We start from the raw sequence: 57323 nt of genomic DNA, 5'->3' as shown, positions 1-57323 counted from the left end.
CCACCCCGGCGACGGAACCGGCCCGCTCGGTGACCGGCCCGGCCTCGGCGCAGTCCTCGAAGTAGCGGCCGGTGACCCCCTCCACCGTCGGGGAGGCGGCCAGCAGCGCCGAGGTGGCGGCGCCCTGCTCCACCGTCTTGCCCGGCGGCAGCGCGAGTTCGCCCGAGGCCACGAAGGCGGCCACCTGATCCATGTCCATGTGCCGGGCCAGCGAGGTGTCCGCGATGTTCCCCGGCATCAGCGCGTTGGCGGTGATCCCGTCGTCGGCCCACCGCTCGGCGGCACCGACGGCGAAGAGGGTGTTGGCGGTCTTCGACTGCCCGTAGGAGGTCCACGGGTCGTAGGGGCGGAAGCGGTAGGCCAGGTCGTCGAAGACGACCGGGGAGAAGAGATGGCCGATGGAGCTGACCGAGACGACCCGCGCGCCGCCCGCCGCCGCGAGCGCCGGACGGAGCCCGGTGGCTAGGGCGAAGTGGCCCAGGTGGTTGACGGCGAACTGCCACTCCTGGCCGTCCGGGGTACGGGAGAGCCGCGGCAGCGCCATCACGCCCGCGTTGTTGACCAGGATGTGCAGCGGGCCCTGCCAGGCCGCCACGAACGCGGCGACCGTCGACCGGTCGGCCAGATCGAGCCGCCCCACGGTCAGCTTCCCCGACCCGGGTGGCAGTTCCGCCGCCAGGCGCTCCGCCACACGGGCGCCCGCGGCGGTGTCCCGTACGGCCAGGGTGACATCGGCCCCCGCGGCGGCGAGCACCCGGGCCGTCTCCGCCCCGATGCCCGATCCGGCTCCGGTCACCACGGCCCGGCGGCCGTGCAGATCGACGCCTTCGGTCACCTCGGCGGCGGTGGTGCTCGCCCCGAACGTACGGGGGTGGTGCGGTGCGGACGACGGTACGGACATGGGAGCGATCTCCTGACGTTGACGGATGACTGCTTGACGCGAATCGGGTCGGTGCCGCTGGTGGCGAGGGGCGGTACGAGGCCGGGGCGCTCCGGATCAGCCCTGGGCGATCCGGGAGACGTGCTGCCAGTCGGCCCAGGTCCGCAGGCGCTCGGCGTAGACGGGCTCGATGATCTTGATGGGGTCCGTGCCGAACAGCACCCGCAGCGGCGGGTTCTCGGCGTCGACGACGTGCAGCAGGGCTTCGCCCGCGTCCGCCGGGTCGGCGTACCTGGCTCCCTCGAAGGCGGCCGCACCGGCGGCGCGGACCTCGTCGTATGCGGGGTTCGGCCGGGCCCGCGCGGCCGAGGAGCCCGCCCAGTCGGTGGAGAAACCGCCCGGCTCGACGACCGTGACCTTGATCCCGAAGCCGGCGACCTCCTGGGCCAGGGACTCGCTGAACCCTTCGAGCGCCCACTTGGACGCGTGGTACGCGCCCAGCGACGGGAACGCGGCCACGCCGCCCACGGACGACACCTGCACGATGTGGCCGCTCCGCTGCGCGCGCAGGATCGGCAGCACGGCCTGGGTGACCCAGTACGCGCCGAAGAGGTTCGTCTCCAACTGGTCGCGCAGCTCCTGCTCGCCGACCTCCTCGACCATGCCGAACAGCCCGTACCCGGCGCTGTTGACCACGACGTCGAGGCGGCCGAACCGCTCGTGCGCGGCGCCCACCGCCGAGGTGACGGCAGCCTTGTCGGTGACGTCCAGGGCGAGCGGCAGGACCGCGTCGTCGCCGTACCGGGTGACCAGATCGTCCAGCGCGGCCGTGTTCCTGGCGGTCGCGGCGACCCGGTCGCCGCGCTCCAGCGCGGACCGGGCGAAGGCGCGCCCCAGGCCGCGGGACGTGCCGGTGATGAACCAGACCTTGCTCATGACGTCTCCTTCGGGGTCGGGCGGGCCCACCGGAAAGGACCTCCGGGGGCCTGTTTCACCGTAACCCACAAAGTTAGACGAGTCCAAATATGAACTCGTCCATAAATCGGCACGTACAATGCCGCACATGGCAGGAACGATGAATCTGCGCGAGCGCAAGAAGCTGGCGACCTGGCGCGCCATCCACACCGCCGCCCTGCGGCTCTTCGACGAGGTCGGCTTCGAGGCCACGACCGTCGAGCAGATCGCGGCCGCGGCGAACGTCTCGCGCGCCACCTTCTTCAACTACTTCGCGGGCAAGGAGGCCGTGGTCTTCGACCAGACGCCCGAGGAGCGCCGCCACTGGCAGGCGCTGATGGAGGACCGTCCTGCCGACGAGCCGCTCTGGGACTCGCTGGCGGCCGTCCTCACGGGGTTCTGCGAGAGCCTGCGCGAGCGCATACCGATGCAGCGCCGGCTCAAGGCGCAGTCACCGGCGCTCGCCCAGTCGGGCCAGAACTTCGGCGAGCGGTTCTTCACCGATCTGCGGAACTGGGCGGCGGACCGCTCCGCCGCCACCGGGCAGGACGAGCTGACCACGGCCCTGAGCGTGAACCTCGCCGTGGCGGCCACCCACACCGCGTATCAGATCTGGCCGGAGGATGAGCCCTTCGACGGTTTCCTGCGGCGACTGGAGGAATGCCTCCACCAAGCGCGCCCCGGCGCGGCCACCGACTGACCCCCGTCACCTCTCCGGCCGCCCCACTCCGCCGTCCGCGTCACTCCTCCGTCCGCGTCACTCCTCCGTCCGGCCGCCCGCCGCCACCTTGCTCGGCGGCGACGCGGACGGGGACGAGGACGGCGACGCGGACGGGGACGAGGACGGGGACGAGGACGGGGACGACGGCCGCTGGTCGTCCGGCTGCGGGCCGTACGCCGTCAGGAAGCGGTCCCTGAAGGTGTCCATGCGCCAGACCGGGGCGTCCGGGCCCGGCTTCAGGCCGTCCTGCCAGCCCCAGTCGGCGATCCGGTCGAGGACCGCCGGGTCGCGGGCGACGATCGAGATCGGGACGTCGCGGCCGGCGCCGGGTCCTGTGACGGTCGCGTTGGGCTGGTGGTCGCCGAGGAAGACCAGGACGGTGTCGTCGGTGCCGTACTTCTCCACGTACGAGATGAGGCTGCTCAGCGAGTACTCGATCGCCCGGCGGTACTCGCGCCGCAGCTTCTCCGGGTCCGCCAGGACCTCCTTCGGGTCCGTGCCCGCCTTCTTGATGCCGTGGTAGACCGAGCCGTCACCGATCTCGTCCCAGCCGACCATCTTGGGGATCGGCGACCACGGGTTGTGGCTGGAGGCGAGGACGATCTCCGTCATCAGCGGTTCGCGGTTCTTCCTGCCGTGCTCCAGGCGCTCGTACGCGTCCAGGCTGTACTGGTCCGGTACGGGCGACCAGCTGAACTTCGGGCCCTGGTAGCCGATGTCCCGCGAGTCGTAGATGTGGTCGAGGCCGAAGAACCTCCCCTCCGGCCAGGAGCGGGTGACGCCCGGCATGATGCCGACCGTCCGCCAGTCGCCGGTGCGGCCGAAGGCGCCGGTGAGGGTGAGGCGGTCGCTCGACGTGACGCTGCGGTACCGCTGCTGGTTCTTGATCCACATGCCGGACATGAAGGTGGAGTGCGCCAGCCAGCTTCCCGCGCCCGCCACCGGCGAGGTGAGGAAGCCGCTCTCGGAGGCGAACCCGGCCGCCTTGAGCCGGTCGGTCCCGTCCGCCAGCACCTCGCCGACCTGCGGGGCCATCGCCGGGTCCTCGATCGCGCTGCGGCCGTAGCTCTCGATGAACGTGAAGATGACGTCCTTGCCGCGCAGCCCCGTCAGGAGCTGGTCGTCCGGGGTGGCGCGGAAGTGGTCGACGGCGGCTTCCTCGGCGAACACCTTCCCGTCCTTGAGGCCGGCGCTCACCAGGTCCGCGTGGTTCTGTACGAGATCGGTCGCCGTCCTGGACGCGACCGGCGCCCCGGCGACCTGTAGGCCGAGCGCCGTGCAGGTGACCCACACGGTCCCGAACAGCAGGGTGGTACGGGTCGTCGCGCCGCTGTGGCGCACCAGGAGGCCGGCCAGCCGTACGACCGCCAGCGTCATCAGGACGACCAGGGCGAGGGCGAGGACCGCGACCCCGATCACGGCGGCGATCGCGCCGGCCCCGCCGAGGGTGTCCCTGAGGAACGACTCGGCGTCGTCGAACAGGATCCAGTCCAGCACCAGGTCGAACGGCCGGTCCAGGACCGTGTGGAAGCCCATGTCGAGGAAGTTGAGGATGGTCACCAGACCGAGGACCGCGCCCGCGCCCGCCGCCGCCACCCGGCCCGCCCGGGGCGGCAGGACGAGCAGCACGCCGGCGCCGATGATCGCCTCCACCGGTATGTGGACGAAGGCGCCGGGGGTGAGGAGGGCGGTCTCGTTCGGGAGGAGGAGGGCGAGGAAGACCAGCACGGCGGCCAGGGCGGTGAGCGTCCAGGACGCGGCACGGACCAGGGACGGGCGTCGGTCCCGCACAGGGGAGGGCGCGGCTGCGGAGGAGGGCGCGTCTGCGGGGGAGGGCGCGGCCGGTTCCTCGCCGGGAGTGGGCTCGGCCGGGGTGATCCCGTCCTTCGGATCCTTCGGGGGCCCGGTCGGCGTCGGGCCCTCGTGGGGGGTCGCTCCGTCCGTGTTCAGCAGGCGGCGAGCGCGCGTCCAGAGCGACAACCTGAAGGTCCTTCCGTGCGAAACCCTGGGGTGACACGGCGGACCGGGCCCGTCGGGCAGGACCGCCGCCAGACTGTACGGACCTGCGACGGTTTCGGTTCAACCGTCCGGGTGCGACGGCGGAGGTACGTACGCGGGTCACGCGCGTTCGCGTACGCGGGTCACGCGCGTTCGTACGCGGTGACGCGTAGGTACTCGGTCACGTGTACGTGCCCGGTGACGCGTACGTGCCCGGTGACGCGTTCCGCGCCAGCTCGCGCGCCAGTGCCACGAGACGGTGTACCGCCGGATGCGGCGCCGCTTCCCGCCAGGCCAGGAAGAGCTGGAGCGGCGGCGCCTCCGGGAGCGGGCGGTAGGCGACCCCGGGGTGTGGGTGCACGGCCGGCGTCGAGGTGCCCGTGACACCGATGCCCCTGCCCGCCGCGATCGCTGTCAGCCAGTCGTCGGTGTTGCCGACGGTGAGCGTGGTCACCGGGCCGGTCTCCCGTGGCCACAGGGCCGGGGTCGTGGTGCCCGAGACCGTGTTCACGAGCACCGTCTCGGACGCCAGTTCCGCCAGTGTCAGCGACGCACGGGCCGCGAGCGGGCCGTCGGCGGGGACCGCCGCCATCCGCTCCTCGGTGAACAGCAGCTCCTTGACCAGCCCCGGGGTCTCCACCGGCCCCGGCCCGCGCAGCAGCGCCGCGTCGACCTCGCCCCGGGCGAGCCCCGCCGTACGGTCGTCGATCCTGAGCAGTTCCAGCGGGGTCTCCGGGTGCTCCCGCTCCCAGCGCCGCAGCAGGGGCGTCGTGTACGGGCCGAAGGCCGACCAGGCGTGGCCGAGCCGCAGCGGCCGGTGGCTCAGCCGGCCGACGTCGAGCGCCTCGTCGAACGCGGCGACCGCCGACGCCGCCTTGTCGCGGAAGGCGCGGCCCTCGGCGGTGAGGGCGAGGTGGTGGGTGGAGCGCTCCGCGAGCCGTACGCCGAGCTGCTTCTCCAGCGCGGCGAGGGTACGGGAGACGACGGGCTGCGTGAGGTGGAGCCGGGCTGCCGCCCTGGTCACGCTGGATTCTTCGGCGATGGCGAGGAAGCAGCGGAGGTGGCGCAGCTCGATGCTCATGCTTCTGGAGCATAACGCCAGCCCACTTGGCATTTCCGGAGGTGGAGGCGGCGGTCGTAGCGTGGGCGGGTGATGAGCGGCTGCCGCGTGGGCGAGCGGGGCGCGAAAGTGCAGTATCTTGGATTCGGTGTCCATTGTGATGGACTGTCGTGCCGCAGTGACCGGCCGATGGCCGACCGGCCGGTGCTCGACCGGCCGGTGCTCGACCGGCCGATGGCTGACTGATGTGAGATGGGAGGGGTTGGGGTGGAAGAGTCGCGTACCGCCGCCTTGGGTGCCGCCGTGCCGGTGCCCGAAGCCGTTGCGGCAGGGGTTGCCGACGGGGCGGGTTCCGGCTCGGACCCCGGCTCCCGGAGGCGGGTCCTCGGGCCCGTCGCTCTCGTCGTCGCGGGCGGGGTCTCCGTGCAGTTCGGGGCGGCCGTCGCGGTCATGCTCATGCCCCGTACCGGTGCCGTCGGCATCGTCACGCTGCGGCTCGGGCTCGCCGCGCTCGTCATGCTCGCCGTGTGCCGGCCGAAGCTGCGCGGGTACGCGCGCGCCGACTGGGGGACCGTCGTCGCGTTCGGCGCCACCCTCGCCGCCATGAACGGCCTCTTCTACCAGGCCCTCGAACGTATCCCGCTGGGTGTCGCCGTCACCCTGGAGGTTCTCGGTCCGCTGGCTCTCTCGGTGATCGTCTCCCGGCGGCTGGTCAATCTCCTGTGGGCGGTGCTCGCGCTCGGCGGGGTGGTGCTGCTCAGCGGCGGCGGCTTCGACCGGATCGACCTGGTGGGCGTCGCATACGCACTCGGTGCGGGCGTCATGTGGGCGACGTACATAGTCTTCAGCGCGCGTACCGGCCGCCGCTTCCCGCAGGCGGACGGGCTCGCGCTGGCGATGGCGGTCGGCGCGCTGCTCATCCTGCCGCTGGGGATCGCGGAGTCGGGGACGAAACTGCTGGTGCCGTCCACGCTGGGGCTGGCCCTGGTGGTGGCGTTCATGTCGTCCGTCCTGCCATACACCCTCGAACTGCTCGCGCTGCGGCGGCTGCCCGCGCCCACCTTCGCCGTGCTGATGAGTCTGGAACCGGGAGTCGCGGCGGCCTCCGGATTCCTCCTCCTGAACCAGGCGCTCTCCGTGGTGGACGCACTGGCGATCGCGCTGGTCATCGCGGCGAGCATGGGGGCCGTACGGACCCAGACGCGTAAGCGGACGCGCGCCCGGCTGCGGGCGGCGGACCAGGTGACAGCGGGGAAGTAAAGCAAGCGTGCTTGCTTGTTTCTGTGGGCGCTGCCATGCTCCGGGACACGCACACCGCCGTGCCCCGAGGGGAGCGCATCCGTGTCCGACGCTGTTGCCGTGTTCGGTGACCTGAAGGCCGAGAGTGATGAACTCGACCTGATCGTACGGGAGTTGCGCGAGGCGGAGTGGGCGAAGGGCACCCCCGCCCCCGGCTGGACCATCGCCCACCAGATCGCCCACCTCGCCTGGACCGACGCCGTGGCGCTGCTCGCCGTGACCGACCCCGGCGCCTTCGCCGTGGAGGCGGAGCGGGCCGCCGACGCCCCCGCCACCTTCGTCGACGAGGCCGCGCGGGCCGGGGCCGGGCCGCCCGCCCCCGTACTCCTCGCCCGGTGGCGCGAGGGCCGCGCACGCCTCGGTGCCGCCCTCGACGAGGCCCCGCCCGGTGCGCGTTTCCCCTGGTACGGGCCGCCGATGAGCGCCCCGTCCCTGGCCACCGCCCGGCTGATGGAGACCTGGGCGCACGGCCAGGACATCGCGGACGCGCTGGGTGTGACGCGGGCGCCGACCGCACGGCTGCGGCACGTCGCCAGGATCGGTGTACGGGCCCGTGACTACGCCTATCTCGTCCGGGGCGAACAGCCGCCCGCCGAGCCGTTCCGTGTCGAACTGGCCGGGCCGGCAGGTGAGTTATGGGCGTACGGGCCCGAGGAGGCGACCCAGTACGTGACCGGGCCCGCGCTCGACTTCTGTCTGCTGGTGACACAACGGGCCCATCGCGCGGACCTCGCCGTACGGGCGAAGGGCGCCGACGCCGACCACTGGCTGGAGATCGCGCAGGCGTTCGCCGGGCCGCCGGGGGAGGGCCGCGCTCCCGGGGGCTTCCAGGGCCGGGGCGTGTGAGCCGGGTGGGCGACGGCGAGGGCATGTCCCGTGACGGCGTGCTGCGGATCGGGAACGCCTCCGGCTTCTACGGCGACCGTTTCGACGCGCTGCGCGAGATGCTCACCGGCGGCCCCCTCGATGTGCTGACCGGGGACTACCTCGCCGAACTGACCATGCTCATCCTCGGCCGCGACCGCCTGAAGGACCCGCGCGCGGGGTACGCCAAGACCTTCCTGCGGCAGTTGGAGGAGGGGCTCGGGCTGGCCCATGAGCGGGGCGTCCGGATCGTCACCAACGCGGGCGGCCTGAACCCGGCCGGACTCGCCGACGCCATAAGGGAGTTGGCCCAACGGGTCGGAGTGCCGGTACGGGTCGCCCATGTCGAGGGCGACGACCTGCTGCGGCAGCGGCAGTGGGGCGACGGCGTCCTCACCGCCAACGCCTACCTCGGCGGCGCCGGGATCGCCGCCTGTCTGCGGGCCGGCGCGGAGGTCGTCGTCACCGGGCGCGTCACGGACGCGGCGCTGGTCACCGGGCCGGCCGGCGCCCACTTCGGCTGGTACGAGGCGGGGCCGGCCGACGGCCCCGGCCGCGACCCTGGCCCCGGCCACCGCCGGGACCGCCACCTCGACGCGCTCGCCGGGGCGGTCGTCGCCGGGCACGTGCTGGAGTGCGGCACCCAGGCGACCGGCGGGAACTACTCCTTCTTCACCCGGCACGACGTACGCCGCCCCGGCTTCCCCCTCGCCGAGATCCACGCCGACGGCTCGGCGGTGATCACCAAGCACGACGGTACGGGCGGGGTCGTGGACCTCGGCACCGTCACCGCCCAACTGCTCTACGAGACCGGGGGCACCCGGTACCCGGGCCCGGACGTGACCGCCAGGATCGACACCGTACGGCTCCACCGGGACGGCCCCGACCGCGTCAGGATCACGGGCGTACGCGGCGAACCGCCGCCCCGGACGCTCAAGGTCGGGCTGAACCGGATCGGCGGCTGGCGCAACGAGATCGTCTTCGTCCTCACCGGCCTCGACATCGAGGCCAAGGCCGCTCTCGTACGCACCCAGGTGGAGGACGCGCTCGGCGGAGCCGACGCACTCGGCACGCGTGGGGTGCCCGGCGCACCGGCCGCGCGCCGCCGTCCGGCGGAGGTCCGCTGGGAGCTGTCCCGTACGGACCGGCCGGACGCCGCCACCGAGGAGACCGCGAGCGCCCTGCTCCGGCTCGTCGTGCGCGACGGCGACCCGGAGGCGGTGGGGCGGGCGGTCACCGGGGCGGCGGTCGAGCTGGCGCTCGCCAGTTACCCGGGGTTCCACGTGACGGCCCCGCCGGGCAAGGGCGCGCCGTACGGGGTCTTCGAGGCGGCGTACGTCGACGCGGACGAGGTGACCCAGGTGGCCGTACTGCCGGACGGGAAGCGCGTCTCCATCCCACCTCCCTCACGCGGCGGAGCCGGTGACCTGGATGTCGTACCGCCGCCCGGACTTCCCGAGCCGCTGCCGGCCGGGCTGCCCACCCGCCGCGTCCCCCTCGGCACCGTCGCGGGCGCCCGCAGCGGTGACAAGGGCGGGGACGCCAACGTGGGGCTCTGGGTGGAGAGCGAGCGCGCGTGGCGGTGGCTGGCACACGAGCTGACGGTCGAGCGCTTCCACCAACTCCTGCCGGAAACATCCGACTTGACCGTCACACGGCATCTCCTTCCGCGCCTCCGCGCCGTCAACTTCACCGTCGAGGGGCTGCTCGGTGAGGGGGTCGCCGCGCGGGCCCGGTTCGATCCGCAGGCGAAGGCGCTGGGGGAGTGGCTGCGCGCGCGCCGTCTCGACATCCCGGCATCGCTGATCACGGGATCCCCGCACACCGGGCCGGCTGAGTGCGCCGAGGCGGCTGAGCCGGCCGACTGCGCCGGGCGCACCGAACCCGCCGACTGCGTCGAACCCGCCGGGCGTACCGAACCCGTCGGACCAGCCGGGCGTACCGAACCCGCCGAACCCGCCGGACCCGCCGGACCCGCCGAACCCGCCGGACCCGCCGAACCCGCCGGACCCGCCGAACGCGGCGTGTCCACCGAACGCACCGGACCCGCCGAACGCACCGGACCCGCCCCGCGCGCCCCATCAGCCCAGCCCGCCCCGGAGGTCCCGCAGTGACCGTGCTCCCCTCGGCCCTCGACGTCACCTCCGCCGCGTACGCCGCCCACCGCGAGGCCATGCTCGCCAAGCTCGCCCAGCTCGACGCCGAGCACGCGAAGGCCCTCGCGGGCGGCGGCGAGAAGTACACCGCCCGCCACCGGGCGCGCGGCAAGCTCCTCGCCCGGGAGCGGATCGAGCTGCTGCTCGACCCCGACACACCGTTTCTGGAGCTCTCCCCGCTCGCCGCCTGGGGCAGCGAGTACCCCGTCGGCGCCTCCATGGTCACCGGCGTCGGTGTGGTCGAGGGCGTCGAGTGTGTGATCACCGCCAACGACCCGACCGTACGGGGCGGTTCGTCCAATCCCTGGACGCTGCGCAAGGCCCTGCGGGCCAACGGGATCGCGTACGCCAACCGCCTCCCCCTCATCAGTCTGGTCGAGTCGGGCGGCGCCGATCTCCCTTCCCAGAAGGAGATCTTCATCCCCGGCGGGGCGCTCTTCCGTGATCTCACCCGGCTCTCCGCCGCCGGGATCCCCACCGTCGCCGTCGTCTTCGGCACCTCCACGGCGGGCGGCGCGTACGTCCCCGGGATGTCCGACCACACCGTCATGATCGAGGAGCGGTCGAAGGTCTTCCTCGGCGGGCCGCCGCTGGTGAGGATGGCCACGGGCGAGGAGAGCGACGACGAGTCCCTGGGCGGCGCCGCGATGCACGCCCGTACGTCGGGGCTCGCGGACCACTTCGCGCGGGACGAGCCGGACGCGCTCCGGCAGGCCCGGCGCATCGTCGCCCGCCTCAACTGGCGCAAGGCGCGGGCCGATCCGACGCCCACGGCCCGGATCGAGCCGCCGTCGTACGACGAGGACGAACTCCTCGGGATCGTCCCCGGCGACCTGAAGATCCCCTTCGATCCGCACGAGGTCGTCGCCCGGATCGTGGACGGCTCCGACTTCGACGCGTTCAAGCCGCTGTACGGGCCCAGCCTGGTCACCGGCTGGGCCCGGCTGCACGGCTTCCCGGTCGGGATCCTCGCCAACGCGCACGGTGTGCTGTTCTCCGCCGAGTCGCAGAAGGCCGCGCAGTTCATCCAGCTCGCCAACCAGCGTGACATCCCGCTCGTCTTCCTCCACAACACCACCGGCTACATGGTCGGCAAGGAGTACGAGCAGGGCGGCATCATCAAGCACGGCGCGATGATGATCAACGCGGTGGCGAACTCGAAGGTCCCCCACCTCTCCGTCCTGATGGGCGCGTCGTACGGCGCCGGCCACTACGGCATGTGCGGCCGGGCCTACGATCCGCGCTTCCTCTTCGCCTGGCCGAGCGCCAAGTCCGCCGTCATGGGCCCGCAGCAGCTCGCGGGCGTCCTCTCGATCGTGGCGCGCGCCTCGGCCGAGGCGAAGGGGCAGGTGTACGACGAGGAGGGGGACGCGGCGCTGCGCGCGGTGGTGGAGCGGCAGATCGAGTCCGAGTCGCTGCCGGCGTTCCTGTCGGGGCGGCTGTACGACGACGGGGTCATCGATCCGCGCGACACCCGCACCGTCCTCGGCCTGTGCCTGTCCGCCGTGCACAGTGCCCCGGTCGAGGGCGTGCGCGGCGGCTTCGGCGTCTTCCGGATGTGAGGTCCCAGATGATCGAGTCCTTGCTCGTCGCCAACCGGGGCGAGATCGCCTGCCGGGTCTTCCGCACCTGCCGCGAGCTGGGGATCGCGACGGTCGCCGTGTACGCGGACGCCGACGCGGGCGCGCTGCACGTACGGCAGGCCGACACGGCCGTACGGCTGCCGGGGGCCGCGCCAGCCGACACCTATCTGCGCGGCGACCTGATCGTGGCGGCGGCGCTCGCGGCGGGCGCGGACGCCGTCCATCCGGGGTACGGATTCCTCTCCGAGAGCGCGGAGTTCGCCCGGACGGTCCTCGGCGCGGGGCTGGTGTGGGTCGGACCACCGCCGGAGGCGATCGCGGCGATGGCGTCGAAGACCCGGGCCAAGAAGCTGATGGCGGCGGCCGGTGTACCGCTGCTCACGCCCGTCGACCCGGCCGCCGCCACCGGGGCCGAGCTGCCGCTGCTGCTGAAGGCGGCGGCGGGTGGCGGCGGACGCGGGATGCGCGTGGTCCGTGAACTCGGCGATCTCAACGATGCGTTGAGGGAGGCCTCGGCGGAGGCGCGGTCCGCGTTCGGGGACGGGGAGGTCTTCGCCGAGCCGTACGTGACGGGGGCCCGCCATGTGGAGGTGCAGATACTCGCCGACGCGCACGGCACGGTGTGGGCGCTCGGCACCCGCGACTGCTCGCTCCAGCGCCGCCACCAGAAGGTCATCGAGGAGTGCCCGGCGCCCGCGCTGCCCGAAGCGCTCCGTACGGAACTGGCCGGGGCGGCCGTCGCCGCCGCCCGCGCGGTCGGCTACCGGGGCGCGGGCACGGTCGAGTTCCTGATCGCGGACGACGGCCGCCCGTACTTCCTGGAGATGAACACCCGCCTCCAGGTCGAACACCCGGTCACGGAGGAGGTGTTCGGCCTGGATCTGGTCGCCCTGCAACTCTCCGTCGCGGAGGGCACGGCCCTCCCGCCGGAGCCACCGGCCGGGCACGGGCACGCGGTGGAGGCACGGCTCTGCGCGGAGGACCCGGCGGACGGCTGGGCCCCGCGCACCGGCCGGCTCCACGCGCTGGAGGTGCCGGGCGCGGGGACCGGCGCCGGCCTCGCGGGAGACGGCGCGGCAGGAGACAGGGGCGTCACCGACAGGGGCGTGGCGGACGGCCCCGCGGTGGACAGGGGCCCCGGCGCGCCCCGGCTGCGGCTCGACACCGGATACACCGGGGGCGACACCATCGGCGTCCACTACGATCCGCTCCTCGCCAAGGTCATCGCCTGGGCGCCCACCCGGGAGGCCGCCCTGCGCCGCCTCCGGGACGCGCTGCGCCGGGCCCGGGTGCACGGACCCGTCACCAACAGGGACCTGCTCGTACGGTCGTTGGGCCACCCGGACTTCGTCGCCGCCCGCCTCGACACCGGCTTCTACGACCGCCACCTGGCAGCCCTCACCGCCCCGGACCCGGGCCCCGGCGCACGGCACGCCGCCGTCGCCGCCGCGCTCGCCGACGCCGCGTCCCGGGCCCTGCGCGACGGGGTGCCCGCCCGGCTCGGCGGCTGGCGGAACGTACCGTCTGCGCCGCAGAGCAAGACGTACGGCGCGCACGAGGTCCGCTACCGGGCGACCCGCGACGGATTCGTGGTCGAGGCGGCGGACGGGGAGACCGCAGGCTCCGGGACCTCCGGGACCTCCGGGACCTCCGGGACCTCCGGGACCTCCAGTTCCCCCAGGGCCCCCGGGACCCCCACGACATCCGGGGGCTCCGGAGCCGGCGAGGCGATACGGGTCGTCGCCGCCTCCCCCTCCCGCGTCAGCCTCGAAGTCCACGGTGCCGTCCGCCACTTCGACGTCACCGCGTACGGCGACGAGGTCCACGTCGACTCCGCCACCGGCGCTTACCGGCTGCTCGCCCGCCCCCGGTTCCCCGGTCCCGGCCGTACCGCCGAGGCGGGGTCGCTGCTCGCGCCCATGCCCGGGACCGTCGTACGCGTCGCGGACGGGCTGGCCGAGGGGGCGCGGGTCGGCGCCGGGCAGCCCCTCGTCTGGCTGGAGGCCATGAAGATGGAGCACCGTGTCGTCGCGCCCGCCTCCGGCACGCTCACCGCACTCCTCGCCGTCCCCGGCCGCCAGGTCGAGGTCGGTGCCCTGCTCGCCGTCGTCACCGCCACCGACGCACCGGAGGAAGATCCCTCATGAGCGGCACCAGCAGCAGAACCAGCACCAGCAGCGGCACCAGCAGCAGCGGCACCAGCAGCAGATCCAGCACCGGCGAGAGTGCCCGCACCGGCGGTGCCCGCACGAGCGCCCGTTTCCTGACCGAGAGCGAGGAACACACCGCGCTCCGTGCCGCCGTCGCCGCCCTCGGCCGCCGCCACGGGCGCGGCTACGACCGCGAGACCCTGTGGCGCGAGGCCGGCAAGCTCGGATACCTCGGCGTGAACCTGCCCGAGGAGTACGGCGGCGGAGGCGGCGGCATCGTAGAACTCTCCCTGGTACTAGAGGAGTTGGGGGCGGCGGGCTGCCCGCTCCTGCTGATGATCGTGTCGCCCGCCATCTGCGGCACGGTGATCGCCCGCTTCGGCACGGAGGCCCAGAAGCGCCAGTGGCTCCCCGGCCTCGCCGACGGCTCCCGCACCATGGCCTTCGGCATCACCGAGCCGGACGCCGGCTCCAACTCCCACCGGATCACCACCACCGCCCGCCGGGACGACCGGGGCGACGGCTGGGTCCTGAACGGCCGCAAGGTCTTCGTCTCAGGCGTCGACATCGCGGACGCCACGCTCATCGTCGGCCGTACGGAGAACGCGGCGACCGGCACCCTCAAGCCGTGCCTCTTCGTCGTCCCGCGCGACGCCGACGGCTTCGTCCGTACCCCCATCGACATGGAACTCCACGCGGCGGAGAAGCAGTTCGAGCTGGTCCTCGACGACGTGAGGCTGCCCGCCGACGCGCTCGTGGGCGACGAGGACGCCGGGCTGCGCCAGCTCTTCGCCGGGCTCAACCCCGAACGTGTGATGACCGCCGCGTACGCGCTCGGCATCGCGCGGTACGCGCTCGGCCGCGCCGTCGAGTACGCGAAGACCCGGCAGGTCTGGTCGGCGCCCATCGGCGCCCACCAGGCCATCGCACACCCCCTGGCGCAGTCCCACATCGAGATCGAGCTCGCCGAGCTGATGCTGCGCAAGGCCGCCCATCTCTACGACGCGGGCGATGACACCGGCGCGGGCGAGGCCGCCAACATGGCCAAGTACGCCGCCGGGGAGGCCTGTGTGCGCGCCGTCGACCGGGCCGTGCACACCCTCGGCGGCAACGGGCTCACCCGCGAGTACGGTCTCGCGTCGCTCGTCACCGCTGCCCGCGTGGCCCGGATCGCGCCCGTGAGCCGCGAGATGATTCTGAATTACGTATCCCACCAGTCCCTGGGTCTCCCCAAGTCGTACTGAGACAGGCGATTCTGGCCGTCCTGGCGCGGCATCCCGCACCCCGGTGCGACCGCCCGCGCCGAACCCGTAGCGAAGGGGATCGCCATGGTGTTCAACGGAGTTGACGAGGTCCAGGAGGGCCACCGGGCCAGGGTGTTCCGCAGCGCGTACGCGGCGGTCCCGGCCGTCGATCTGCCCATCCACGAGGCCGTGCTCGGCCGCGCCGACGCGTACGGGGACACCGTCGCCCTCATCGACGGGACGACCGGCCTGACCACCACGTACGCCCAACTCGACGCCATTCACCGGCGGCTCGCCGCCGCGTTCGCCGACGCGGGGGTGCGCAAGGGCGATGTCCTCGCCCTGCACAGCCCGAACACCGTCGCGTATCCGGCGGTGTTCCACGCGGCGACCCGCGCCGGGGCGACCGTCACCACCGCGCACCCCCTCGCCACCCCGGAAGAGCTCGCCACGCAGCTCCGTGACGCCGCGGCCCGCTGGGTCGTCACCGTCTCGCCCCTGCTCGAAGTGGCGCGAAGAGCAGCCGAGTTGGTCGGCGGTATCGAGGAGATCTTCGTCTGCGACCGGGCGCGGGGACACCGCTCGGTCCTCGACCTGGCGCGGTCGGCAGCGCCCGTACCCGAGATCGCCATCGACCCCGGCGAGGACGTCGCGGCGCTCCCGTACTCCTCGGGCACCACCGGCGTCCCCAAAGGCGTGATGCTCACCCACCGTTCGATGGCCACCAACCTGGCGCAGCTCGAACCCGTCATGGCGATGGGCCCTGGCGACCGGATCCTCGCCGTACTGCCCTTCTTCCACATCTACGGCTTGACCGCCCTGATGAACGCGCCGCTGCGGCACGGCGCGACCGTCGTCGTCCTGCCCCGCTTCGACCTCGACCAGTTCCTCGCGGCCATCGAGAAGTACCGCGTCAACGGATTGTTCGTGGCCCCGCCGATCGTGCTCGCCCTGGCCAAGCATCCGGCCGTCGCACGGTACGACCTCTCCTCGCTCGACTACGTCCTGAGCGCGGCGGCCCCGCTGGCCCCGTCGCTCGCCGCCGCCTGCGCGGCCCGGCTCGGCCTGCCGCCCGTGCGGCAGGCGTACGGTCTGACGGAGCTGTCGCCCGGCACCCATGTCGTCCCGCTCAGCGCCGCGCACCCGCCGCCCGGCACCGTCGGCGCGCTGCTGCCCAGCACCGAGATGCGCATCCTGGCCCTGGACGGCGACGGCGACGGCGACGGCGACGGTACGGAGCGCGACGCCGCCCCCGGCGCCGAGGGCGAGATCCTGGTGCGCGGCCCGCAGGTCATGAAGGGCTACCTCGGCCGCCCCGACGCGACCGCCGAAATGATCGACCCGGCGGGCTGGGTGCACACCGGCGATGTCGGACGGGTGGACGGTGAGGGGTGGCTCTTCGTGGTCGACCGGGTGAAGGAACTCATCAAGTACAAGGGCTTCCAGGTCGCCCCGGCCGAACTGGAGGCCCTGCTGCTCACCCACGACTCCATCGCGGACGCGGCGGTGATCGGGGTGTACGAGGACGACGGCAACGAGGTACCCAAGGCCTTCGTCGTGCGCCGTTCGGGCGCGGAGGAACTGACCGAGGCCGACGTCATGGGATTCGTCGCCGACCGCGTCGCCCCGTACAAGAAGGTGCGCCGGGTCGAGTTCGTCGGGGGCGTGCCCCGCGCCGCGTCCGGCAAGATTCTGCGACGGGAGTTACGGGACCGGGAAGCGCGCGAGCGCGAAGTGCGGGAGCGTACGGTGCGCGACCGCGAAAGGGAGAACACGTGACACCGAACACCCCATCCGCCAGGCCCGCGGAGTCCCCGCAGGCCCCGGGCGCGCTGGTGACCACCGCCCACGACCGGGGCATCACCACGCTGACCCTCGACTCGCCCGCGAACCGCAACGCCCTGTCGGCGCGCCTGGTCGCCCAGCTCTCCGACGCGCTCACGGCCTGTGGCGCCGACCCGGCGGTACGGGCGGTGGTGCTCACGCACACCGGCACCACCTTCAGCTCGGGAGCCGACCTCAAGGCCCCGGCCAACCCGTACACGTTCGTCGGCCTGATGCGGCAGATCGTCGCCCTGCCCAAGCCCGTCGTCGCACGGGTGGCCGGTCATGTCCGGGCCGGCGGGCTCGGGCTGCTCGGGGCGTGCGACCTCGCGCTCGCCGGCCGTACGTCCGACTTCGCGTTCACGGAGGTACGGATCGGGGTCGCCCCGGCCGTGATCTCGCTGCCGCTGCTGCCCAGGATGGCCCCGCGCGCGGCGGCCCGCCACGTCCTCACGGCGGAGCGCTTCGACGCCGTACAGGCGGTCGCGGCCGGGCTGATCACCGAGGCGGCCGACGACGTGGACGCCGCGCTCGTCCCCGTCCTCGACGCGCTGCGCGCCGCCTCGCCGCAGGGGCTCGCGGAGTCCAAGCGGCTGCTGACGGTCGAGGTCCTGGACGCCTTCGACCGGTACGCGGAGGATCTCGTCCAGCGCTCCGCCACGCTCTTCATGACGGCGGAGGCGCGCGAGGGCATCGCCGCGTTCCTCGAACGGCGGGACGCGGCATGGGTGCTCTAGCGAGATCCGAACGAGAGGTCCCAGGACGGCCGGCGCAGGCCGGGGCGGGGCCGTTCGGGCCGAAGCAGGAGCGGAGCAGGGCCACCCGGCAGCGACTGCTGGAGGCCGCCGTGGACTGCCTCGCGGCGTACGGGTGGGCGGGCTCCACGGTCTCCGCCGTCGCCGAGCGGGCCGGTGTCTCGCGCGGCGCGGCGCAGCACCACTTCCCGACCCGGGAGGACCTGTTCACCGCCGCGGTCGAGCATGTCGCGGAGGAACGGTCCGCCGCGCTGCGCGCCCTGGTCCCGGCGGGCCCGGGGCACCGGCGCGCGGCGGTGGAGGGCATCGTGGACCTCTGCACGGGCCCGCTGTTCCGGGCCGCCCTCCACCTGTGGGTCGCCGCCTCGGACGAGGAGCGGCTACGGCCCCGGGTCACCGAGCTGGAGGCCCGGATCGGCCGGGAGACCCACCGGATCGCCGTGGAGCTGCTGGGCGCGGACGAGTCCGTGCCGGGCGTACGGGAGACGGTGCAGGGCCTGCTGGACATGGCGCGCGGGCTGGGGCTCGCGACGCTGCTGACGGACGACCGGCGGCGGCGCGAGCGGGTCGTGGCCGAGTGGGCGCGGATCCTGGACACGACGCTGGGCTGAGCGGCCCCGTCCGGAAGCAGCCCCGTGGCGGGCCCGGCCGGGCGGCAGCACCTGGACCGGAAGGCCCAACGCGGACGGCAACGCCTGGACGGGACGGCCGCCCCTCTGCGCAGGCCGCCTGTCCGGACGGCAGTACCTGGCCGACTGGCCGCCTCGGCCGGAAGGCTGTCCTGTCCGGACGGCAGCACCTGGACCGGAAGGCCCAGCGGCAGTACCTGGGCCGGAAGGCCTACGCGGACGGCAGCCCCCGGCGGGACGGCAGCCCCTGGCCGCCTCGGCCGCCAGGCTGCCCTGTCCGGACGGCAGCCCCCGGCCGCGAGACGCTCCCTGGCCGGAAGATGCCCCCCTGGCCGGGCGGCAGCCTCTGGCCGCGAGACGGCTAGGACCGGGCCGCGAGACGGCTCGGACCGGACGGCGGCCTCCCCGCCGGGGAGGCCGGTGGTCTCAGCCGGTCCCGGTGATGTCGTCGAACCCGTCGATCTCCCGGGGGCTCCGCGTCCCCGGCCCCACGTACCGGGCCGACGGACGCACCAGCCGCCCCGTCCGCTTCTGCTCCAGGATGTGCGCGGACCAGCCGGCGGTCCTGGCGCAGGTGAACATCGACGTGAACATGTGCGCGGGGACCTCGGCGAAGTCCAGCACGATCGCCGCCCAGAACTCCACGTTCGTCGCCAGCACCCGGTCGGGCCTGCGCGCGTGCAGCTCCTCCAGCGCGGCCTTCTCCAGCGCCTCCGCCACCTCGAACCGCGGCGCCGCCAGCTCCCGCGCCGTGCGCCGCAGCACCCGGGCCCTCGGGTCCTCGGCCCGGTACACCCGGTGGCCGAAACCCATCAGCCGCTCGCCCCGGTCGAGCGCCTGCTTGACGTACGCCGTCGCGTCGCCCGTGCGCTCGATCTCCTCGATCATGCCGAGGACGCGCGAGGGAGCGCCCCCGTGCAGCGGCCCGGACATCGCGCCGACGGCGCCCGAGAGCGCGGCGGCGACATCGGCGCCGGTGGAGGCGATGACGCGGGCGGTGAAGGTGGAGGCGTTCATGCCGTGCTCTGCGGCCGACGTCCAGTAGGCGTCGACGGCCTTGACGTGCCGGGGGTCCGGCTCGCCACGCCAGCGGATCATGAAGCGCTCCACGACCGAGTGCGCCTTGTCGATCTCGCGCTGCGGGACCATCGGCAGCCCCTGGCCGCGCGCCGACTGGGCGACGTACGAGAGGGCCGTCACGGCGGCGCGCGCCAGATTGTCCCGGGCCGTGCGCTCGTCGATGTCGAGGAGCGGCTTCAGCCCCCAGACGGGCGCGAGCATGGCCAGCGCGGACTGGACGTCGACGCGGATGTCACCGGAGTGGACGGGGATCGGGAAGGGCTCGGCGGGCGGCAGACCGGGGTTGAACGCGCCGTCGACCAGCAGCCCCCAGACGTTGCCGAAGGACACCTGCCCGACCAGGTCCTCGATGTCGACGCCCCGGTAGCGCAGGGAGCCGCCCTCCTTGTCCGGTTCGGCGATCTCCGTCTCGAACGCGACGACGCCTTCGAGTCCGGGGACGAAGGAGGTGTCGAAGTCTGGCATCGGGCGGCTCCTCGCGTGATGTGCGGCGTGACGGGTGAGGTGGGGCAGGGCCACAGGGGTGGGCCGACCTGCCCCAGATTTTGGCGGGTTTCGACGGTACGGAAAGACGGGGCGGCGCGTGATAACCGGCACACTGCCAGATTTTGTCCCCCGAGGGTTGCTGGTCCTCCGTGCGGGGCAAACTCGGCCCTGCGGCAGGATGATCCCGTGCCTCACGAGACCCCGGAATCCTCCGCCGCTTCCGCAGATCCCGCAGATCCCGCCACGATGCGTGAGCAGTACCGCACCACTCCGCTGCTGGACAAGGACCTCGCCGCCACCCCCATGGACCAGTTCGCCCGCTGGTTCGAGGAGGCCGCGGCCTGCGGCTTCCCCGAGCCGAACGCGATGGTGGTCGCCACGGCCACCCCGGAGGGCCGCCCGTCCTCGCGCACGGTGCTGCTGAAGGCGTACGACGACCGCGGCTTCGTCTTCTTCACCAACTACACCTCGCGCAAGGGCAAGGAGATCGCCGCCAACCGCCACGTCTCGCTGCTCTTCCCCTGGCACCGGCTGGCCCGCCAGATCGTCGTCACGGGTACGGCGGCCCGCACCGGCCGCGACGAGACGGCCGCGTACTTCCGCACCCGCCCGCACGGCTCCCAGCTCGGTGCCTGGGCCAGCGACCAGTCCACCTCGATCGGCTCCCGCGAGGACCTGCTCCAGCGGTACGAGGCCCTGGCGGACCGGTATCCGGAGGGCGAGCAGGTCCCGGTGCCGCCGCACTGGGGCGGCTACCGGGTCAGGCCGGAGACGGTCGAGTTCTGGCAGGGCCACGAGAACCGGCTCCACGACCGGCTGCGCTACGTCCACGGCGAGGGTCCGGACGGCCGGCCCGGCTGGCGGGTGGAACGTCTCTGCCCGTAGCCCCTGTGGCCCCCGTAGGCCCGTAGGCCTTGTGGCCCCGTAGCGCCGTACTGACGTAAAAGACTCCGGGAACAGCAGAACCCCGCAGGCTCGGGTTCCTCCGAGGAGGAGCCGGCCGGACGTACCGGCGAGCCTGCGGGGCGGTGACTGCTGTGGATTGGGCCGGCGGATTCACCGGCTCCGCACTGAGTGCGACGTCGGGCTGTCAGCCCGCAGCCACCTCACGAGTCCGGAAAGAAATCACTTCCGAATCACCTCCTTTCGGTGTGCTCCACACTCTAGGAAGCGGGCCGCCCTCGCTCAACCCAATTAAAGGTTCACTTTCGCGCCCGGTGGCGGAGAGGATTTCCGGGAACGACGTGTGAGGTGGGCCACTATCGAGTTGAATGATCGTAGGTGCGGCAGCAGAGTCGGCAGCACAGGCGGAGACGTCCCGCAGGGGGTACCAGCATGAGTGCTTCTCGGAGTGAGACCACCAGTGCTCCCGGGCCGGACGAGCCGGAGTCCCCTTCCGGGTCGGACACCGGCCCCGGAGCCGGGGGCCGGGCGGCGCCGGGCCGGGACGGGCCGGGGTCCGATCTCCTCGCCGCGCTGCTCGACGGGATGGACGCGGCGCTCTGCGCGTTCGACGCGGACGGCGTGATCACGCACTGGAACCGCGAGGCGGAGCGGATACTCGGCTGGTCCGCCGAGGAGGCCGTCGGCCGGCACGGCTTCGCCGGATGGGCCGTGCGGACCGCCGACGCGGACGAGGTCCACGAGCGGCTGATGGCCGTGATGGACGGCCCCGACCGGCAGGTCGACGAGTTCGCGCTGCTGCGCAAGGACGGCGGCCGGGTCCTGATCCGTACGCAGTCGTCCGGGATGCGCGCCCCGGACGGCAAGCCCGCCGGCGTGTACAGCGCCTTCAGCGAGGTCCATGAGCAGATCGACCTCGAACGGTCCATCGCGCTCAGCGAGGCGCTCTTCGAGGACGCGTCCTGGGGCGTCGTCCTCGTCGACGTCGATCTGCGGCCGACCGTCGTCAACGTCCACGCCGCGCGGCTGCTCGGCTCCGGGCGCGCCTCCGTGCTGGGACGGCCGCTGGGCGAGCTGATCACCCAGGGCGTGGAGGAGCTGGAGTCCGCGCTCCACCACGTGCTGTCGGAGGGCGCGCCGTCCGCCGTCGCCGAGCTGTGGGTGACGGTCCGCACACCGGACGGCGAGCGGCGGCGCTGCTGGCGTTGCGGCTTCCTGCGGCTGGCGTCGCCGCTGGCGGAGGAGCCGGTTCCGCTGGGTGTGGGCTGGATGTTCCAGGACGTGACGGGCCAGAAACTTGCCGTGCAGGAGGCGGACCGGCTGCGGTTCCGCGGCAGTCAGCTCCACCGCGCGGGACGGGCGGCGGCCGAGTGCGAGGACCCGACGGAGGCGGCGACGGTCTATCTGGACTTCGCGCTGGCGGGCTTCGCCGACCACGCCCTGATCGATCTGGTGGCGGAGGGACGACGACCCGGGGGGCTCGCCTCCGGTACGGCCGGTCCCGTACGCCTGATCCGTACGGTCGCGACGCCGGGCGGCGGCGCGTCGGGGCCGAGCACACAGACCGGGTCGGGGTCCATACCGGTGCGGTACGCGGCCGGGCATCCGGCGCTCCAGGCCATGGACCGTACGGGCTCGGTCCGGGCGAGCGCCCCGACCGGCGCGCCGCGTGCGAACGGCGGAGGCGGCGCGAACGGCGGAGGCGGTGCGAACGGCGGTGCGAACGGCGGCTCCGGCGGTCCGGCCCCGAAGCCGGTGCCCGCGCCCGTGTGGGCGTCGTCCCGGCAGTGGCCGGAGGACTCCGTCCACGCCCTGTGCACCGTGCTGCGCAGCCGCGGCAGGTCGCTGGGCGTGGTGACCTTCCTCAGGGGAGCGAGCCGCGCCGAGTTCGAACGGCCCGACGCGGTGTACGCGGAGGACGTGACCGTACGGATAGCCGCCTGCCTGGACCTCGCGGCCCTCCTGGAGAGGGCCGCGGACGGCTGAGCGGGTACGGACGGCTGAGCGGGTACGGGAGCGGCGGGCACGGCAGGACGCGTACGACAGCACGCGTACCGCACGACGCGTACCGCACGACGCGTACCGCACCACGAGTACGGCGCCGGACAGGGTGAGTCGTCCGGCGCCGTACCTCAGGACGTGCCCGAGCTGTTCTCCGCCGCCACCGGCGGCAGCATCCTGACCGGCTCGGTCTCCGCGTCGTTGTGCCGCAGGGCCCAGTTCTCCAGGGCGATACGGCACGCGTGGTCGACATGGCGCAGACCCGACAGGTCCAGCTCGATCGGCTGGTCCTTCGGCAGGGCTTCGAGCTGTTCCATGATCCGGGGCAGCCGCAGGAACGTCGCGTTCCCCGTCACGGAGACCACCAGCCGGCCGCCGGTGAGTTCCCGTACGTCGACGTTGAGGTGCGAGATCTCCCAGGCCGTCTTGACCACCGCGAGCAGCAGACCCAGCACCACGCCCTCGAAGAGGTTGGTGACCAGCACCGCGATCGCCGTGATGGCCAGGATCACGGCCTCGCCGCGGTGCTCCCGCCACAGCGGGGCCAGATCCTTCACGGGCACGAGCTTGCAGCCCGCGTGCACCAGGACGCCCGCGAGCGCAGCCAGCGGGATCACACCGATCGCGGCCGGCAGCAGCGCCGCGAAGAGCAGCAGCCACAGGCCGTGCAGGATCCGGGAGAGCGGGGTGCGCGCCCCCGCCTGGACGTTGGCGGAGCTGCGCACGATGACCGCGGTCATGGGCAGTGCGCCGAGCGCACCGCAGACCGTGTTGCCGACGCCTTGGGCCATCAGCTCCTTGTTGTAGTCGGTGCGCGGTCCGTCGTGCATACGGTCGACGGCGGCGGCGCTGAACAGGCTCTCCGCCGAGGCGATCAGGGTGAAGGCGAGGACGGTGCCGAGCGCGGCGACGCCGCCGAGCTGGCCGAAGTCGCTGAGCCCGGGCGGGCTGACGGACTCCAGCAGGCCCTTCACCTCGACCTTGGCGATCGACAGGTCGAGGAGCAGCGTCACGCCGGTGGCGAGCGCCACGGCGGCCAGCGGTCCCGGCACCACGCGGACCTTCGCGGGGAGCCTGGGCCACAGGACGAGGACGGCGACCGTACCGGCGCCGACCAGGAACGCGGTCAGCGCCGTACCGTTCGAGGAGATGTCGCCGACCAGCCCGGGGAGGCCGGTGAGCTTGGGAATGCCGCCGGACGGCTGGGCGGTGTCGGCCATGGCGTACACCTGGCCCAGGACCAGCACCAGGCCGATGCCGGCCAGCATGCCCTGGACGACGGCGACGGAGATGGCGCGGAACCAGCGGCCGAGGCCGAAGGCCCCGAGCGCGAGCTGGAGCAGGCCGGAGACGAGGACGATGGCGCCGAGCGCGCCGAGACCGAACTCCTGGACGGCCTCGTAGACGAGGACGGTGAGCCCGGCGGCGGGGCCGCTCACCTGGAGCGCGCTGCCGGGCAGGAAGCCCACGACGAGGCCGCCGACGATGCCGGTGACCAGGCCGAGTTCGGCGGGCACCCCGGAGGCGACGGCGACGCCCACACAGAGAGGCAGAGCGACGAGGAAGACGACGAGTGACGCGAGGATGTCGCGCCTGAGGACCTGGCGGTCCTTCAAGAGGGTGAGCATGAGGGTGTCCTAGCTGTGAGACGGGGACGTACGACGCGGTGCGGGCCGGGGACCGACGGCCTCAGCCACGGCCGGATGCCGTGGCTGAGACCGTGCCCTGGACCGTGCTCACAGCGGTCTGAAGTCCCCGTCCAGCTCGGGCCGGTGGCTGCTCACGGCACCGGTGTCCACTTCGTAGTACCAAGCGTGCAGCGAGAGTTGCCCGTCGGCGAGCCGTTCCCGTACGGCGGGGTAGCCGCGCAGGGTGTCGAGCTGCGCCGCGGCGTGCTGCTGCACGGCGTGGGCCAGCTCCCGCGCCGAGGGCTGCCCGGTCGCGCAGTTGTCCAGCCAGCCGCGCACGGCGGGGACGGCGGACAGGTCGTCGCCGCGCACCATGGCGCCCACGGCGCCGCAGTGCGAATGTCCGCAGACGACGATGTCGCGGATGTTGAGCACGCGCAGCGCGTACTCGATGGTGGCGGTCTCCCCGCCGGGCCGCTGTTCGTCGTACGAGGGGACGATGTTGCCCGCCGTACGCAGTTCGAACAGCTCACCCGGGCGGGCGCCGGTGATGAGGGACGGGATGACTCGGGAGTCCGAGCAGGTGATGAAGAGGGCCTGTGGCGCTTGCCCCGCGGCGAGTTCACGGAACTCGTCGGGACGTTCCGCCACGTGGACGGAGAACGCGCGGGCGTGGTCGATGAGTGACTTCATGATGGCCTGCCTCCTGCACCCCCGGTCTTGCCGGGGCGCGGTGTGGTCGGGTCAGTGGGGGGTGGAACGAGATAAGAGCCGGCCGGGTCAGGCGGCGTGGATCCCGCGTCTGAGGGCGAACGCGTGACTCGGTCGGAATCTCAACTCTCGCCCTCTCCTTCGCACGGATACGTGGATACGCGGATACGCGGGTGCCCGGTGCCGAACCCAATGATGCAGCACCGGAACCTCCACTACTTTGCCTGAACATTACCTCCAGATGAAAGCTCAAAATTCCGCCAAGTGTTCCTTTCGTGACGCAAAGTGGCGGTTCTGGATCGTGTGTACGAGCGAAGTTCATGGGAGCGGTTCTCGCAGACCCCGGTATTCACCGGGGGTCCCGCGGGTATCCGATCAGGCGTCCGAATGTGCGTTGCATTGGTGACGCGGAGACGCCCGGGCGCGTCCCGGCGAATGTTTCCGGGACGTGTCGTGGCCGGACGGCGGCCCGGAGTACCGCATTCCGTGGCGGTGGTGAGCCGATGTCCGTGGCGGTGATGGGTGAGCGGCGGTGGTGAGTCCGCGGCAATGATGGCTGCGTAGCGGTGGGTGCGTGGTGGTGGTGAGTCAGTGGCGGTAGAAGATCCGGTCCCGGTTCTCGGTCATCACCCGGCTGTTCCACTCGGTGCCGCCGTCGACGTTGCCCGACCGCAGCAGCGGCGGCTCGATGCCGCGCCCCGCCAGCTCGCCGGCGCCCGCGGCCATCATCGCCTGCATCAGGGCGCTGGTGACGACCGTGGAGGCGGGCGCGAACGGCGCCTCGACGCCGGGGGCCGTCAGCTCCGCGTCGCCGACGGCGATCCCGCTGTCGAGGACGATGTCGCAGTGGTCCTTGAGGAACGTCCCGGTGCGGTGCCGGGAGCGGGTCTCCGTCGCGTACGCCACGGAGGTCACCCCGATCACCGTCAGCCCCAGGGCCCGCGCGTTCATGGCCATCTCGACGGGCAGCGCGTTCCGCCCGGAGAGGGAGACGATCACCAGCAGGTCCCCGGCGGCGGCGGGGCTGGAGTCCAGTACGGCGCCCGCCAGGCCCTCGACCCGCTCCAGTGCGGAGCCGAGCGGGGCGGGCATGACGTCGACGCCGACGACGCCGGGGACGGTGAGCAGGTTCATGGTGGCGAAGCCGCCGGCCCGGTAGACGACGTCCTGCGCGGCGAGCGAGGAGTGCCCGGCGCCGAAGGCGAAGAGCCGGCCCCCGGCTGCGACGGTGTCGGCGACCGCGGTGCCGGCGGCGGCGATCCGCCCGGACTGTTCCTCCCGTACCCGCCGGAGCAGGCCGATCGCCGCGTCGAAGAACTGATCGGCGGGCTTGCTCTCGTTCGTCGCGCTCATCGGGGAGGCCCTTCCAGAAGTGAGGGTCCGGGGCGGGTTCCCGGGAGGGGAATGCCCGGGGGAATGTCTGTGCCGCGGATCACGTTGAGGTCTGGACCATTGCTCTGTCAATAGCGCTGTGCGCACCGCTGTCCGCCGGGGCGGACCCGGCTCCGCCCCGGGCGGCGCCCGGTCTCCCGGCCGGTCTTCGCGCGGCCTGCGCGTGACTGTCCCAAGGACTGTGCTCTCCTGCGAGGCACGCTTGTCGGTGGCATGCGTCAGAATTGAGTCAGGGCCAGCGCACGATTTATTCGAGGGGCACGAATGTCCGGACTGATCGACACGACGGAGATGTATCTCCGCACCATCCTTGAGCTGGAAGAGGAAGGTGTGGTCCCGATGCGCGCCCGGATCGCGGAGCGGCTCGATCAGAGCGGCCCGACGGTCAGCCAGACCGTGGCGCGCATGGAGCGCGACGGGCTGGTGCAGGTCGCGGGCGACCGGCATCTGGAGCTGACGGAAGAGGGGCGCAGGCTGGCGACGCGCGTCATGCGCAAGCACCGGCTCGCGGAATGCCTTCTGGTCGATGTCATCGGCCTGGAGTGGGAGCAGGTGCACGCGGAGGCGTGTCGCTGGGAGCACGTGATGAGCGAGGCGGTCGAGCGCCGGGTCCTCGAACTGCTCCGACACCCGACGGAGTCGCCGTACGGGAACCCGATCCCGGGTCTGGAGGAGCTGGGGGAGAAGGCCGAGGCCGACCCCTTCCTCGACGCGGGGATGGTGAGCCTGGCGGAGCTGGATCCCGGCGCCGAGGGCAAGACCGTCGTCGTACGGCGGATCGGTGAGCCGATCCAGACGGACGCGCAGCTCATGTACACCCTGCGGCGGGCGGGCGTGCAGCCCGGCTCTGTGGTGAGTGTGACGGAGTCGCCGGGTGGGGTACTGGTAGGGAGCAGTGGCGAGGCGGCGGAGCTGGTGTCCGAGGTGGCGTCGCACGTCTTCGTCGCCAAGCGCTGAGACCGGCGGACCCGGTCGCGGCGCTGAGACCGGCGGAAGCCGGCCGCTGCGGTGAGAGCGCGGGCCGGAAACGGCCGGTGAGGGCGCCGGAGGGTGCCCGGGGGTGACGCGGCGGACGTGGGGAGCGTCCGTGGCGGCAGGGGGAGGGAGCGGTTGATGCGTGGCGTGATCTGCTCGTACGGCGGTGTGCGCCGGTGGCGGCGCGCTCTCGCGCGCACGGCGCGCGATCCGGGCCCCGGCGCCTCACGGCACCGGAGCCCGGCCGCCCCCACGCCGACCCGGAGCCCCGAGCTCCCAAGGTCGTCCCCTGCGGACCCTCATCCCCGAGCGGTCCGCCTCCCGGAGAAGATCTCCCCTGAGGGCCGTCCGGCAATCCTGGCGCGTGGTCACTCGAAAGAGCGGTGTTGGACCCGAGACCCGCGTGTTCGAATAAAGGTTCGATAGCCTGGTGTGGTGAAGGTCCGGGGCCGGTCGGTCCGGGACCCGAGCCCCGCGTTCGTGAGCGAGACGGTGGGACCGAAGGGGGTGCCGGGACGCATGGTGCGGCGTATCGATGTGACCGGAGCGGACGGCGTACGTCTCGCTGCCTGGGAGTTCGCCGACCCGCCCGGGTCCGGGGCGGGCGGCCCGGTGGACGGCCCCGGGGTCTTACTGCTGCACGGCCTGATGGGCCGCGCCTCGCACTGGGACGCCACGGCGCGCTGGCTCGCGGCCCGGCACCGGGTGGTCGCCTTCGACCAGCGGGGCCACGGCCACAGCGAGAAGCCGCCGGAGGGCCCCTTCACGCGCGAGGCGTACGTCGACGACGCGGAGGCCGTGATCGAGCGGCTGGGGCTCGCGCCCGTCACGCTCATAGGCCACTCGATGGGCGCGCTCACGGCCTGGCAGCTGGCCGCCAAGCGCCCCGACCTCGTCCGGGCCCTGGTCATATGCGACATGCGGGCCTCGGCGCTGGGCGCGGCGTCGCAGCGGGAGTGGGGTGACTGGTTCCGGTCCTGGCCGGTGCCGTTCGCGTCGCTCGCGGACGTCCGGAAGTGGTTCGGCGAGGAGGACCCCTGGCTGGAGCGCCCCACACCGGCCCGCGGCGAGTTCTTCGCGGAGATCATGGCCGAGCGCCCGGACGGCTGGCACCCCGTCTTCTCGCGCCGCCAGATGATGACGTCCCGCGACACCTGGGTCCACGACGCGCACTGGGACGAACTGGCCCAGGTCCAGTGCCCCACGCTGGTGGTCAGAGGACTCGACGGCGAACTGGGCAGGGCCGAGGCCCAGGAAATGGTCCGAGTGCTCCCGCGAGGCCGGTACGCGGAGGTCCTGGACGCGGGCCATCTCGTCCACTACGACCGTCCGGAGGCCTGGCGGGCGGCGATCGAACCGTTCCTGGAGGGCGTGCTGACGGGGTGAGCGGGAGAGGGTGACCGGGAGGGGGTGCTGGGAGCGGGTGACCGAGGGGTGACCGACGGCCGCCCCTGGGTCGACTGGGCCGCGCGATGGGCGTGCTGATCCGCGAGGTTGCCCAGATCTCTGCCTCACACTTCGACGTTCCCGTCCGTCTCCGTCAACCCCGAGGATGCCGGAGAAGTGCACAGGCCGGCTCGGCGGCTTCCGGGGAGTCCACGGCCCTGCCCCGGCGCAGGTCACCCGCGACCTGCTCGGATGGCAGCCGACGCGTCCGGAACCGATCGCCGACCTGGCCGACCTGGCCGACCTGAAGGAGGGCCACTACTTCGTCCGGCCGCGTCCAAGGGGATCGGGCCCTCACCCGTAACAAGGCGCCGATTAACCCTCGGTGGCCGCTTCGGGCAGGCCCTGTGCCGGTGGCGTGAGTTCTTCCCCGCCGGGTGATGGCGGCTGATCGAATGAACCTGAATCCATCCGTGCCCACCACACACCACCGGGTCAGCGAACCGCGCGGACCGCGCGAGCGGCGCCCGCAAGGGCTCGCGCCCGGCCGCAGGCGCCCCTGGGCCGCCGGATCGCAGGCATCGAGGCCTCGCCCCGAAGTCACCGGCCGGTACAGGAGCGAGGACGGAGCGCTCACGGCCGAACGGATCGGGGCTTCCGGTGTCGTCGGCGACGGGTGCGGGGCGCCAGGGGTGGTGCGTACGAGGGTGCGCGCGAGGGCAACACCTTGAGCGTGTACCGCCGGCTGTGGGCAACGGCGCTGAGAGTGAACTCGGCGCCCGCGACGAGCTGGTTCGGCCCCATGTCCACTGGCCCGGCGGGGTTCGCCCGCCCCCTCTCACCCCTTGCTGACCGCCGTCAGGATCTCCGGCAGGCGCCTCGCCGTCTGCGGGGCCGCCAGCCGCAGCCCGCCGAGCGCGATCAGCGCGCCGTAGACCGTGCCCACGGGCAGCAGGAGCCAGGTCAGGTCGCCCAGGTCCGTGACATGCAGCCAGATCGTCAGCGCGAGGACCGGTGCGCAGAGCAGTGCCGCGCCGAGCATGCCGCCGAAGATGGAGATCCAGGCGAGCCCCGCCTGCCCCGGGGCGACGTTCTTGTAGCCGCTGTCCTGCGGGATGGAGTACGGGAAGCGCGCCGAGGCCACCGCGCCCGTCGCCAGCATCGCGCCGAGCAGCGCGAAGGAGAGGCCGAGCGCCTCCGGCAGGGCGCCCCAGTTCCCCAGGACGGCCGCCGTGGCGACGGTGACCAGCGTCGCGTACGGCAGCGTGACCACCAGCAGGGCCAGCGCCCGCGCCCGCAGCTCCAGATAGGCGTCCCGTGTCGAGGAGATCGTCAGCGCGACCATCCAGAACGCCGAGGTGTCCTGGCCGAACTGGTTGTACATCTGGATGCCGAGCATGCCGGCCGCGAAGCACGCGAAGTAGATCGTGCCCTGGCCCTGGAGCGCGTTGAACAGCGGCACGATCAGACCGATCGCCAGCGAGGTCGCCCACGCCGCCTTCGTCTTCGGGTCGCGCCACACGTACCGCAGGCTGCGCTTCATCACCGTCGCCGTGCGCCCCTCGGGGAACACCGCCGCCAGCAGCCGGCCCGGCCCCCGGCCGCCCGCAGCTCCCGTGCGCGCCCGGCCGGGCTGCCCGGCGCCCAGCGTCGAGCCGTCCGGGGCCGTCATCAGCTTCACCAGCGAGCGCTGCCACGCGTACAGCAGGGCCGCCAGCGCGCCCGCCGTCAGCAGCAGTTGTGCCACGGCGCGCCCGTACGCGCCCTCGCTCGCCGCGCCGACCGCGCCGAGCGCCGCGGCGGGCGGCAGCCACCGTACGACCGCCGTCACCGGGTCGAGCGCCGCGAGGCCGCCCGCGTCGCCCAGCCGCTGCGCGGCGAAGTTGACGACCTGGACGCCGACGGCGATCACCAGTCCGCTCAGCACGGCCAGGTCGCGGCCCTTGCGCGAGGTCAGCAGCCGGATGTTGGCCGCCGCGACGGCGCGCGCGAGCGCGACGCACACCAGCAGCGTCAGCGGTACGGCGAGGACCGCGACGGCCACCGCGCCCGCGCCGTGCGCCGTCGCGATCGCCGATCCGGTCAGCAGGCAGAGCGTGAACAGCGGCCCGATGCCCACCAGCGAGGCCACCAGCAGCGCCCGCACCAGGGGCCTCGGCCGCAACGGCAGCATCACCAGTCGCGTCGGGTCCAGCGTCTCGTCACCGCTCGGGAAGAACAGTGGCATCACGGCCCAGCCCAGGGCCAGTACGGCGGTCAGCAGCACCACGACCGTGTCCACATGGGCGGTGGAGCGCAGCAGCACCAGGCCGAGGAACTGCGCCGCCGTGACCAGCAGCACGACGACCACGGAGGTGACGTACGCGACGGTGCGGCCCGACGACTGGCGAAGCCCGTTGCGCAGCAGGGACAGCTTGAGCCGGACGAAGACGGAGGTGAGCGAGGGCGCGGCAGGACCGGCCGGTACGGCGTCCGTCGCTTCCCCGGCGGGTCCGGAGCCTGCCGTCCCGGACCCTGTCGTCCCGGACCCTGTCGTCCCGGACCCGGCCGTACCCGTGGGCTCCGGCCCCGCCGGTACGGCGCTCATCGCGCACCGCCCAGCCAGTCGAGATGGTCCCCGCCGCCGCCCTGCCCCTGCGCGCCGACGAGTTCGAGGAACGCGTTCTGGAGGGACGCCGCGTCGCCCCGTACCTCGGCGAGGGTGCCCTGCGCGCGGATCCGGCCCGCCGCCAGCACCGCGACCCAGTCGCACAGCGACTCGACCAGCTCCATCACATGGCTGGAGAAGACGACGGTGGCGCCCGAGGCGGTGTAGCGCTCCAACACGCCCCGGATCGTCTGCGCGGAGACCGGGTCGACGCCCTCGAACGGCTCGTCCAGGAAGAGGACCTCGGGGTTGTGCAGCAGCGCCGCGGCCAGCCCGATCTTCTTCCGCATCCCGGTCGAGTAGTCGACGACGAGCTTGTGCTGCGCGCCCGCCAGGTCGAGCACGTCGAGGAGCTGGGTGGCCCGCTTGTCGACCTCGGGCCCTGGCAGCCCCCGCAACCGTCCGTTGTAGCCGAGGAGTTCGCGCCCCGAGAGCCGTTCGAAGAGCCGCAGCCCTTCCGGCAGCACCCCGATCCGCGCCTTGACCGCCGCCGGGTCCCGCCAGACGTCGTGTCCGGCGACCACGACCCGGCCCTGGTCGGGGCGGAGCAGGCCGGTGATCATGGAGAGGGTGGTGGTCTTGCCCGCGCCGTTCGGCCCGACCAGCCCGATGAACTGGCCCGCGGGCAGCTCCAGATCGATGCCCGCGACCGCGATCTGCTCACCGAAGCGCTTCCACAGCCCCTCGACCCGCACGGCCGCGCCCGTGACCGCCCCCGCCTCTCGTGTTGTCCGGTCCGGCATGACGCACGACCTCCCCGTGTCCCGTAATTCCCTGACGTCCCTTTCCGGGAGTACGGGAACCACCCTACGTACGCGGTGTGCGCCGGCCCCGGCCGTTCCGGCCGCTTCCGGCCCCGGCCCGTTCCCGCCTACTCCCCGCGCCGTGCCCGTACCGCCGCCGCCTCCTGACCGCACGCGTACGCCAGCGGGCTGATCAGCTCCGCCACGTCCGGCAGCCAGCGGTTGGCCGGGGTCGGCCCGCACGCCCACTGCACCGCGCCCCTGCCGCCCACCCGGGTCGGCGGCGCCGCCACGTAATGTCCCTCGCCCCGTGCGAGCAGGTCGATCCCCTCCGGGGTCCAGCCCAGCTTCCGTACGAGGGCGTCCGTCTTCGCCGCCCCGCCGGTCAGTACGAAGAAGACCATCCGCCGGTCCGGGGTGCGGGTCACCGGGCCCAGCGTCAGCGACATCCGCTCCATCCTGGCCAGTGCCAGGAAACCCGCCGACTCCGGTACGTCCAGCACGTCGAAGGCGCGCCCCGCCGGCAGCAGGACCGACGCCCCCGGCTGCTCCGACCACAGCCTGCGCAGCGCGGCCGGGCTGCCTGTCGCCAGGTCCTCCCACCCGGGGCCCGTCGCGTGCGCCCCGGGCGAGGCGCACTCCGGCCGCTCGCAGGAGCACCGCTCCCCGCCGGGCACCGGCACCAGCCGGGTGCCGGGGAACACCTCCCAGTGCCGCTCTTCCGCGTACCGCACCGCACTGTCGAGCAGCAGATCGCCCCGCTGCCCGGGGATCCGGGCGGTGTCCGTGACTCCGATGGTCTCTTCCACGCAGAACACAACTCCCGCCACCAGCGCGGGTTACGGGCGCGGGACGGCGCGCCGCACCCCTTGATCACGCAAATGGGGCGCATCGATGCATGTATGGGGGCGCGCGGGAAGGGGTGGAGCGGTACGCGGGTAACCACCCCCGGGGGTCGGACACCATATGGGCAGCGCAGGGCCGCGCACGACCGGTGCTCGGTCATGGGTCGGCCGTGGTCATGGAAGTTTCCGGAAAGACCTAGATTATTTGCGTTATTGCCGAACATGCGCATTCTCCGCACATTTGCCGGGCAGTGTTCACGGAGTTGATCACTGCGGCCACAGGGGGTATCCATTGGCAGCCAGGCCACTCGTCGCGCGCCAGCCGAACGAACGGCTCCAGGCGCTCATTCAGGAAGCCGGGTGTTCCAACGCCGGGCTCGCGCGGCGCGTCAACATGGTGGGAGCGGAGCGCGGTCTCGACCTGCGCTACGACAAGACATCGGTGGCCCGCTGGTTACGCGGCCAGCAGCCGCGTGGCCGGGCTCCGGGCATCATCGCCGAGGCGCTGGGCCGCAAGCTGGGCAGGTCGGTCACGATCGACGAGATCGGTATGGCCAACGGGAAGAACCTCGCCTCGGGGGTCGGCCTCCAGTTCTCGCCGACGGTCATGGGGGCGATCGAGCAGGTCTGCGAGCTGTGGCGCAGCGACGTGGGGCGCCGCGACTTCCTCTCCGGCTCCGCCGTGGCCTCCTCGGCGCTCGTCGAGCCCAGCAGGGACTGGCTGATCACGGGCGCCGACTCGGCGGTCGCGCGCAACACCGGGGCGCGGGTGGGTGATTCGGACGTCGAGGCGGTACGGGCGATGACGCGCGCCCTCATCGCGCTGGACCACCGCTTCGGCAGCGGCCATGTCAGGCCGGTGGTCGTGCACTACCTGAACAGCGTGGTGGCGGGGCTGCTGGCCGGTTCGTACCGGGAGACGGTCGGCCGCCGGCTCTTCTCCGCCGTGTCCCGGCTGACCGAACTGGCCGGGTACATGGCGGTCGACACGGGCCAGCCGGGGCTCGCCCAGCGCTACTACATCCAGGCGCTGCGCCTCGCCCAGGCGGCGGGGGACCGGGGGTACGGGGGGTACGTCCTGGCCGCGTCCATGAGTCATCTCGCCGCCCAGCTCGGAAACCCGCGCGAGATCGCCCAGTTGGCGCGCGCGGCGCAGGAGGGGACGCGGGGTCAGGTGCCGCCGCGCGCCCAGGCCATGTTCCACGCGGCGGAGGCGCGCGGCCACGCGCTGATGGGCGACACCCGTACGTGCGAGGCGGCGGCGGGCCGGGCGGCCACGGCGCTGGAGCACGTGGACGACGGGGTGGGGGAGGACCCGGACTGGATCGAGCACTTCGACCACGCCTACCTCTCCGACGAACTGGCGCACTGCTACCGGGATCTGGGCCGCCCGGAGGCGGCGGCGCTGCACGCCTCCGCGGCGCTGGAGGGTCACCCGGAGTCCCGGGCGCGGCGCCGGGCGATCGGTCTCGTCCTGCTGGCGACGGCGCAGGTCCAGCAGCGCGAGGTGGAGCAGGCGTGCCAGACCGGCACGCGCGCCGCGGAGTTGCTGGGGACGCTCCGCTCCAGCCGGGGGGCGGAGTATCTGGACGACCTTCAGCAGCGGCTGGAGCCGTACGGGGACGAGCCCGCGGTACGGGAGTTCGGGGCGCGGCTGGAGATCCAGGCCGCGTAAGGAGCGGGTGACGGCCGCGTAAGGGCCGCGAGAGGGGCCCTTTGAGCGTGGATCGAGGGCCGCTCGGGGACGTTCGAGCGCGAACGGGGTCCGCTTGAGGGCCGGTCGGGCCGGTCGGGCCGGTCGGGCCGGTCGGTCGGGGCGGCCGGCCCGACCGGGGCCGGCGGGCGGTGCGGCTCGCGTCCCGCGTGGCCCTGAGCGGCCCCGAACGGGCCTGCGGGCGTCGGCCTGCCGCGGTTTTTCGTGGGGGCGTCGTGAGGGCGCGGTGTGGACACCGTGCCCTCGGCCAATTCCGGTGAGGAGTGTGTGACTTCACCCTCTCCACCTGCGTCTTCGCAGGCCGGGGCGTTATCGGGCCGACACCCTTCTGACGCGCGTGTTCGAAGGCGCGATTCACCCGGTAGCGTGAACCGACGATTCGGTAGGTCCAGACGTTCCACACGTAGGAGTCCCGGTGACGCACAGCGGACAAGGGGATGAGCCGCAGTATCCCGCCGCTCGGCCCGCGCATGAAGGCGTCGTGCTGCCCAGCGACGGCAGCGGGCCCTGGATCCCCGGCTCGGCCGTGGACCAGACCCCGCCGACGCCGGTGCCTGCCGCGCTGCCGCCGACGGGTGGCCGGCAGCAGGACGCCCCGTCGTGGGGGCAGCCGCCGCGGCAGGCGTACGGGCAGGATCCGCACGCCCCCCATGCGCCCTACGGAGCACAGGGCACCCCCCAGGGCCCGGCGCAGGGGTACGGGGCGCCCGCGGGATCACCGCCGTACGACCAGCCCCACCAGCAGCCCTACCCGCAGGGCGGCCAGGAACCGTACGGGGCGTACGGCACGCCGGAGCCCACGCCGTCGTACGGGAGACCGGGGGGCGCTCCGTACGACGCGACCCCGCCGCCGCAGCAGCCGTACGGACAGCCCACGCCGCCGCCCCAGGCGCAGCCGCTGCCCCAGCCGTACGGAGAGACCCAGCCGTACGGCGAGTCCCCGCAGTACGGGGAGACCCCGCAGTACGGCGAGTCCCAGCCGTACCCAGGGCCCCAGCAGACCCAGCAGTTCCGGCCGTCCCAGGGATACGGGGAGCCCCAGCCCCCGCAGCAGGGCGGCTACGGGCAGCCGATGCCGCTGCCCGCCGAGGCGGCCGCGCCCGGCAGCGCCGACGCCACCCAGTACCTGCCGCCCGTCCCCGCCGCGCCCCCCGGGGCCGGTGACTCGGACGCCACCCAGTTCATCCCGCCGGTCCCGTCCGGCGCCTCGCCGGGCTCGCGGGGGCCCGGCATGCTGCCGCCGGAGAGCCAGGGCAACGCCTCCGACGCGACCCAGTTCCTGCCGCCCGTCCCGGCGGCGTCGGGCTCCGACGCGGAGGCCACGCAGTTCATCGCCCCCGTGCCCGCGGGGCCCGGGCCCGCCGCCGGGCCGGCTCCGTACGGTGTACGGCCCGGCGCCCCCGGCGACCGTCCGCCGCCCGCCGAGTTCGACAACCTCTTCCGTTCGGACGGCGAGTCCCCGGGGTCCACCCAGAAGATGCCCCGGATCGAGACCCCGGCGCCGCCCGTCGGCGGCCGGCGGGCCCGTGGCGGCGGCGCCGGACACCAGCCGCCGCCCCAGCCTCAGCCCCCGTCCCCGTCGTACGGCGACCACGCCACGTCGGGAGGGCATTCGGGAGGGCACGAGCCGCGCGGACGCTCCGCCGGCCGCCGTACGTCCTCACGTGTCCCGCTGATCGCCGCCGTGACCGCCGGCATCGTCGCTCTCGGCCTGGGCGCGGGCGCGCTGATGAGCGGCGGGGGGGACGACACGTCCAAGGACGACAGCAAGACGGTGGCGTCGGCGACCTCGCCCCCGGCCAGCGAGCCGGCCGCGCAGGCCGCCCCGGACCCGGTGAAGACGCAGGCCGAGGCGCTGGACAAGCTCCTCGCCGACAGCAGCAGCAGCCGTGAGTCGGTGATCAACGCCGTCAACTCCATCAGGACCTGCGACAACCTCGGTCAGGCGTCCACCGATCTGCACGCCGCCGCCGAGCAGCGCCGCGGTCTGGTGACCCGGCTGGACGCGCTGACGGTCGACAAGCTGCCCGGCCACACCGAGCTGACGTCCGCCCTCACCGACGCGTGGGAGGCGTCCGCCTCCGCCGACGACCACTACGCGGCGTGGGCCAAGCAGGTCGGGCGGAAGAAGGGGTGCAAGGACGGCCAGGCACGCGTGACCTCGGAGCGGTCCAAGGGCGACCGGGCGAGCGGCGAGGCGACGTCCGCGAAGAAGAAGGCCTCGGGCCTGTGGAACGGCATCGCCACGGAGCACGGCCTCACGGAGCGGGCCCCGACACAGCTCTGACGGCGTGCGCCGCCGGGCGGGAAGCCGTATCCCCGCCCGGCGCGGCGTGCGGTGGCGCTCACCCGGTCGCCGCGGCGGGCGGCTGGGCGCGTCCGGTCAGCGGGACGAGCCGTCCAGCAGCGTTCCGCCCACGTCCACGAACCCCTTGCGCTGGCTCACCAGCCGCCCCTGCTTCACCACTTGGAACGTCACGTCCCCGTTGACGATGCGCGGGAAGTTCGGCGTCCCGAGCATGTCCTCGTACCGCCAGCGCAGCGTCGGCGTGAGGCCGCCGGTGTCCACCTCCACCCCCCGGTCCAGGGTGTCCGTGATCCTCTCGGGGGTGATCTCGTCCGTGCCGATCGCCTCGATGACCTTCTTCAGCACCGTGTACGCGATCCACGTGGTCTGCGGGCCCGGGTCGGCCGGGTCGATGTCGTTGTTCCCGAAGGCGTACTTGTCGATCACGCCGCGCATCGGCCCCCACGCGCGGTCGTTCGCCACCGGGTACCAGCCGGTGAGGTACGCGTTCTCGAAGATCCCGTCCTTGCCGCCCGTACGGTCGATGAGCGACTGGTCGACGCTGCCCAGCACGGAGGAGACCCGGATGGACCGGCCGTCGTCGGGGAGCCTGCGGTAGGAGTCGAGGAAGGTCTCGGTGCGGTCCCCGAGCACCGCCGTCACACAGCCGCCGTCCTGGGCGCGGTCGCGCGCCGTCCTCGCCTGCCGGGTGTAGTCGGTGGCGTCCTCCGCCGCGCGGATGTCGGAGACGGGCCCGCGACCGCCCTGCGAGAGCCCGGCGTCGATCAGGTCGGGCAGGTTGTCGCCGCCGATCGTGTCGGGCCGTACCAGCGCCGTACGGTCGCAGGTACGCGCGACCTGCCGGCCGCTGCCCGCGAGGAGCGTGGCCTGCCCGCCGTTGACCGGGTAGGAGAGGAAGCTCGTGAACTCCTCCTCGCTGATGCCGTATCCGCCGATGTACGGGATGCCCGCGGCCTCCAGCGGCGCCATGAACTGACGGCCGAACTGGCTGTACGAGCCGACGACGGCGACGGCCTTCTGCTTCACCGCCCGGCGGGCGCACTCGGCGGCGCCCGCCGAGTCGTTGCGCTCGTTGCAGGTCAGGACGCGCAGCTCGTGGCCGTCGATGCCGCCGGTCGCGTTGACCCAGCGGGCGTACGCCTGCGCCATGGCCGGCATGCCGGGCACATTGGTCGCGTTGGTGTCGATCGGCGCCCAGGTCATGACGGTGACGGGCGCCCGGGAGCCGGCGGCGTCCCCGGGCAGGAGACCGCAGCCGGACAGCAGGGTGGCGAGGACGAGCAGCGCACCGCTCTGGAAGGGGCGGAAGGAGGAGAAACGTCGCCGACCGGTCATAGCTCCTCACGCTCCCGTCCCGCGGGGAACGGTGGAGTGAGCGCGGTTCAACGGTGAGTGACGTGGAGGTGAACAGCGGGGGCCCTGGGTGGCATCGCCCAGCGGACCGTAAAGTCGGGTCTGTGCAGCCAGCTTCCGAGAACTCTTCCCGTCGCGGCCGTCGCTCCCCCACCATGGGCGGCATGCCGCTCAACGACATGCCGTGGTGGCGCTGGCGCAGCAATGTGCGCTCGGCGCTGCACATGCTTTCCGATCCCGTCTTCCACCACGAGTGCTGGCTGGCCGGCCGCGAGGGGTACGGGGACGTCACCGACGCCGTGTACCGGCTCGTCGAGGACACCTGGCTCGACAACTGGTCGGCGGAGAAGTACGTCGGAACGATTTTCCGCGACTCCGGGGAGGCCGCGCTCGTCGATCTCGCCGTGCTGCGGGTGCTGCGCATCATGCACCAGGTCGGCCCCGACGCGCCCGTCTCCGCCTATCTGGAACACCACGGCTGGCCGGAGGCGGTCCGCGCGGCCCGCGAGGCGCACGTACGGCTGGCGGCGGGCGACGGGGACGACCCGGACGCGCCGCCGCAGACCCTGGACGTGCTGCGCATCATGACGCGCTCCGGCTGAGTCCCGGGCACCGGTCCCTGGGCTCCGGTGTCCTGGGCCCGGCGTCCTGGGCCCTGGGCCGGTACGGCGATGTGGGATCCTTTGTGGTCATGAGCACCGCCGCGCAGTCACCCGCCTCGCCTGCCCCGTCCGGCCGCACCGACCGCGGGGACGGCACCGATCAGTACGTGCTGACGCTGTCCTGCCCGGACAAGCAGGGCATCGTGCACGCCGTGTCGAGCTACCTCTTCATGACCGGCTGCAACATCGAGGACAGCCAGCAGTTCGGGGACCACGACACCGGGCTCTTCTTCATGCGGGTGCACTTCTCGGCGGAGGCGCCGGTGACCGTGGAGAAGCTGAGGGCGAGCTTCGCCGCCGTCGGGGACTCCTTCCGGATGGACTGGGCGATCCACCGTCCCGAGGAGCGGATGCGGATCGTCCTCCTGGTCAGCAAGTTCGGCCACTGCCTGAACGATCTCCTCTTCCGGGCCGGCATCGGCGCGCTGCCGGTGGAGATCGTGGCCGTCGTCTCGAACCACACGGACTTCGCCGAGCTGGCCGCCTCGTACGACATCCCGTTCCACCACATCCCCGTGACGAGGGACACGAAGGCGGCGGCGGAGGCGGAGCTGCTGGAGCTGGTCCGGGCCGAGCGGGTCGAGCTGGTCGTTCTCGCCCGCTACATGCAGGTCATCTCCGACGACCTGTGCAAGCGGCTCAACGGCCGGATCATCAACATCCACCACTCCTTCCTGCCGAGCTTCAAGGGCGCGAAGCCGTACCACCAGGCGCACGCGCGGGGCGTGAAGCTGATCGGCGCGACGGCGCACTATGTGACGGCCGACCTCGACGAGGGCCCGATCATCGAGCAGGAGGTCGAGCGCGTCGGCCACCAGGTCACGCCCGAGCAGCTCGTGGCGATCGGCCGGGACGTGGAGTGCCAGGCGCTGGCGCGCGCCGTGAAGTGGCACGCGGAGCACCGGATCCTGCTGAACGGCCACCGTACGGTCATCTTCGCCTGAGCCTGAGCCTGAGCGGCGGCGGGCGGCGGCGGGCGTCGGGGGCCGGTTCGGCGGCGGGCTCAGAGCCGGCTCATCGCCGCCGCCGCGAACAGCACGTCCCTGATCGCCTCACGGTCGCCGTCCTGACCCGCCGCCGCGTCCTCCGGCGAGACGCGCCCGGCCACCACCTGGCAGAACTCGACGGCGTCCAGCGCGACCTCGCCCACGGACAGCTCCGGGCAGCCGACCGCCGCCGGGGAGTCCAGCGGGATGTACCAGTCACCGCCGCCCGCCCCCTCGACCAGCAGATGCAGCGACCGTCCCGGCGAGCCCGCCGCCACGAGCTGCTGGGCCGGGCCCGCCAGACCCGCCCGGCGGCGCAGCGCGAGGGCGGCCGGGAGCAGCCGCGCGCCCAGGTCGATCATCGAGTGGAGATGGGGCCCGCTCGGCGGCCGGTACGGGTAGGCCACCGCCTCCGCGATGTCCGTGCCGTGGATCCAGCACTCGAAGGCCCGCTCCAGCAGGGCGTCGCGCAGCGGAAGGGCGAATTCCCCGTACGTGACGGAGAGTTCGGCCGCGCCCCGGCCGGCGAAGGAGACCGTACGGATCAGCGTGTGGTTCTGTTCGCGCCACGGCTCGTGGAGCGCCCGGGTGGGCGGAGGTGTCGCCGCGCGCCAGAAGGCGTCCGTACGGTCGGTGGGGTCGTCCGGCGCCCCGTGGCCCAGCGGGTCGTCCAGCCCGAGGGCCGCCGCGACCACGCCGTCCACGGTCATGAGATGGCCCATGACCCCGGCGACCGTCGTCCTGCGGAAGGCCGGCCGCTCGTTCTCGAACCACTGGAGCCGTACGGGCGCGTGCCAGTCCGGGGCGCCGATGTCGCGGAGCAGCGCGTCGAGCCGGGCGGTCTCGGCGTCGTACGGAGCGGCCCAGCCGGGCACCGGAACGCGGGCGGGGCGGCGGCCGAGGCAGTCCTCCAGCACGCGGGAGCGCAGCAGCGGGTCGAGGTCCAGATTCCCCTCGGCGTGCAGCAGTCCGACGGCGTCGCGCAGTCGCAGCGCCTCGTCGGCGCAGGGCGCGCACTCGGTGAGGTGGTCCTCGACGAGCCCCGTCTCGGCGGCCGAGCAGGCGGAGAGCGCCCAGGCGCCGAGGAGCGACTTCAGGACTTTGTGGGTGAGGCGGGGTATTCCGGGCGCGGGTGTGGGCGTCAACTCGGGCGTGGGCGTGGGCGTGGGTGTGGGTGTCGGCTCGGGTTCCGGTGAGGGTTGCGGTGAGGGTTCCGGCGGCGACAGGTCGTCGGCCGCCTCCCTCGGGCCGGGTATCCGGAGGTAGGGCGTCGGTTCGCCCGGGTCGCGGTCGTCGCGGGAGCCGCCGTCCAGCGGGCCGGTCACCGGGAGCGCCCGCTGTCCGGCGGCGGGAGACCGTCCCCGGAACGGCTGTTGGCCGTGGAGAGCAGTTGCAGGCCCAGCCGCAGCCGGCGCCGCGCCTCGTCCTCCGTGACGCCCAGGTCCTCCGCCGTCTGACGGCAGTCCCGGCGCTGGAAGTACGCCAGCTCCAACGCGCTGAGCAGGGGCTTCGGCATCGACCTGACGATGTAGTCCGCACGGGCCGCCGCCGAGGCGCGGCGTATCTTCTGTTCCATCTCCTCCGTGGTGCCCTCGCCGCTCGCCTCGAACGCCTGGCGCTCCGTCTCGCGCAGCCGCCGTACGGCGAGATCCTGTGTGACATTCGCCACCCAGGACCGCAGAGAGCCCTGCCGGGGGTCGTAGGTGTCCGGGTTCTCCCAGACGTGGCCGAAGACGTCGCGGGTGACGCGGTCCGCCGCGTCGTCGTCGTCCAGCACGCGGTGGGCGAGGCCGTGCACCAGGGACGCGTACCGGTCGTACACCTCGGCGAGCGCCGCCGCCTCGCCCCGCGCGAGCCGCTGTTGCATCCTGCGGTCCCAGCGGGGCGGTGTGTTCTTCGCCATCCGACCCCCAGCCCTGTTCTTCCGGCCTTCTTGGTTCCCCGTGCCCGTCCGCTCCGCCCCCGCCGGACCCGGGGGCCTCGGCGCTTCCGCCGCTCCCGCTGTCCGCCTCTGCCGTCGCCCCTCATGATGCCGAAGTCGGGGCCCCGACGTCTCGTCGAATGTAATGGGCGCCACCGACAGCGCACGCCCCTTTGCGGCAAGTGCGCCCCGCACGCCGACCAGCACGTCCCCGTACGCCGCCCCGCGACGTTTCGCCCCCGGGTAAAAGGGCAGGGGCGATCAGGAAGCAATACTTCCGGATCGTCCCATCCGTCGAGGAGAAGGGCATCAAACGCGTGACGCTCAAGGTGAACGAGTCCGAGCAGGGCGCGTGGACCGTCCTGCACATCACCGGCGAGCTGGATCTCGTGACATCGCCGGAGGTCCGCCAGCGGGTCCACGACGCGGTGGCCGAGGGGCAGCGGGAACTCGTGCTCGATCTCTCCCACGTGTTCTTCTGCGACTCCAGCGGTGTCGGCGTACTGATCGCCTCCCGGCGGCTGCTCCACTCCTGCCGGGGCAACCTCCGCCTCATCCTGCCCGCGCGGGGTTCGGAGGAGGGCTCGCACGTCAACCGCGTCCTCGCGGCGCTCGGCGTACGCCGGCTCTTCGACGTCTTCCCCGATGTGCCGAGCGCCGTCGACACCCAGGCGCAGCCGCTGTCGGCGTAGCGGCCCGCCGCGACGTCATGCCCGCTTCATCTGGGCTTTCCCCGTAAGCCTTCCGGGCAACCGGACACACGGCGGCCCTCCGCCGTCGTACGCTCCCGGCATGGACAGCGCAGAATACGAGGGCAAGATCGCCTCCAGGTTCGCCGCATTCGACCAGGACGGCAGCGGTTACATCGACCGGGAGGACTTCAGCGGGGCCGCGGCGGCGCTGCTCGCCGAATTCGGTACGACTGCCCGCTCCGACAAGGGTCAGGCGCTCTACAGCGGGGCCGAGGCGTTCTGGCAGGGGATGGCCGGGATCGCGGACGTGGACGGCGATCAGCGGGTCAGCCGCCAGGAGTTCGTCACGGGCGCGGTGAAGCGGCTGCGCGACAACCCGGAGCGGTTCGCGGAGATCGCCCGGCCGTTCCTGAGCGCCGCGATCGCCGTCGCGGGCGGCGACGCCGCGTCGCCCGGCGGCGGCCGGTCCGTGACCCCGGCGGCGGCCGAACGCGCGCTGCGGGTGCTGGGTGTCGGGCCGGAGGCGGCGGACCGGGCGGCCCGCGAGCTGGACGCGGACGGCGACGGCAGGATCGGTGAGGCGGAGATCCTGAAGGGTTTCGCCGCGTACTACGTGACGCCGGAGCCCTGACCGGACCGCGTACCAACGGAGTTGACCGGCCCAGGACCGAAGAACACCGGTCCTGGGCCGATCGCGTCCGGTTCCGACCGTACGGAAAGCGTTGGCCTCAACCCTCTGATGCGTCACCGTGCGTGGTGAAGGGGGGACCGTCGCGGTCGATACCGGGTTGTGTCCTTGCGGCCCGCCGTCACACGCCGGAGTCACGGCCGGGCTCCGGTACTCTCCCTTGGGTGCGAGAGGTAGTGAGGCGCGAAGGGCGCGGTGTTGCCGGTACGGCGACTCCCGTGTCGGGCGTGTGCGCCGCTCGTACGCCGCGCGTGCGCCGTACGCGCCCGTGTTCGACTTCCCGCAACGTGCGTCGCACAGTATGCACCACGCCTACTCCTTCGCGCTGGAATATGCCCGAAGCGCTTGTTGCGGTGACTGTACGTCAACCATGCTGTCTCGTAAGGGAATCACGTTCGGTGATCTCGTCGAGGACCCTGTCGAGGCGCGAGGCGATGTGTCCGCCGGTTCGGATGGTGTGAGCGGTGCAGGTGCTTCAGGTTCAGTTGGAGATCGGGCCCGACCCCGCGGAGGTGGGGCGGGCGCGCAGATGGGCCAGATCCAGGCTCGTCGGTTCGGGCATGGGGGATGACGAGCCGGTCGCGGAGACGCTGATCCTGCTCATCTCCGAGCTGGTCACGAACGCCGTGGTGCACACCGGCTGTCCGGCCGTGCTGCGGATGCTCTTCGGGTCGGGAGCGGCGGAGGCGGGCACCGTACGGGTGGAGGTCGCCGACATCAGCGCCTGCCCGCCGCGCCCGCGACACGCGGCCGGTGAAGACACCAACGGCCGTGGCCTGGAACTGGTCGACGGCCTCGCCGACCGGTGGGGATGGCAGCCGGAGGGCGCGGGCAAGCGGATCTGGTGCGAGGTCGACCGGTGCGCGCCGGACTGCGCGCCGGACGGTCCCGACGAGCCCCCGGGTGCGACGGCGCGCGCCACGGGTGTGTCGGGCGCGGCGAGCGGGACGGCGGGGGGGACGGCGAGTGCGTCCGAGGCCGGTTCCAGGGCCGGCGCCGGTTCCGGTCCCTCGTGTGCGAACGGCTCAGGTGGCTACGGCACGACGACGGGGTACGGCTCCACGCCCCGCAAGCCGTCGTACGGCATGCCGCGCCCGGCGTAGGAAGCCCGGTCGGCGGGTCCCCGGCCGGTTGGCACATGGCCGGCCGGGCGTTATCGCTGCCCGGCCCCGCCGGCCGCGCGCGAGCGGAACGTACGCCGGTACACCGTCGGCGGGACGCCCAGCGCCGCCTGGAGATGCTGCCGCATCGACTGCGCCGTACCGAACCCGGCGTCCCGCGCCACCTGGTCGACCGACAGGTCCGTCGACTCCAGCAACTGACGGGCCCGTTCGATCCGCTGCCGCAGCAGCCACTGCCCGGGGCTGACGCCCGCCTCCTCGCGGAACCGGCGGGTGAACGTCCGCACGGACATGGACTCCTGCCCCGCCATGTCCCGTAGCCGGATGGGCTCGTGGAGGCGCGCGAGCGCCCAGGCGCGCGCCGCCGTGGTGGTCGCCGCGCGCGGCTCGGGGACGGGGCGCCGGATGTACTGCGCCTGCCCGCCGTCCCGGTGCGGCGGGACGACCGTACGGCGCGCGACCTCGTTGGCGACCGCCGCGCCGTGGTCGCGCCGCACGATGTGCAGGCAGAGGTCGATCCCGGCGGCGACCCCGGCCGAGGTGAGCAGATCACCGTCGTCGATGAACAGCACGTCGGGGTCGACCGCGACGCGCGGGAACAGGCGCTGGAAGCGGGCGGCGGAGGCCCAGTGGGTCGTGGCGGGACGCCCGTCGAGCAGCCCGGCGGCGGCCAGCACGAAGCCGCCGGTGCAGATCGCGACCAGGCGGGTGTCCGGCCGGAGACGGGCGAGGGCGGCGGCCAGCTCGTCGGTGAGGACGCCCTCCTCGTAGACGGGGCCGAGTTCGTACGACGCCGGTACGACGACGGTGTCGGCGGTGGCCAGCGCCTCGGCGCCGTGCTCCACGAGGATGGCGAAGTCCGCGTCGGTGGCGATCGGGCCCGGCGATCCGGCCGTGCACGTCACCACCTCGTAGAGCCGTTCTCCCGTCGCGCCGCGGGCGCGGCCGAAGATCCGCTGCGGGATGCCCAGCTCGAAGGGGATCACCCCGGGGAGGGCGAGCACGACGACACGGTGCGGACGGCCGGCGTGGTGCGGCCGGTCGGGGCGGTGCGATCGGTCGGGGTGGTGCTGCGGGTGGCGCGGCCGGTGGGGCATGGCCCGATCCTAGCGAAGCGTGTCCTCCGGGCCACTCGTACGACCGGGGCCCGCGCTCGATGCTGGCTGACGTGACACAGTCAACGGATCTCCCCCCGAAGGACCTCCCGAAGGCTCCCTCGACGGCCTCCCCGACGGACATCGCGGAGTCCGCGCCCCCCAGCGCCCTCCCGCGTACCCCCGGGCGCGTCCACCGGGCGTGGTTCGTCGCCGCCGTCACCTTCGTGACGATCATCGGCGCCGCCGCCTTCGCCTCGCTCCCCGGTCTGCTGATCGAGCCCCTGCACACGGAGTTCGACTGGTCGCGCGGCACGATCGGCTTCGCCGTCTCCGTCAACCTGGCGCTGTACGGGCTGACCGCGCCGTTCGCCGCCGCGCTGATGGACCGCTTCGGGATCCGGAAGGTCGTCGCCGTCGCGCTGACCATGATCTCGGTCGGTGCGGTGCTGACCGTCTGGATGACCACGGCCTGGCAACTGGTCATGTACTGGGGCGTGCTGGTCGGCCTGGGCAGCGGTTCGATGGCGCTGGCCTTCGCCGCCACGGTGACGAACCGCTGGTTCGTGGCCCACCGCGGCCTGGTGACCGGCATCCTGACGGCCGCGGGCGCCTCCGGGCAGTTGGTCTTCCTGCCGCTGCTGTCCTGGCTGGTCGAGTCCCACGGCTGGCGCCCGGCCGCCGTCACGGTCTCCCTGACCGCGCTCGCGGTCGTCCCGTTCGTCTGGCTGCTGCTGCGCGACCACCCGGCGGACGTGGGCCTCGCCGCCTACGGGGCACCGGAGTTCACCCCGAAGCCCGCACCGGTGCGGGGCGCGGCGCGGCGGGCGCTGTCCGTGCTGGCGTCGGCGGTGCGCACGGGGCCGTTCTGGCTGCTCGCCGGTACGTTCGCGATCTGCGGCGCCTCGACCAACGGCCTGGTCAAGACCCACTTCGTACCGGCGGCGCACGACCACGGCATGCCGATCACGGCCGCCGCCTCGCTGCTCGCGGTGATCGGTGTCTTCGACGTCGTCGGCACGATCGCCTCCGGCTGGTTCACCGACCGCTACGAGGCACGCCGCCTGCTCGCGGTCTACTACGCGCTGCGCGGCGTCTCGCTGCTCTTCCTGCCGATGCTGCTCGCGCCGGCCGTCCACCCGCCGATGGTGTTCTTCATCGTCTTCTACGGGCTGGACTGGGTCGCCACGGTCCCCCCGACGCTCGCCCTGTGCCGGGAGCACTACGGCGAGGACAGTGCGATCGTCTTCGGCTGGGTCCTCGCCTCGCACCAGGTCGGCGCCGCGGCCGTCGCGTTCGCCGGCGGGGTGGCGCGGGACGTCTTCGGCTCGTACGACGTGATCTGGTACGCCTCGGGTGCCCTGTGCGCGGTGGCGGCGCTGATGGCGCTGGTGATCAGACGCCGGCCGGCGGTGTAGCGGCCGTCCCCCGGGACCTGCCCGCTCCGGCCTTGCCCCGGGTGCGGCGGGCGACCGCCTTCCCGATGCGCCGCGCGTCGAGCGCCATCTCGCGGAAGTTGCCGCTGATGGGGTTGGTGAAGCCGGTGAAGTACAGGCCGGGCGCCTGCTTCGGCGTCCTGCGGCCGTGGGTCACGGGGCGGCCCCGGGCGTCCAGTACACCCAGATGGCCCACCAGGCCCTCCAGCGCGCGGTGGTAGCCGGTGGCGGCGATGACGGCCTCGGGGGTGACGCGCGAGCCGTCCGTCAGGACGACCTCGTTCCCCTCGAAGGACGCCACCGCCGCCACCGGCTCGACTCTCCCTCTCCGTACCGCCTTGATCAGCCCGACGTCCTGCACCGGGATCGCGCCCTGGCGGGCCCGCGTGTAGAGCCCCGTGTCCGGGCGCGGCAGTCCCCGCGCCGACAGGTCGGGGAGCGCGATCCGGCACATGACCGCCGCTCCCGCGTCGACCAGCCGGGTCGGCAGCCTGCGGACCAGGATCCCGGTCATCTGCGCGGGCCAGCCGAGTGTGGAGCGGCGCAGGATGTGCGGGACGGTCCTGATGGCGAGGCGTACCCGCGCCGCGCCGCCCTCGGCGAGGTCGACGGCTATCTCCGCGCCCGTGTTGCCGACGCCGACGACCAGGACGTCCTTCCCGGCGTACGGCGCGGGGTCGCGGTACGCGGCGGCGTGCAGCACCACGCCTCCGGCCTCCTCGTACGCGGCCAGGCCCGGCCAGGACGGCAGCCGGGGTGTGTGGTTGAAGCCGGTGGCCACGACGACCGCGCGCCCGGTCAGCTCCCGTCCGCCCGTGGCGCGCAGCAGCCAGCCGGTGGAGTCGGGGGTGCGGTCGATCCGGGTGACCTCCACGCCGGTGACGATCTCCAGCCCGTGGTGGACCGCGTACTTGTCCAGGTAGCGCACCACATCGGCGCGGGCCGGCCAGCGCCCGAAGGAGCGTGGCATCGTGAGCCCCGGCAGCCCGGACCTGGCGCGCGTGGTGTGCAGCCGCAGCCGCTCGTAGTGGCCGCGCCAGGACGCGCCGACGGCGTCCGACTTCTCCAGCACGACGGCCCGTACCCCTTGCCGGCGCAGGGCGGCGGCGGCGGCGAGCCCGCCGGGGCCCCCTCCGATGACGTACACGGGACGGTCGTCGGTGAGGTCGAGATCGGCACACATGAAAGCTGAGCGTAAGCCCCGAAATACTTGGTGGGTACCAGTCAAGGAGGAAACCGGTTGCGAATCGGTCACGCCCGGCGCGGGGGCGCGGGACGGCGGTGGCGCGGGCTCACGGCCACAGCAACTCCCGTACCCATGTGCCGCCGTCCAGCCGGTAGCGCAGGCGTACGTGACGGCGGTGCTCCTCGCCCTGGAAGAACTCCACCTCGTCCGGGACGAGGACGTACGCGGTCCAGGTGGGCGCCTCGGCGGACGGGTCGTGGCGGGCCCGCTCCCAGGCCGCGCGGTTGGCCTCGGCCAGCTCCCCCGGGGAGCCGAGCAGGTCGCTCTGACGGCCCACCAGGGCCGCGGCCAGGGCGCCCGTCGAGCGGGCGTGGAGATCGGCGGCGGCGTCCCGCGGGGGCGCGGTCCGCACCGTGCCCCGGAGGCGTACGGCCCTGGCCTGCGCGGGCCAGTAGAAGCCGAGGGCGGCATGGGGGCGGGCCGCGAGGTGGTGGCCCTTGCGGCTGGTGGCGTGCGAGGCGAAGTGCCAGCCCTGGTCGTCCGCGTCGTGCAGCATCAGCGTCCGTACGTCGGGGTGGCCCCGCTCGTCGGCGGTCGCGAGCGTCATCGTGTGCGGCTCGGGCTGGTGCGCGGCCACCGCCTGCGTGAACCACCGGTGGAACAGCGTCAGCGGGTCCCCGGGCGCCGTGGCCGGGTCGAACGCGGGCAGCGGGTCGCCGCCCGTGTCCCAGACGCGCTGGGCGCGCAGCAGGGCCCGGAAGTCTTCCTGGGAGGTGTGGGGGGCGCGGGTTCGGGCGTTGTCGTCCATGCGGGCCATTCAATCCCGGTGGCGACGCGTCCGATCCCCGGGGCGGTCGGTGCCGTCTTCGTGGCGGTGCGTTCGGCTCCCGTGCGTGTCCTGGTACGGGAACGCCGACGGGGTCAGTGGGACGACCCCCGTCGGCGTGACAGGACAGAGAGAGGGCACGCCCGTACCGTGCCCGCCGGCCAGTGCGCCGGATCGTTTCGGCTCGTTACTTCGTGGGCTTCTTGCCGGTCATGCCGAGATGGACCAACAGGGCCAGGTTCGGCTTCAGTTCGGCCTGCTTCACGCCCCAGCTCTGGAAGCCCTTCTGGTGCGAGGCCACCGAGGCGAGCATGACCACCAGTGAACCGGCCACCGCCGCCGGGCTGACGTCCTTGTCGACGCGTCCCTTGGACTGGAGCTCCGTCATCGACTCCGTAAGGGAGTTGGTCACGGAGTTGAGGATCTTCAGACGGATCTTGTTGAACCGCTTGTCGCCCTCCGCCGCGCCCAGGTCGACCACACGGAGGATCGCGTCGTGTTTGCGCCAGAAATCGAGGAACCCCTCGACAAGCTCTTCCGACGTCTGCCACCCGGCCTTGCCGACCCAGGAGCGGCCGGAGACCAGACCGGTCAACCCGGTGCCCTCCTTGGCCATTTCCTCGGCGATTTCGAGGACGGCGCCCTCGACGTCCGGGAAGTACTGGTAGAAGGTCGCGGGTGAAGTGCCCGCTTTACGGGCGACGTCGATGACTTTGACGTCCCGGTAGGGCGAGGATCTGAGCATCTCGCCGAGGCAGTCGAGCAGCTTCTGCCGCGTCGCCTGTCCGCGTCGACCAGCCACGCGGCCGTCGACGGTGCGCACTTGTCCTGTCATGTCGTCAGCTTACCGAGGGGTGATCGGAGCGCGATTTGGCCGAGTGCAAATGGGGAACCGGCCATCTCCCGCACGGGCCGGAGTGCGCGCGGCACGGGTTGTGCACAGGATTAATGTTATCAACAGCCTGTGGACAACTTCGGTGGATAACTCGGGGTGGCGGCGGCTTCACCCTGGGACAATGAACCAATTGTTCGATTTCTTCGGCTTGCGTTTCCGGCCAACCCGCATGAGCTTTGCTGTGACGGGCGCCATACGCCGGTGCCGTACGCAGCGGCGCACAGGGAAGGATCCGGTCCATGGCCGCATTCGCGGAAGGCACGCCGTGCTGGGTGGATGTGTCGCTCCCCGACCTGGAGGCGGGCAAGCGCTTCTACGGGGAGCTGTTCGGCTGGACCTTCGGCCAGGGGGCCGGCGCGGAGTACGGGCACTGCACGGAGGCGTTCAGCGACGGGAAGCGGGTCGCGGGGCTGGCCGCCAAGCGGGACGGAAGGATGCCCACGGCCTGGGGCGTCTACTTCGCCACCGCCGACGCCGCCGCACTCAGCGGACGGATCGTCGAGGCGGGCGGCCGGCTCGTGCGGGATCCGGTGGCGGTGGGGCGCTCCGGCGTCCTGGCCGAGGCGGCGGACCCGGCCGGCGCCGTCTTCGGACTCTGGCAGGCGGGCGAGGACGCGGGGTTCGAGAAGAAGGGCCTGCCGGGATCCTTCTGCTGGACCGAGGTCTACACGAGGGACAAGGAGCGGGTCGACCCCTTCTACGAGGGAGTCTTCGGCTTCCGGGGCACGGACGTCCCCGGCGGGGACTCCGGCGTCGACTTCCGGATGTGGTCCCCGGCGGGCGCGGCCCCCGGCGCGGCGGGCGCCGTCGGCGGGCGCAGCGTGATCACGGACGCCTTCCCGGCGGAGCTGCCGGGCCACTTCCTGAGCTACTTCTCCGTGGCCGACTGCGCCAGGACCGCGGGGACGGCGGTCCGGCTGGGCGGCCGGATCACCGCGCCGCCCTTCGCCATCGCCTCCGGCAGGATGGCCGTCCTCGTGGACAACCAGGGCGCGTCCTTCGCCGTCCTTGAGGAGAGCGGAGACGCGCCCGGGAACGGAAAGGACAGGCAGGGGGCGGAAGAAGCGGAAGACTCGGAGCGGGCGCCGGAACGGAAAGCGCCCGAGCCGCCCCTGACGAAATCGGCCCCGGAATCCGTATCGGAGTCCGAGCCCGGCAGAAAACGGTGGCGGGGCTGGAAACGGACCGGCGGATAGCGGACGGCGGGACTTGGGTGCGCGTACCGGGGGAGAATCCCCGGTGGGCGGGCATACGAGACACACGGGGTGTCCGGATCGGGACGAGACACCCCGATCCGCCCCCGGGTTCGCAACCGCCGCCTCCGGCAGGAAGAATCAGCGGGCACGGGGCCGTACCTTTGTGGCCCGAACGGGGAGGTGGCAGGCAAGTGGAGCAGCTGACGCAGCACGACCCGAGGCGTATCGGCCCTTTCGAGGTGCTGGGGCGGCTCGGGGCCGGCGGCATGGGGCTGGTCTATCTCGCCCGTTCGGCGTCCGGCCGCCGCGTGGCGATCAAGACCGTCCGTACCGAACTGGCCGAGGACCAGCTCTTCCGGGTCCGGTTCACGCGTGAGGTGGAGGCCGCCCGCGCCGTCAGCGGCTTCTACACGGCCGCGGTGGTGGACGCCGACCCGCGGGCCGCGGTGCCCTGGCTGGCCACGGCGTACGTGCCCGCGCCCTCGCTGGAAGAAATAGTGAGCGAGTGCGGTCCGATGCCCGCCCAGGCGGTGCGCTGGCTCGCCGCCGGGATCGCGGAGGCCCTCCAGTCGATCCACGGGGCGGGCCTCGTCCACCGCGACCTGAAGCCGTCGAACGTGCTGGTGGTCGAGGACGGGCCCCGGGTCATCGACTTCGGGATCGCCTCCGGCGCCTCCAACACCCGGCTGACCATGACGAACGTCGCGGTCGGCACGCCCGCCTACATGTCGCCCGAGCAGGCGCGGGACTCCCGCAGCGTGACCGGGGCCAGCGACATCTTCTCCCTCGGGTCGACCCTCGTCTTCGCCGCCACCGGCCACGCCCCCTTCCACGGGGCGAACCCGGTCGAGACGGTCTTCATGCTCCTGCGCGAGGGCCCGGACGTGGAGGGTCTGCCGGACGAGCTGAGACCCCTCATCGAGTCCTGCATGCAGATGGACGCCGGGCTGCGGCCCTCGCCCGCCGACCTCCAGTCGCAGCTCGCGCCGCATCTCTTCGCCTCGGGCAGCGACGACAGCGGTACGGCGTCGGCCTGGCTGCCGGATTCCGCCACCGCGATGATCGAGCGCCGCCGCAACGGCGGCCGGGTCGCCGTCACCGCGCGCCCCGCGGCCCCGGCCGTACCGCCGCAGCCCCCGCACCAGCCGCCGCGGCCCGCGCAGGCGCCCGACTGGGACGCCGCGTGGCGCCCCGACGGCGGCGGCCGGGGAATCGGCCCCGGCGGACCCGGCGGTGCGCACGCCGGCGGTCACGGTGCAGGCGGTCACGCTGCCGCTCACGGGCGCCCCGCGCCCCGGCCCGCCGCGCAGCCGCACGGCGCCGCGATGGCCGCCGCGCCCCCGGGCAGCCCGGTCCAGCTTCCGGGCGCGCCGGTCCCGATCGGCCCCGGGCCGCGCGTCGGGGACGCGCACGCCGTCGCGGACGCCGGCCCCGCCACCGGCTGGATCCGCCCGCCCGCCGGGCTGAACGGCGCGGACCCCTCCTACGGCGCCGCGCCGCACCCGCCCGTACCGCCGCTGCCCGCGCCCACCCAGCCGCCCGACGCGGCGGCCGAGGCGCAGCGCTGGCGGCCCTGGCGGTTCCGGATGTCCAACGACGTGTGGGGGACGCCGGTCGTCGACGGGGACCTGCTCTACGTCACGTCCTTCGAGGTGCACGCGCTGGACGTGGGCAGCGGGCGCCGTCAGTTCAAGACCCGGGACGTGGCCTGGGCGATGGCCGTGTCCGGCGGCCGTATCCACGCCTCGGACGGGCCGACGCTCTACGCGCTCGACAGCACGACCGGCGCGGAGCGCTGGCGCCTCCAGACCACCTCCTGGGTGTACTCCCTCAAGGTCGACCGCGGCACGGTCGTCACCGGCACGCGCGGCGGCGGCGTCCAGGCGTGGGAGGCGTCCAGCGGCGAGCGGCTGTGGGAGATCGCGGGCGCCCAGACGGACTTCGAGACCCCGGAGTCGGGCCCCACGATCCACGACGGCACGGTCTTCGTGTGGAAGGACGCCCGGCTCCAGGCGCTGGACGCGCGCTCGGGCGCCGAGCGGTGGTCGTACCCCATCGGCGACGCGGCGTCCTGCGGCGGCGTACCCGTACGGGTCACGCCCGCCTCCGACGGATCCCTGTACGTCGCCGCGGGCACGCGCGTGCTCTGCGTCGACCTCGCCACCGGCCATGTCCGCTGGCACTTCGAGGCGCCCGCCGTCTTTCTCTCCCCGCCCGCCTTCGCACCTGGTCCGGCCGTCACGGGCGGCGGTGTCTACCTCGCCGACTACCTGGGCACGGTGTACGCGCTCGACGCGGCCACCGGCAAGGACCGCTGGCGGATCGCCACGGAGTCCCGCCAGTCGATCGAACCGGCCCTGGTCGCCGACGGCAACGTCCATGTCGGCAGCGGCAGCGCGCTGTACACCCTGGACGCGGTCACCGGCACGCCCAAGTGGCGCTTCGCGGCGGGCGGCGAGGTCATCGGCGCCCCGGTCGTCGCCGACGGGCGGCTGCACTTCGGCTCGGCCGACCACGCGCTCTACACGCTGGACGCGGGCGGCGGCCAGCTCCGCTGGAAGCTGGCGACGGGCGGCGAGATCACCGGGTCGCCGGTGGCGCGGCGCGGCGTGGTGTACGCGTGCAGCAAGGACCGGTGCGTGTACGCGCTGGACGCGGTCAAGGGGACGGCGACGGGGCGCGGTTCGCGGCCCTAGGCGCTTTTCGTTCGGATCGGTCGGCTGTTGGTGCACCACGCGTTCCGTGATCGCGGCGCGCAACGCGGGCGTGGCCGCCGGCATTTGAGGAACGATCGTTCTTGACTGGTCGTTCCTCAACTGTCTATGGTCATGTCATGGGTAGGCCAAGGGCGTTCGACGAGGACGAGGCGGTGCGCGCCGCCGTGAAGTTGTTCGGCAGCCGCGCGTACGACGGGGTGTCCGTCGATGATCTCGTCACCCACCTCGGCGTGCACCGCAACAGCCTCTACAAGACGTTCGGCAGCAAGCGCGGCCTCTACCTGGTCGCCCTGCGCCGCCATCTCGCCGACGATGTCCGTCCCTTGGCCGACGCGCTCGCCTCGGCACCGGACGCCGCGACCGCGCTGCGGCTCGTCACCTCGGCCGACCTGGGTCTGCTGCTGCTCGCGGCGGTCGAACGGGCACCGGCCGACGACGACGTCGCGGCCGAGGTGGCGACCGCGCTGGGCGCCGTCGACCGGGCCGTCGCCGACGCGCTCGGCATCCCCGCCGAGCTGGCCGCCGCCCTCACGGCCGCCGCACTGGGCATCCTCCTGCGCGGCGACCCCGACGGCGTCGGGACCGCGCTGTCCCAACGCCTCGATCCTCTCGCCTGACAAGGAAACCGACATGGCACTGGTGCGCATCGACGGCGACGACCTCGTCGTCGTGATCGAGGGTCTCGACAAGCTCTGGGCCCTGAAGAGCAGCCTGACCATCCCGCTGGCCAACGTCCGCGGCGCGACCGCCGACCCCGGCATCGTCGCCGATCCCAAGGGGATCCGCGCGCCCGGCGCCCGCGTGCCCGGTGTGATCACGGCGGGCACGTTCCATCTCGACGGCGAGAAGGTCTTCTGGGACGTCAAGGATCCGTCGAAGACCGTCGTGGTCGAACTCGCCGACGAGCGCTACGCCCGCCTGGTCCTCCAGGTCGACGACCCCCGCGCGACCGTCGCGCTGATCGAGAACGCCCTCATCTGAGCTGAAAGAGGCAGACCGATGTTCCTCCGCTTCGCCGCGGTCGTGCTGGCGTTGACCGTCGTGACCGCCACCCCGGCCGAGGCGGTTCCGGCCCTCGTGCCGGCCGCCGACCGGGAGGTCGTCTTCACCGTCGACGGGACGACGACGTACGGCACCCTGCATGTTCCCGCGCATCGCGTCGGGCAACGGCTGCGGGCGGCGCTGCTGCTGCCCGGCAGCGGGCCCACCGACCGCGACGGCGACCAACCACCCGCGTCCCGCCCGCGCACCCTGGCGCAGTTGGCCGAGGCGCTCGGGGGCGACCGGGTCGCCACGCTGCGGTTCGACAAGTACGGCACCGGCCGCACCGGGCTCGGTGCCTACCGCGACCACCCGGAGGAACTCGACCACCCGGCGTTCGTCCGCCAGGCCGGCGCCGCCTACGAGGCGTTGCGCGACCAGCCGGAGACCGACCCGCACCGGCTGCTGGTCGTCGGGCACAGCGAGGGCGCGATGACCGGGCTGCTGTTCGGCGGCACCGTCCGCCCGCGCCCGGCCGGCCTGGCACTGCTGCAACCGCAGGCGATCCGCATGCTGGACCTGGTGGCGCTGCAACTGCACGCCCAGACCGCCGAGGCGACCCGGCTGGGCCAGTTCACCCCGGAACAGCGGCGCGCCATCGACGCGGCGATCGACGCCGCCGTCACGGCCCTGCGCGAACACCGGCCGGTCGACACCACCGACCTGCCGCCCGTGCTCGCCCAGCTCTTCCGAGCCTTCCAGGGGGCGAGCGCCCGGTTCGTGGAGAGCGACGACGCCGTCTACCCGCCGGACACCGCCGCGGCGCTCCGGCCGGGGACCAGGGTGCTGCTGACCTGCGGCACGAACGACGTCCAGATTCCCTGCGCGACGACGGACGCCCTGACCGCCGCCCTGCGCCGCGCACACGTCGAGGGACCGGGCCGGGTGCCGCTGCCCGGAGTGGACCACCTGATGCACGACGCCGACCACCCGGACACCCTCGCCCCGGCCGTGCTCGACGCCTTGCACCGGTTCACGGGCGGTTCGCGGCCGTAGCGGTTACGGGGCCTCAGCGGTACGAGGCGTCAGCGGTACGGGTCGTCGGGGCGGGCGGCGCGGCCGGTGCCGGGGGTGCCGTTCTCCTCGTACCACCGGCCGGTGGTGGGCAGGGACTGCGTGTCCCCGTCGCGCGTCCGCGGCCAGGGGTCCTCCTCGTACCTCTGCGGGTCCTGGCCCTGGGGCCCGTACCCCTGCTGCTGCCCGTAGCCCTGCGGCTCGTACGGCCGGGGGTCGTACGGCTGCGGCTCGTACGAATGGGGCTCGTACGGCTGGGGCTCGTACGGCGGGGGCTCGTACGGCTGTTCGCGGTCCCGGCGCCCGGCGCGCCCCCGGCCGGACATCAGGGCCGCGGCCAGCAGCAGCGCCACCCCGCCGCCCGCCGTGTACGCGACGCCGACGCCCAGGCCCGAGCCGTTCCCGCTGATGACCAGCGAGCCCGCCGCCTGTCCCTGACGCACCATCCACAGCACGGTGAAACCGAGGACGATCAGCCCGGCCAGCGCCACCAGCGGGCGTGACCGCGCCGCCACCCCGACCAGGGTGACCAGGGCGGCGAAGACGAAGGGCAGCAGGAGCGAGGTGAAGATCCCGGCGCCGTTCGCGGTGACGCGGTCGAAGAGGTCGGCGACCCGGTAGTCGCGTCCGGTCCGCCCGCCGTACCAGGCGTGGAACGGCCCGTAGACAGCGGCGGCGGCCCCGGCGAGAGCGAGGATCGAACCGAAGATGTTGCGGACCATCGCCCGGCCTCCTTGGCTGTGCGGAACCCTGCTCCAGGTGGAGACGCTACGCCGGGTGCCTGGCGGGCGCCATGCGGCGCCTGCGGTTGTCCGTACCCGCTGCTAAGGTGTCGCGCGCACTTGACAGGTTCATGGGCTCCTCGGCGGTGCTGAGGAGTGATACGTGTCCAACGGGGGAGTGACTCGGCTTTGATGCGTCGACGTCTGAAGTTCGCGGCCGTACTGGTCGTGGTGGTGCTGGCTCTGACGGGGTTCTCCTCGGCGAAGTCCGGCAGAGGGGGAAGCGGGAAGGGGAAGTCGAGCAGCAGCGGCGGTAGCAGCAGCAGCGGCGGAGGCTGCTCGAACTCGAAGAAGAGCAACGGGTCGTCGGGGTACGACTCGGGCTCGCGCTACAACTCGCAGGACGACTACGACGACGAGCACGGCTCGTCCGGCGGCACGTACGACGACCCGACCCCGACGGCCGTCGCCACGACGACCACGGACGACGTCGAGGCGCGGATCGTCACCTGCGTCCACAAGGCGAAGGGCAAGCGCAAGGCCGTCACGTACGCGACCGTACGGGTGGAGACCGCGGCCGGGGTGACCGACCGCTACGACATCGACGTGACGTTCACCGACGCCACCGGCCGTGTCGTCGACTCCGGCGAGACCGAGATAGACCTGGAGAGCGGCGAGACCACGACGGTCAAGGTGGCGATGGACAGCCCGCGCCAGGTGGCACGCGTGAAGAAGTGCACGGTGAGCACGGCGCTCGACACCTGACCGCCGCGTCCAGCTCGGCCGCCGAGGGCCGGGAGACGGCCGTCAGGTGGGCGCGCGCCTCCTTCAGCAGGG

General features: G+C 73.1%; 46 protein-coding genes and 2 pseudogenes (1 of these 48 running past the window's edge). 29 read left to right on the top strand and 19 right to left on the bottom strand.

Features of this window, described 5'->3' with window-relative positions:
• Together ACFXPL_RS22315 and ACFXPL_RS22310 are read right to left on the bottom strand one after the other, a co-directional pair.
• Positions 1-901, bottom strand: the 5' portion of a protein-coding gene (locus ACFXPL_RS22315) for an SDR family NAD(P)-dependent oxidoreductase (protein ID WP_384922198.1). Its footprint begins 71 nt before the window's first position; the window shows 901 of its 972 coding nt (coding positions 1-901); it begins with the start codon at positions 899-901; its stop codon lies off the left edge, out of view.
• A 96-nt stretch (positions 902-997) separates the two neighbouring features.
• On the bottom strand, positions 998-1816 hold the full coding sequence (locus ACFXPL_RS22310; RefSeq protein WP_384922195.1) for an SDR family oxidoreductase: 819 nt from the start codon (positions 1814-1816) through the stop codon (positions 998-1000).
• 127 nt (positions 1817-1943) lie between these two features.
• Here ACFXPL_RS22310 and ACFXPL_RS22305 point away from each other — a divergent pair, with 127 nt between their 5' ends.
• Complete coding sequence (locus ACFXPL_RS22305) at positions 1944-2534, top strand: TetR/AcrR family transcriptional regulator (protein ID WP_384922192.1); 591 nt, start codon at positions 1944-1946, stop codon at positions 2532-2534.
• A gap of 57 nt (positions 2535-2591) precedes the next feature.
• On the opposite strand, the gene ACFXPL_RS22300 is transcribed toward ACFXPL_RS22305, so the two are convergent.
• Together ACFXPL_RS22300 and ACFXPL_RS22295 are read right to left on the bottom strand one after the other, a co-directional pair.
• Complete coding sequence (locus ACFXPL_RS22300; protein WP_384922189.1) at positions 2592-4535, bottom strand: sulfatase; 1944 nt, start codon at positions 4533-4535, stop codon at positions 2592-2594.
• Between the two features lie 199 nt (positions 4536-4734).
• A complete protein-coding gene (locus ACFXPL_RS22295; protein WP_384922187.1) occupies positions 4735-5634 on the bottom strand; it encodes a LysR family transcriptional regulator in 900 nt (299 codons plus the stop codon).
• Between the two features lie 231 nt (positions 5635-5865).
• On the opposite strand from ACFXPL_RS22295, the gene ACFXPL_RS22290 reads away from it, so the two are divergent.
• The 9 genes and pseudogenes from ACFXPL_RS22290 to ACFXPL_RS22250 all read left to right on the top strand — a co-directional run bounded on the left by ACFXPL_RS22290 (position 5866) and on the right by ACFXPL_RS22250 (position 18099).
• Positions 5866-6873 (top strand): DMT family transporter, encoded by a 1008-nt coding sequence (locus ACFXPL_RS22290; protein ID WP_384922184.1) that lies wholly within the window; start codon positions 5866-5868, stop codon positions 6871-6873.
• Positions 6874-6954: 81 nt separating this feature from the next.
• The gene (locus ACFXPL_RS22285; protein ID WP_384922181.1) at positions 6955-7758 is read left to right on the top strand and encodes a TIGR03084 family metal-binding protein; all 804 of its coding nucleotides are present in this window, start codon (positions 6955-6957) and stop codon (positions 7756-7758) included.
• Between the two features lie 23 nt (positions 7759-7781).
• Positions 7782-9584, top strand: a pseudogene (locus tag ACFXPL_RS22280) (acyclic terpene utilization AtuA family protein); the annotation flags it as partial.
• Positions 9585-9886: 302 nt separating this feature from the next.
• Entirely contained in the window at positions 9887-11494 is a 1608-nt protein-coding gene (locus ACFXPL_RS22275) for an acyl-CoA carboxylase subunit beta (RefSeq protein WP_384922178.1), read from the top strand.
• A gap of 8 nt (positions 11495-11502) precedes the next feature.
• Positions 11503-13662 carry a biotin carboxylase N-terminal domain-containing protein gene (locus ACFXPL_RS22270; RefSeq protein ID WP_384922175.1) on the top strand — a complete coding sequence of 720 codons (2160 nt, stop codon included), beginning with the start codon at positions 11503-11505 and terminating at the stop codon, positions 13660-13662.
• Entirely contained in the window at positions 13659-14909 is a 1251-nt protein-coding gene (locus ACFXPL_RS22265) for an acyl-CoA dehydrogenase family protein (RefSeq protein WP_384922172.1), read from the top strand. The genes ACFXPL_RS22270 and ACFXPL_RS22265 overlap by 4 nt, the downstream gene beginning before the upstream one ends.
• An 84-nt stretch (positions 14910-14993) precedes the next feature.
• Positions 14994-16688 (top strand): AMP-binding protein, encoded by a 1695-nt coding sequence (locus tag ACFXPL_RS22260; protein ID WP_384922169.1) that lies wholly within the window; start codon positions 14994-14996, stop codon positions 16686-16688.
• On the top strand, positions 16685-17470 hold the full coding sequence (locus ACFXPL_RS22255) for an enoyl-CoA hydratase family protein (RefSeq protein ID WP_384922166.1): 786 nt from the start codon (positions 16685-16687) through the stop codon (positions 17468-17470). Before ACFXPL_RS22260 ends, ACFXPL_RS22255 begins: the two co-directional genes overlap by 4 nt.
• The gene (locus ACFXPL_RS22250) at positions 17458-18099 is read left to right on the top strand and encodes a TetR/AcrR family transcriptional regulator (protein ID WP_384922164.1); all 642 of its coding nucleotides are present in this window, start codon (positions 17458-17460) and stop codon (positions 18097-18099) included. Before ACFXPL_RS22255 ends, ACFXPL_RS22250 begins: the two co-directional genes overlap by 13 nt.
• A 444-nt stretch (positions 18100-18543) precedes the next feature.
• On the opposite strand, the gene ACFXPL_RS22245 is transcribed toward ACFXPL_RS22250, so the two are convergent.
• Positions 18544-19662: a citrate synthase 2 gene (locus ACFXPL_RS22245; protein ID WP_384922161.1), complete on the bottom strand. Its 1119-nt coding sequence runs from the start codon at positions 19660-19662 to the stop codon at positions 18544-18546.
• Between the two features lie 267 nt (positions 19663-19929).
• On the opposite strand from ACFXPL_RS22245, the gene pdxH reads away from it, so the two are divergent.
• Positions 19930-20568 (top strand): pyridoxamine 5'-phosphate oxidase, encoded by a 639-nt coding sequence (gene pdxH / locus ACFXPL_RS22240; RefSeq protein ID WP_384922244.1) that lies wholly within the window; start codon positions 19930-19932, stop codon positions 20566-20568.
• Between the two features lie 450 nt (positions 20569-21018).
• Positions 21019-22572 carry a PAS domain-containing protein gene (locus tag ACFXPL_RS22235; protein WP_384922158.1) on the top strand — a complete coding sequence of 518 codons (1554 nt, stop codon included), beginning with the start codon at positions 21019-21021 and terminating at the stop codon, positions 22570-22572.
• A gap of 146 nt (positions 22573-22718) precedes the next feature.
• On the opposite strand, the gene ACFXPL_RS22230 is transcribed toward ACFXPL_RS22235, so the two are convergent.
• The 3 genes from ACFXPL_RS22230 to ACFXPL_RS22220 form a co-directional block, all read right to left on the bottom strand.
• Positions 22719-24215, bottom strand: a complete 1497-nt coding sequence (locus tag ACFXPL_RS22230) for a SulP family inorganic anion transporter (protein WP_384922155.1) — start codon at positions 24213-24215, stop codon at positions 22719-22721.
• A 108-nt stretch (positions 24216-24323) separates the two neighbouring features.
• Positions 24324-24908: a carbonic anhydrase gene (locus ACFXPL_RS22225; protein WP_384922152.1), complete on the bottom strand. Its 585-nt coding sequence runs from the start codon at positions 24906-24908 to the stop codon at positions 24324-24326.
• A 606-nt stretch (positions 24909-25514) separates the two neighbouring features.
• Positions 25515-26279: an SIS domain-containing protein gene (locus ACFXPL_RS22220; protein ID WP_384922150.1), complete on the bottom strand. Its 765-nt coding sequence runs from the start codon at positions 26277-26279 to the stop codon at positions 25515-25517.
• Positions 26280-26582: 303 nt separating this feature from the next.
• Between ACFXPL_RS22220 and ACFXPL_RS22215 the strand changes: the two genes are divergently transcribed.
• From ACFXPL_RS22215 to ACFXPL_RS22205, 3 genes are all read left to right on the top strand, one after another.
• Entirely contained in the window at positions 26583-27275 is a 693-nt protein-coding gene (locus ACFXPL_RS22215; RefSeq protein ID WP_384922147.1) for a metal-dependent transcriptional regulator, read from the top strand.
• A gap of 537 nt (positions 27276-27812) precedes the next feature.
• A complete protein-coding gene (locus tag ACFXPL_RS22210; RefSeq protein WP_384922241.1) occupies positions 27813-28679 on the top strand; it encodes an alpha/beta fold hydrolase in 867 nt (288 codons plus the stop codon).
• Between the two features lie 166 nt (positions 28680-28845).
• Positions 28846-29043, top strand: a complete 198-nt coding sequence (locus ACFXPL_RS22205; protein ID WP_384922144.1) for a hypothetical protein — start codon at positions 28846-28848, stop codon at positions 29041-29043.
• 474 nt (positions 29044-29517) lie between these two features.
• Here ACFXPL_RS22205 and ACFXPL_RS22200 read toward each other — a convergent pair whose 3' ends face one another.
• The 3 genes from ACFXPL_RS22200 to ACFXPL_RS22190 form a co-directional block, all read right to left on the bottom strand.
• Entirely contained in the window at positions 29518-31266 is a 1749-nt protein-coding gene (locus tag ACFXPL_RS22200) for a transporter (protein ID WP_384922141.1), read from the bottom strand.
• On the bottom strand, positions 31263-32069 hold the full coding sequence (locus tag ACFXPL_RS22195) for an ABC transporter ATP-binding protein (RefSeq protein ID WP_384922138.1): 807 nt from the start codon (positions 32067-32069) through the stop codon (positions 31263-31265). The genes ACFXPL_RS22200 and ACFXPL_RS22195 overlap by 4 nt, the downstream gene beginning before the upstream one ends.
• 128 nt (positions 32070-32197) lie before the next feature.
• The gene (locus ACFXPL_RS22190; protein WP_384922135.1) at positions 32198-32878 is read right to left on the bottom strand and encodes a bifunctional DNA primase/polymerase; all 681 of its coding nucleotides are present in this window, start codon (positions 32876-32878) and stop codon (positions 32198-32200) included.
• 328 nt (positions 32879-33206) lie between these two features.
• Between ACFXPL_RS22190 and ACFXPL_RS22185 the strand changes: the two genes are divergently transcribed.
• Entirely contained in the window at positions 33207-34589 is a 1383-nt protein-coding gene (locus ACFXPL_RS22185; protein WP_384922133.1) for a transcriptional regulator, read from the top strand.
• Between the two features lie 520 nt (positions 34590-35109).
• Entirely contained in the window at positions 35110-36915 is a 1806-nt protein-coding gene (locus tag ACFXPL_RS22180; protein ID WP_384922130.1) for a hypothetical protein, read from the top strand.
• Positions 36916-37011: 96 nt separating this feature from the next.
• Here the strand turns inward: ACFXPL_RS22180 and ACFXPL_RS22175 are convergent, their stop codons facing one another.
• Positions 37012-38271 (bottom strand): ABC transporter substrate-binding protein, encoded by a 1260-nt coding sequence (locus ACFXPL_RS22175; RefSeq protein ID WP_384922127.1) that lies wholly within the window; start codon positions 38269-38271, stop codon positions 37012-37014.
• Between the two features lie 173 nt (positions 38272-38444).
• Between ACFXPL_RS22175 and ACFXPL_RS22170 the strand changes: the two genes are divergently transcribed.
• Together ACFXPL_RS22170 and purU are read left to right on the top strand one after the other, a co-directional pair.
• Positions 38445-38891, top strand: coding sequence for a hypothetical protein (locus tag ACFXPL_RS22170; RefSeq protein ID WP_384922238.1), 447 nt, complete (start codon positions 38445-38447; stop codon positions 38889-38891).
• Between the two features lie 89 nt (positions 38892-38980).
• Complete coding sequence (purU, locus tag ACFXPL_RS22165; RefSeq protein ID WP_384922124.1) at positions 38981-39895, top strand: formyltetrahydrofolate deformylase; 915 nt, start codon at positions 38981-38983, stop codon at positions 39893-39895.
• A 59-nt stretch (positions 39896-39954) separates the two neighbouring features.
• On the opposite strand, the gene ACFXPL_RS22160 is transcribed toward purU, so the two are convergent.
• Both ACFXPL_RS22160 and ACFXPL_RS22155 read right to left on the bottom strand, forming a co-directional pair.
• Entirely contained in the window at positions 39955-41262 is a 1308-nt protein-coding gene (locus ACFXPL_RS22160; protein WP_384922121.1) for a maleylpyruvate isomerase N-terminal domain-containing protein, read from the bottom strand.
• Complete coding sequence (locus ACFXPL_RS22155; protein WP_384922119.1) at positions 41259-41840, bottom strand: sigma-70 family RNA polymerase sigma factor; 582 nt, start codon at positions 41838-41840, stop codon at positions 41259-41261. Before ACFXPL_RS22155 ends, ACFXPL_RS22160 begins: the two co-directional genes overlap by 4 nt.
• Before the next feature lie 335 nt (positions 41841-42175).
• Between ACFXPL_RS22155 and ACFXPL_RS22150 the strand changes: the two genes are divergently transcribed.
• From ACFXPL_RS22150 to ACFXPL_RS22140, 3 genes are all read left to right on the top strand, one after another.
• Positions 42176-42550: an STAS domain-containing protein gene (locus ACFXPL_RS22150; RefSeq protein ID WP_384922116.1), complete on the top strand. Its 375-nt coding sequence runs from the start codon at positions 42176-42178 to the stop codon at positions 42548-42550.
• Positions 42551-42650: 100 nt separating this feature from the next.
• The gene (locus ACFXPL_RS22145) at positions 42651-43181 is read left to right on the top strand and encodes an EF-hand domain-containing protein (RefSeq protein ID WP_384922113.1); all 531 of its coding nucleotides are present in this window, start codon (positions 42651-42653) and stop codon (positions 43179-43181) included.
• 521 nt (positions 43182-43702) lie between these two features.
• Entirely contained in the window at positions 43703-44341 is a 639-nt protein-coding gene (locus tag ACFXPL_RS22140; protein WP_384922110.1) for an ATP-binding protein, read from the top strand.
• A 50-nt stretch (positions 44342-44391) separates the two neighbouring features.
• On the opposite strand, the gene ACFXPL_RS22135 is transcribed toward ACFXPL_RS22140, so the two are convergent.
• Complete coding sequence (locus tag ACFXPL_RS22135) at positions 44392-45456, bottom strand: GlxA family transcriptional regulator (RefSeq protein WP_384922107.1); 1065 nt, start codon at positions 45454-45456, stop codon at positions 44392-44394.
• A gap of 59 nt (positions 45457-45515) precedes the next feature.
• Here ACFXPL_RS22135 and ACFXPL_RS22130 point away from each other — a divergent pair, with 59 nt between their 5' ends.
• Positions 45516-46871, top strand: a complete 1356-nt coding sequence (locus tag ACFXPL_RS22130) for an MFS transporter (protein ID WP_384922104.1) — start codon at positions 45516-45518, stop codon at positions 46869-46871.
• Here the strand turns inward: ACFXPL_RS22130 and ACFXPL_RS22125 are convergent.
• The 3 genes from ACFXPL_RS22125 to ACFXPL_RS22115 all read right to left on the bottom strand — a co-directional run bounded on the left by ACFXPL_RS22125 (position 46849) and on the right by ACFXPL_RS22115 (position 49736).
• Positions 46849-48072 (bottom strand): flavin-containing monooxygenase, encoded by a 1224-nt coding sequence (locus ACFXPL_RS22125; protein WP_384922101.1) that lies wholly within the window; start codon positions 48070-48072, stop codon positions 46849-46851. The two genes, ACFXPL_RS22130 and ACFXPL_RS22125, sit on opposite strands and share 23 nt — an antisense overlap.
• Positions 48073-48181: 109 nt before the next feature.
• Positions 48182-48883, bottom strand: a complete 702-nt coding sequence (locus tag ACFXPL_RS22120; RefSeq protein WP_384922098.1) for a pyridoxal 5'-phosphate synthase — start codon at positions 48881-48883, stop codon at positions 48182-48184.
• Between the two features lie 205 nt (positions 48884-49088).
• Complete coding sequence (locus ACFXPL_RS22115; protein WP_384922095.1) at positions 49089-49736, bottom strand: TetR family transcriptional regulator; 648 nt, start codon at positions 49734-49736, stop codon at positions 49089-49091.
• Between the two features lie 299 nt (positions 49737-50035).
• On the opposite strand from ACFXPL_RS22115, the pseudogene ACFXPL_RS22110 reads away from it, so the two are divergent.
• The 5 genes and pseudogenes from ACFXPL_RS22110 to ACFXPL_RS22090 all read left to right on the top strand — a co-directional run.
• Positions 50036-50827: pseudogene (locus ACFXPL_RS22110) on the top strand (VOC family protein); the annotation flags it as partial.
• 356 nt (positions 50828-51183) lie between these two features.
• On the top strand, positions 51184-53688 hold the full coding sequence (locus tag ACFXPL_RS22105) for a PQQ-binding-like beta-propeller repeat protein (protein WP_384922093.1): 2505 nt from the start codon (positions 51184-51186) through the stop codon (positions 53686-53688).
• 137 nt (positions 53689-53825) lie between these two features.
• Positions 53826-54326: a TetR/AcrR family transcriptional regulator gene (locus ACFXPL_RS22100; RefSeq protein WP_384922090.1), complete on the top strand. Its 501-nt coding sequence runs from the start codon at positions 53826-53828 to the stop codon at positions 54324-54326.
• 13 nt (positions 54327-54339) lie between these two features.
• Positions 54340-54690: a hypothetical protein gene (locus tag ACFXPL_RS22095; protein ID WP_384922087.1), complete on the top strand. Its 351-nt coding sequence runs from the start codon at positions 54340-54342 to the stop codon at positions 54688-54690.
• Positions 54691-54708: 18 nt separating this feature from the next.
• The gene (locus ACFXPL_RS22090) at positions 54709-55746 is read left to right on the top strand and encodes an alpha/beta hydrolase (protein WP_384922084.1); all 1038 of its coding nucleotides are present in this window, start codon (positions 54709-54711) and stop codon (positions 55744-55746) included.
• Between the two features lie 29 nt (positions 55747-55775).
• Here ACFXPL_RS22090 and ACFXPL_RS22085 read toward each other — a convergent pair whose 3' ends face one another.
• Positions 55776-56486 (bottom strand): hypothetical protein, encoded by a 711-nt coding sequence (locus tag ACFXPL_RS22085; protein WP_384922081.1) that lies wholly within the window; start codon positions 56484-56486, stop codon positions 55776-55778.
• 192 nt (positions 56487-56678) lie between these two features.
• Here ACFXPL_RS22085 and ACFXPL_RS22080 point away from each other — a divergent pair, with 192 nt between their 5' ends.
• A complete protein-coding gene (locus ACFXPL_RS22080; RefSeq protein WP_384922078.1) occupies positions 56679-57251 on the top strand; it encodes a hypothetical protein in 573 nt (190 codons plus the stop codon).
• Positions 57252-57323: the final 72 nt, after the last annotated feature.

This window comes from Streptomyces sp. NPDC059092, assembly GCF_042756365.1.
In the GTDB taxonomy this organism is placed as follows: Bacteria; Actinomycetota; Actinomycetes; order Streptomycetales; family Streptomycetaceae; genus Streptomyces.
This window is presented reverse-complemented; position numbering and strand designations above follow the sequence as displayed.

Excerpts from the sequence above, each read along its gene's own strand:
- ACFXPL_RS22265 (WP_384922172.1), top strand. The coding sequence starts at position 13,659 with ATGAGCGGCACCAGCAGCAGAACCAGCACCAGCAGCGGCACCAGCAGC.
- ACFXPL_RS22270 (WP_384922175.1), top strand. The coding sequence starts at position 11,503 with ATGATCGAGTCCTTGCTCGTCGCCAACCGGGGCGAGATCGCCTGCCGG.
- ACFXPL_RS22125 (WP_384922101.1), bottom strand. The coding sequence starts at position 48,072 with ATGTGTGCCGATCTCGACCTCACCGACGACCGTCCCGTGTACGTCATC.
- ACFXPL_RS22215 (WP_384922147.1), top strand. The coding sequence starts at position 26,583 with ATGTCCGGACTGATCGACACGACGGAGATGTATCTCCGCACCATCCTT.
- ACFXPL_RS22295 (WP_384922187.1), bottom strand. The coding sequence starts at position 5,634 with ATGAGCATCGAGCTGCGCCACCTCCGCTGCTTCCTCGCCATCGCCGAA.
- ACFXPL_RS22260 (WP_384922169.1), top strand. The coding sequence starts at position 14,994 with ATGGTGTTCAACGGAGTTGACGAGGTCCAGGAGGGCCACCGGGCCAGG.
- ACFXPL_RS22210 (WP_384922241.1), top strand. The coding sequence starts at position 27,813 with ATGGTGCGGCGTATCGATGTGACCGGAGCGGACGGCGTACGTCTCGCT.
- ACFXPL_RS22135 (WP_384922107.1), bottom strand. The coding sequence starts at position 45,456 with ATGCCCCACCGGCCGCGCCACCCGCAGCACCACCCCGACCGATCGCAC.
- ACFXPL_RS22235 (WP_384922158.1), top strand. The coding sequence starts at position 21,019 with ATGAGTGCTTCTCGGAGTGAGACCACCAGTGCTCCCGGGCCGGACGAG.
- ACFXPL_RS22155 (WP_384922119.1), bottom strand. The coding sequence starts at position 41,840 with ATGGCGAAGAACACACCGCCCCGCTGGGACCGCAGGATGCAACAGCGG.
- ACFXPL_RS22170 (WP_384922238.1), top strand. The coding sequence starts at position 38,445 with ATGGGCGGCATGCCGCTCAACGACATGCCGTGGTGGCGCTGGCGCAGC.
- ACFXPL_RS22080 (WP_384922078.1), top strand. The coding sequence starts at position 56,679 with ATGCGTCGACGTCTGAAGTTCGCGGCCGTACTGGTCGTGGTGGTGCTG.
- ACFXPL_RS22100 (WP_384922090.1), top strand. The coding sequence starts at position 53,826 with ATGGGTAGGCCAAGGGCGTTCGACGAGGACGAGGCGGTGCGCGCCGCC.
- ACFXPL_RS22205 (WP_384922144.1), top strand. The coding sequence starts at position 28,846 with ATGCCGGAGAAGTGCACAGGCCGGCTCGGCGGCTTCCGGGGAGTCCAC.
- ACFXPL_RS22305 (WP_384922192.1), top strand. The coding sequence starts at position 1,944 with ATGGCAGGAACGATGAATCTGCGCGAGCGCAAGAAGCTGGCGACCTGG.
- ACFXPL_RS22290 (WP_384922184.1), top strand. The coding sequence starts at position 5,866 with ATGGGAGGGGTTGGGGTGGAAGAGTCGCGTACCGCCGCCTTGGGTGCC.
- pdxH (WP_384922244.1), top strand. The coding sequence starts at position 19,930 with ATGCGTGAGCAGTACCGCACCACTCCGCTGCTGGACAAGGACCTCGCC.
- ACFXPL_RS22230 (WP_384922155.1), bottom strand. The coding sequence starts at position 24,215 with ATGCTCACCCTCTTGAAGGACCGCCAGGTCCTCAGGCGCGACATCCTC.
- ACFXPL_RS22200 (WP_384922141.1), bottom strand. The coding sequence starts at position 31,266 with ATGAGCGCCGTACCGGCGGGGCCGGAGCCCACGGGTACGGCCGGGTCC.
- ACFXPL_RS22130 (WP_384922104.1), top strand. The coding sequence starts at position 45,516 with ATGCTGGCTGACGTGACACAGTCAACGGATCTCCCCCCGAAGGACCTC.
- ACFXPL_RS22120 (WP_384922098.1), bottom strand. The coding sequence starts at position 48,883 with ATGGACGACAACGCCCGAACCCGCGCCCCCCACACCTCCCAGGAAGAC.
- ACFXPL_RS22145 (WP_384922113.1), top strand. The coding sequence starts at position 42,651 with ATGGACAGCGCAGAATACGAGGGCAAGATCGCCTCCAGGTTCGCCGCA.
- ACFXPL_RS22095 (WP_384922087.1), top strand. The coding sequence starts at position 54,340 with ATGGCACTGGTGCGCATCGACGGCGACGACCTCGTCGTCGTGATCGAG.
- ACFXPL_RS22175 (WP_384922127.1), bottom strand. The coding sequence starts at position 38,271 with ATGACCGGTCGGCGACGTTTCTCCTCCTTCCGCCCCTTCCAGAGCGGT.
- ACFXPL_RS22090 (WP_384922084.1), top strand. The coding sequence starts at position 54,709 with ATGTTCCTCCGCTTCGCCGCGGTCGTGCTGGCGTTGACCGTCGTGACC.
- ACFXPL_RS22250 (WP_384922164.1), top strand. The coding sequence starts at position 17,458 with ATGGGTGCTCTAGCGAGATCCGAACGAGAGGTCCCAGGACGGCCGGCG.
- ACFXPL_RS22310 (WP_384922195.1), bottom strand. The coding sequence starts at position 1,816 with ATGAGCAAGGTCTGGTTCATCACCGGCACGTCCCGCGGCCTGGGGCGC.
- ACFXPL_RS22115 (WP_384922095.1), bottom strand. The coding sequence starts at position 49,736 with ATGACAGGACAAGTGCGCACCGTCGACGGCCGCGTGGCTGGTCGACGC.
- ACFXPL_RS22195 (WP_384922138.1), bottom strand. The coding sequence starts at position 32,069 with ATGCCGGACCGGACAACACGAGAGGCGGGGGCGGTCACGGGCGCGGCC.
- ACFXPL_RS22220 (WP_384922150.1), bottom strand. The coding sequence starts at position 26,279 with ATGAGCGCGACGAACGAGAGCAAGCCCGCCGATCAGTTCTTCGACGCG.
- ACFXPL_RS22245 (WP_384922161.1), bottom strand. The coding sequence starts at position 19,662 with ATGCCAGACTTCGACACCTCCTTCGTCCCCGGACTCGAAGGCGTCGTC.
- ACFXPL_RS22225 (WP_384922152.1), bottom strand. The coding sequence starts at position 24,908 with ATGAAGTCACTCATCGACCACGCCCGCGCGTTCTCCGTCCACGTGGCG.
- ACFXPL_RS22085 (WP_384922081.1), bottom strand. The coding sequence starts at position 56,486 with ATGGTCCGCAACATCTTCGGTTCGATCCTCGCTCTCGCCGGGGCCGCC.
- purU (WP_384922124.1), top strand. The coding sequence starts at position 38,981 with ATGAGCACCGCCGCGCAGTCACCCGCCTCGCCTGCCCCGTCCGGCCGC.